The sequence below is a fragment of the Pseudomonas moraviensis subsp. stanleyae genome (genome assembly GCF_036283065.1).
GTDB classification, from domain to species: domain Bacteria; phylum Pseudomonadota; class Gammaproteobacteria; order Pseudomonadales; family Pseudomonadaceae; genus Aquipseudomonas; species Aquipseudomonas stanleyae.
Window position 1 is genome coordinate 450,511 of sequence record NZ_JAADJI010000003.1, and the last position, 57,671, is coordinate 508,181.

Sequence of the window (57,671 nt, forward strand, 5' to 3'; positions counted from 1 at the left end):
TTCGGCTTCGCGTTCACTGGCTTGTGCGGTCAATGTCGCGAGCACGCCGTTGAGATCGTAGCCGTCTTCAAGCAGTTGATCCTGTAAAGCCTTGCGCCGTACGGTCAGGGCTTGCCATTCCATGCGCTGTTGTTCGAGCTGGCCGCGAATCAGCTGCGATTGCTGTTCGGCCTGGGTCCGGCGTTTTTCCGCGTCGCGCAATTCACGATCGGCGTCTTCCAGGGCGATCTGCGCAGTCTTGAGTTCTTCATCGACGGTCATGCGCTTGTCGAGCAACTCCTCGAGCTTGAGGCGCAACTCTTCCAGCGGTGCCTCGCCCTCCTCCAGATTCAGACTCAACTGTTCGCGCTTTTCAGTCAGACGCTCGGCCTGCATTTCCAGACGCTCCAGCGCCTGCCGCGTTGAGTCGTGCTGGGCGCGCAGCGAGCCGAGACGCACCGCCAGTTGATGGGCGTGATCCTTGTGCTGCCGGGCTTCCTGACGCACGCGGTCGAGGCGTTCGCGCAGGCTGTCGCGCTGGGCCAGCAGCAATTCGCGCTGCTCGGTGTCGAGCGCCATGGCGTCCAGCGCTTCCTGCAATTGCATGCGCGCTTCGCCGACCTGTTCGTGCTCGAGCTCACGCTGCTCGGCGAGTTCGACCAGTTCTTCATCGAGACGGGTACGGCGCAATGTCAGCTGTTCGGCCTTGGCCTTGCCGGCGGACAACTGTGCTTTCAATTCGCCTTGCTGGCGCGCTTCGTCCTGTAGCAAACGACGCAAATGTTCGCGGCCGTTTTCCTGCTGGCGCTGTTGCGCACGCAAGGTTTGCAGACGGGTTTCCATGGCCTCGACCGTGGCTTCACGCTCTTCGCGCTCAAGCTGCAAGTCTTCGATTTCCTGGCCGCGGGCGAGCATGCCGCTTTCCGCTTCGCTCGCGCGACGAACACGTAAAAAGTGTCGCCCAACCCAATAGCCATCGCGACTGATCAGGCTTTGCCCGGCGCTCAACTGACTGCGCAAGGCCAGCGCCTGCTCAAGGCTGTCGACCGGTTTGACCTGGCCAAGCCACGGCGACAGATCAATCTGCGCCTCGACTTTATCCAGCAGGCTGCCCGCCACCCGCACGCCATCGCTGGCCGGGCTGAGCAGGCGCAGATCGCCTTGGGTGAAACCGGACAGATCAAAACCGCTGAAGTCGTCGACCAGCACCGCTTGCAGGTCGGCACCGAGCACGGTTTCCACCGCCAGCTCCCAACCCGCCTCGACCTTCAGGCCTTCGGCCAGACGCGGGCGCTCGGCCAGATTGTGTTCTTTCAACCATTCGGCGGTACCGGTGCCGGGATCGAGCGCGGCCTGCTGCAAGGCTTCCAGCGATGCCAAACGCCCGTTGAGCCGCTGCAGATCGCCCTGCGCCTGCTGCTGCGCGGTCAATGCCTGCTGCAACTCCTGACGCAGCTGTTCAAGCTTTTCGACCTGCGCTTCTTCGCTGGTCTGCAAATCTTCCAGGGTCGCTTCGGACTCGGCGAGCTGCTCGTTGAGCGCCATGATTGCCGCGTCTTCCGGATCGGCGGACAGCAACGCGCGCTCTTCGCCGAGGCGTTTCTGCCGGTCGGCCAGGCGCTCCATGCTGCTTTCCAGCTGCTGGATCCGCGACTGTTGCACTTCAGCCTGACGCCGCGGTTCGGCAGCCGTCAGGTTGAAGGCGTCCCACTGCTCCTGCCAGCCGTGCATGGTGGTTTCGGCTTCTTCAAGCGCAGCGGCGGCTTCTTCGGCAGCGGCGCTGGTGACTTCCTGCTCGGGGGTGAGCATGTCCAGCTCTTCGCCGAGGGTCAGCAGCAAGGTGCGGTCGTGGCCCAGGTGCGATTCGGTTTCCAGACGCGCGCGTTCGGCTTCTTTCAGATCGTCCTGCAACTGGCGCAGCCGCTGCTGGCCGTGCTGGATGCTCTGCTCGACCCGGGCAATGTCGCCGCCGACCGAATAGAAACGCCCCTGCACCAGATTGAAGCGTTCGGACAGGTCATGGTGGCCGTCGCGCAGGCGTTCGATGGCCGCATCCGCATTACGCTGCTCGGCGACCAACGCTTCGAAGCTGACTTCCTGGTTGCCAATGATCGACTCGCGCTGGCCGACCTGCTCGTTGAGATCCTGCCAGCGCAGCGCCGACAGTTGCGCCTTGAGCTGACGCTCTTCGGCCTTGAGTTCCTGATACTTCTTGGCGGCCTCGGCCTGGCGATGCAGGCGTTCGAGCTGGCGCTCCAGCTCTTCGCGCAGGTCGGTCAGGCGGGCGAGGTTTTCGTGGGTGCGGCGGATGCGGTTCTCAGTCTCGCGGCGGCGCTCCTTGTACTTGGAGATGCCCGCTGCTTCTTCGATGAAATTGCGCAGGTCTTCCGGCTTGGATTCGATCAGCTTGGAGATCATCCCCTGTTCGATGATCGAGTAGCTGCGCGGGCCGAGGCCGGTGCCGAGGAAAATGTCGGTGATGTCGCGTCGACGGCATTTGGTGCCGTTGAGGTAATACGTGGTCTGGCTGTCGCGGGTGACTTTGCGACGAATGGAAATTTCCGCGTAGGCGGCGTATTCGCCGAGCAGCGTGCCGTCGGAGTTATCGAACACCAGTTCGATACTGGCCTGGCTCACCGGTTTGCGACTGGTCGAGCCGTTGAAGATGACGTCGGTCATCGACTCGCCACGCAGGTTCTTCGCCGAACTTTCGCCCATCACCCAGCGCACGGCGTCGATGATGTTCGACTTGCCGCAACCGTTCGGCCCGACGACCGCCGCCATGTTACTGGGGAAGTTCACCGTGGTCGGGTCGACGAAGGACTTGAACCCCGCCAGTTTGATGCACTTTAGCCGCACGCTCAGGCAACCGTCAGCGCAGACACCACCAGATCGCAGCTGCGCTGGGCATACGCCGTGAGCACGATGCGGATCTGCGGCAAGTCACGGGCGAGCACGGCGGCGAGCAGGCGTTCGAACAGCTCGAGAAATTCGCTCATTTCTGCCTTGCGCTGTTCGAGGGCAAGAAAGTAGGCGCGGCTCATCGCCGGCTGGAGGTTCTCGACGGTTTCTTGCAGGTAGGGATTGTTGGCAAACGGATAGGCGGCGCGCATTACCGCGAAGCTGTCATCGACGAAGCTGCGGATATCACCGCGCTCGTAATTGGCGGTCAGGCGCTGCTGGATCTGCACGAACGGCGCCATGTCCGACTGCACTTGCCAGCCGTTGGCGACCGAATTGCCGAGCAGGATGTACAGCTCGCTCATCAGCGTGCACAGGCTCTGCACCTTGTGCGGCGTCAGCTCGGTCACGTGGGCGCCACGCCGCGGCAGGATCGCGATCAGGTGACGGCGCTCGAGGATCAGCAAGGCTTCGCGGACCGAACCGCGACTGACGTTGAGCGCCAGCGTGACCTTCTGTTCCTGGATGCGCTCTCCCGGCTTCATTTCGCCACGAATGATGCGTTCGGCGAGGTGGTGAGCGATTTGCTCGGCGAGGCTGTCCGGCGCCTTGAACGTCATGGTTGTCCTTCAAACTCTATCGATCTGCACAAGCGGCGCAGTGTAGCGCAAATGCACGGTCATGGCGGAGTGCCCACTCAGCGGTTTTTGGCACGAATCCCGCAAAAAAGCGCGGTGACCGATGAAGGTCAATACTGAATAGACACGCTGTTGATCGACGAAACGGATTTTCCTGACCTTTAAGTCAGAAAACCATTGACCGAAAAGTCAGACCTGCTAAATTCGGTTCACGTCGGTTAACAACAATAATGAGTCTGCGAGGCCTTCCGTGATCCAGTTTTTACTCAACCAGGAACTCCGTAGCGAGCACGCCCTGGACCCGAATCTGACTGTGCTCAACTACCTGCGCGAACACGTGGGCAAGTCCGGCACCAAAGAAGGTTGCGCCAGCGGCGACTGCGGCGCCTGCACCGTGGTGGTCGGCGAGTTGCAGACCGATGATACCGGGCGTGAACACATCCGCTATCGCAGCCTCAATTCGTGCCTGACCTTCGTCTCGTCCTTGCACGGCAAACAACTGATCAGCGTCGAAGACCTCAAGCACAAGGGCGAACTGCACAGCGTGCAGAAAGCCATGGTCGAGTGTCACGGTTCGCAGTGCGGCTTCTGCACCCCCGGTTTCGTCATGTCGTTGTTCGCCCTGCAAAAGAACAGCGATGCGCCGGACCAGGCCAAGGCCCACGAAGCGCTGGCCGGCAACCTCTGCCGCTGCACTGGCTACCGGCCAATCCTCGCCGCCGCCGAACAATCCTGCTGCGCCAAGCCACTGGATCAGTTCGACGCCCGCGAAGCCGAAACCATCGCCCGCCTCAAGGCCATCGCGCCGACCGATATCGGTGAACTCAACAGCGGCGACAAGCGCTGCCTGGTGCCGCTGACCGTCGCCGATCTGGCCGACCTCTACGATGCTTACCCTCAAGCCCGGCTGCTCGCTGGCGGCACCGATCTGGCGCTGGAGGTCACCCAGTTCCACCGCACCCTGCCGGTGATGATCTACGTCGGCAACGTCGCCGAAATGAAGCGCATAGAAACCTTCGCCGACCGCATCGAGATCGGCGCCGCCACCGCCCTCTCCGACTGCTACGAAGCGTTGAATGCCGAGTACCCGGACTTCGGCGAATTGCTGCACCGCTTCGCCTCGTTGCAGATCCGCAATCAGGGCACCCTGGGCGGCAACATCGGCAACGCCTCGCCGATCGGTGACTCGCCACCGCTGCTGATCGCTCTCGGTGCGCAGATTGTGCTGTGCAAAGGCGAAACCCGCCGCACGCTGAATCTGGAAGACTACTTCATCGACTACCGCGTCACGGCGCGCCAGGAAAGCGAATTCATCGAGAAAATCATCGTCCCTCGCGCCAGCGCCGAGCAGTTGTTCCGTGCCTATAAAGTGTCGAAGCGACTGGACGACGACATCTCCGCCGTCTGTGCTGCCTTCAATCTGCGCGTGGAAAATGGCGTGATCGCCGACGCTCGGGTGGCCTTCGGCGGCATGGCGGCGATTCCGAAACGCGCTGCGCACTGCGAAGCCGTGCTGGTCGGTCAGCCCTTCAACAACGCCGTGATCGAACGTGCCTGCGCCGCGCTGGCCGAAGACTTCACGCCGCTCTCGGACTTCCGCGCCAGCAAGGAATACCGCCTGCTCAGCGCGCAGAACCTGCTGCGCAAATACTTCATCGAACTGCAAACACCGCACATCGAGACTCGGGTGACCGCTTATGTCTAACCATCACGCCGTAGAGAAGACCCAGGCTGAACTGGCCGAACTGTTCGCCCAGGACCTGACCACCGGTGTCGGCCGCAGCGTCAAGCACGACAGCGCCGCCAAGCATGTGTCCGGTGAAGCGCAGTACATCGATGATCGCCTGGAATTCCCCAACCAATTGCACCTGTATGCACGCCTGTCGGACCGCGCCCACGCGAAAATCCTCAGCATCGACACGTCGCCGTGCTACGCCTTCGAAGGCGTGCGCATCGTCATTACCCACGAAGACGTGCCGGGCCTGAAAGACATCGGCCCGCTGATGCCGGGCGATCCGTTGCTGGCCATCGATGACGTGCAGTTCGTCGGCCAGCCAGTGCTGGCAGTCGCGGCGAAAGACCTGGAAACCGCGCGCAAAGCGGCGATGGCGGCGATCATCGAATACGAAGACCTTGAACCAGTGCTCGACGTCGTCGAAGCCCTGCGCAAGCGCCATTTCGTGCTCGACAGCCACACTCACCAGCGCGGCGACTCGGCTTCGGCACTGGCCACGGCTGAACACCGCCTCCAGGGCACGCTGCACATCGGCGGCCAGGAGCACTTCTATCTGGAGACACAAATCTCCTCGGTGATGCCCACCGAAGATGGCGGCATGATCGTCTACTGCTCGACGCAGAACCCGACCGAAGTGCAGAAACTGGTCGCCGAAGTGCTCGACGTGTCGATGAACAAAATTGTCGTCGACATGCGCCGCATGGGCGGTGGTTTCGGCGGCAAGGAAACCCAGGCGGCGAGCCCGGCGTGCCTGTGCGCAGTGGTCGCGCACCTCACCGGCCAACCGACCAAGATGCGCCTGCAACGGGTCGAAGACATGCTGATGACCGGCAAGCGCCACCCGTTCTATGTCGAGTACGACGTCGGTTTCGACAGCAGCGGCCGTCTGCACGGGATCAATATGGAGCTGGCCGGCAACTGCGGCTGCTCGCCGGACTTGTCCGCCTCGATCGTTGACCGGGCGATGTTCCACTCGGACAACTCGTACTACCTCGGCGATGCGACCATCAACGGCCATCGCTGCAAGACCAACACCGCCTCGAACACCGCTTATCGCGGCTTCGGCGGCCCGCAAGGCATGGTCGCCATCGAGGAAGTGATGGACGCGATTGCCCGGCACTTGAAGCTCGATCCACTGGCGGTGCGCAAGGCCAACTACTACGGCAAAACCGAGCGCAACGTCACCCACTACTACCAGACTGTCGAGCACAACATGCTCGAAGAGATGACTGCCGAACTGGAAGAAAGCAGCCAGTACGCCGAGCGGCGTGAAGCGATTCGCCGCTACAACGCCAACAGCCCGGTCCTGAAAAAAGGCCTGGCGCTGACCCCGGTGAAATTCGGCATTTCCTTCACGGCGAGTTTCCTCAATCAGGCCGGTGCGCTGATCCACATCTACACCGACGGCAGCATCCACCTGAACCACGGCGGCACGGAAATGGGTCAGGGCCTGAACACCAAAGTCGCCCAGGTCGTGGCCGAAGTGTTCCAGGTGGAAATCGACCGTGTGCAGATCACCGCGACCAACACCGACAAGGTGCCGAACACCTCGCCGACCGCGGCCTCCAGCGGCGCTGACCTGAACGGCAAGGCTGCGCAGAATGCAGCGCAGACCATCAAGCAACGCCTGATCGAATTCGCCGCGCGGCACTACAAGGTCAGCGAAGAAGACGTCGAATTCCGCAACGGCCACGTGCGTGTGCGCGAACAGATCCTGACCTTCGAGGCGCTGATCCAACAGGCGTATTTCAACCAGGTCTCGCTGTCGAGCACCGGGTTCTACAAGACGCCGAAAATCTATTACGACCGCAGTCAGGCTCGGGGCCGTCCGTTCTATTACTTCGCCTTCGGCGCAGCCTGCTGCGAAGTGGTCGTCGACACCCTGACCGGTGAATACAAGATGCTGCGCACCGACATCCTGCATGACGTCGGCGCGTCGCTGAACCCGTCGATCGACATCGGTCAGGTCGAGGGCGGTTTCATTCAGGGCATGGGCTGGCTGACCATGGAAGAGCTGGTCTGGAACAACAAGGGCAAGCTGATGACCAATGGCCCGGCCAGTTACAAGATCCCGGCGGTGGCGGACATGCCGCTGGATCTGCGGGTGAAGCTGGTGGAAAACCGCAAGAACCCGGAAGACACGGTGTTCCACTCCAAAGCCGTCGGCGAACCGCCGTTCATGCTCGGCATCGCCGCGTGGTGCGCGATCAAGGACGCGGTGGCGAGCCTCGGTGATTATCAGCATCAGCCCAAAATCGACGCGCCGGCCACCCCGGAGCGGGTGTTGTGGGGGTGTGAGCAGATGCGCCAGTTGACGGCTGTCAAAGCTGTAGAAGCTGAAACCGAGCTGGCTCCGCTCTAGGACCGAGGCGCGGCCATTCGCGAGCAGGCTCGCTCCCACATTTGGAATGCATTGCCAATGTGGGAGCGAGCCTGCTCGCGAAGAGGCCGGCACAGACAACGAAGATGTCGAGGTGAACATGTACAACTGGATCGACGCCCTCGCCGACCTGCAGAACCAGGGCGAGCCCTGTGTGCTGGTGACGATCATCGAAGAACTCGGCTCGACGCCACGCAACGCCGGCTCGAAAATGGTCGTCAGCGCCGAGCGCCTGTTCGATACCATCGGTGGCGGGCATCTGGAATTCAAAGCCATGCAGATCGCCCGCGAGATGCTCGCCAGCGCCAGGCAGGACACGCATCTGGAGCGCTTCAGCCTCGGTGCCAGCCTCGGTCAGTGCTGCGGCGGCGCCACGGTGTTGCTGTTCGAACCGATGGGCCAGGTGCAAGCGCAGATTGCCGTGTTCGGTGCCGGCCACGTCGGCCGCGCCCTCGTGCCGCTGCTGGCCAGCCTGCCCTGCCGGGTGCGCTGGATCGATTCGCGCGAGGCCGAGTTCCCTGAACACATCCCTCACGGCGTGCGTAAAATCGTCAGCGAAGAGCCGGTGGATGAAGTCGATGACTTGCCCGCCGGCAGCTACTGCATCGTCATGACCCACAACCATCAGCTCGACCTGGAGCTGACCGCTGCGATTCTCAAGCGCAACGATTTCACCTGGTTCGGCCTGATCGGCTCGAAAACCAAACGTGCCAAATTCGAACACCGCCTGCGCGACCGCGGTTTCGACCCGAGCGTGGTGCAACGCATGCGCTGCCCGATGGGCATCGGCGAAGTCAAAGGCAAATTGCCTGTGGAAATCGCCATCTCCATCGCCGGCGAAATCATCGCCACTTATAACGCCAACTTCGGCCAGCACAGCGCCCGCGCCGAACCGATTGCCCGACTGCTGCCCGCCTCGCGCCGCAGTCAGGCGGCCAAACTCAAAGCCTCAAACTGATTAGAGAACCCTCATGCCTCTGACTCGCAAAGCCTACCGCGCCGCCATCCTGCACAGCATTGCCGACCCCGCCGAAGTCGGCATCGAAGCGTCCTATGAATATTTCGAGGATGGCCTGCTGGTGGTCGATGACGGCAAGATCAGCGCCCTCGGCCACGCCAGCGACCTGTTGCCTACCCTGCCGGCGGATATCGAGATCAACCATTATCAGGATGCGCTGATCACTCCGGGCTTCATCGACACGCACATTCACCTGCCGCAGACCGGCATGGTCGGCGCCTACGGCGAGCAATTACTCGATTGGCTGAACACTTACACCTTCCCCTGCGAAAGCCAGTTTGGCGACAAGGCCCATGCCGACCAAGTGGCGGACATCTTCATCAAGGAACTGCTGCGCAACGGCACCACCACGGCGCTGGTGTTCGGCAGCGTGCATCCGCAGTCAGTCAATTCGTTTTTCGAAGCGGCCGAAAAGCTCGATCTGCGCATGATCGCCGGCAAGGTCATGATGGACCGCAATGCCCCGGACTATCTGGTCGATACCGCCGAATCCAGCTACGTTGACAGCAAGGCGCTGATCGAGCGCTGGCATGGCAAGGGCCGTTTGCACTATGCGGTGACGCCGCGCTTCGCCCCCACCAGTACGCCGGAACAACTGACCCTGGCCGGGCAACTGCTGACGGAGTATCCGGATCTGTACATGCAGACCCACATCAGCGAAAACCTCAAGGAAATCGAATGGGTCAAGGAGCTGTTCCCGGAGCGCAAGGGCTACCTCGACGTCTACGATCACTACCAGTTGCTCGGCGAGCGCTCGGTGTTCGCTCACGGCGTGCATCTGTGTGACGACGAATGCGCGCGGCTGGCGGAAACCGGCTCGGCGATCTCGTTCTGCCCGACCTCTAACCTGTTCCTCGGCAGCGGCCTGTTCAATTTGCCGATGGCCGAGAAGCACAAGCTCAATGTCGGCCTCGGCACCGACGTCGGCGGCGGCACCAGTTTCTCGCTGCTGCAGACGCTGAACGAAGCTTACAAGGTGATGCAACTGCAGGGCGCGCGGCTGAGCCCGTTCAAGTCGCTGTACTTGGCGACGCTGGGTGGCGCGCGGGCGCTGCGTCTGGAAGACAGGATCGGCAACTTGCAACCGGGCTCCGATGCCGACTTCCTGGTGCTGGATTACAACGCCACGCCGCTTCTCAGCTATCGCTTGAAGCAGTCCAATAACATTGCCGAGACGTTGTTTGTACTGATGACGCTGGGCGATGACCGCACGGTGGCGCAGACGTATGCGGCGGGGACGTTGGTGCATCAGCGCTAGTTTTTTCCAGGGCATAAAAAATCCCCCGGTGGTGTGTACCCCGGGGGATTTTTGTTGGCCGTCAGATTGTCTTCGCGAGCAGGCTCGCTCCCACCTTTGAAATGCATTCCCCTGTGGGAGCGAGCCTGCTCGCGAAAGCCGCGACTCGGTTTCAGATCAGAGCTTGGCCGCTGGACGCCCCGGCTTCTTGGTCTGCAACAAATGCGAGAACACCGCGTGCAGATCATCCGACGCGCCTTCCTCGTCGAGGTTGAGTTTGCTGTCGATGTGATCCATGTGATGCATCATCAGGTTCACCGCCAACTCGCCGTCGCGCTTTTCGATGGCGTCGATCAACTGGGTGTGTTCGTCGTACGAGCAATGCGAGCGGTTGCCGCTTTCGTACTGGGCGATGATCAGCGAGGTCTGCGAAACCAGGCTGCGCTGGAAGCTGATCAACGGTGCGTTCATCGCCGCTTCCGCCAGTTTCAAGTGGAACTCACCCGAGAGACGAATACCGGCGCCGCGATCGCCACGGGAGAAACTGTCGCGCTCATCATTGACCATCTGCCGCAGTTCGGCGATCTGCTCGGCGGTGGCGTGTTGCACGGCCAATTCAGTGATCGCCCGCTCGACCAGACGCCGAGCGAGAAACACCTGACGCGCTTCTTCAACGCTCGGGCTGGCGACCACCGCGCCACGGTTTGGCCGCAACAGCACCACGCCTTCATGGGCCAGACGCGACAGCGCGCGGCGAATGATGGTGCGGCTGACCCCGAAGATTTCCCCCAGCGCTTCTTCGCTCAATTTCGTGCCGGGCGCCAGACGCTGTTCGAGGATGGCCTCGAAGATATGCGCGTAGACAATATCGTCCTGGGTCCCGCTGCGGCCGGCTTTGCCTGCACGCGGTTGTTTCTTGAGGGGTTGCAACTGTTCGTTCATGGGCACTCGAGTCGGGAAAACTGCGGCGAATAGACCGTGACTGTAATACGGCACAGTAGGTCGCTGGCAAGTATCGCGTAAAAAACAGCGCGATTGTACACAATGAATGGTGGCAACACGACTGTACGGCTGTTTGCGCCTGCGGCTGTATTGCAACGGTTTGTCAGGTTTGAGTTTAGGCTTGATCGCAGAATCCGCTGCTTGAACACCGCCTGCCCTGTAGGAGCTGCCGAAGGCTGCGATCTTTTGACCTTGATTTTGAAAAGCAAGATCAAGAGATCGCAGCCTTCGGCAGCTCCTACAGGGGATGTGTTGTGGCGGACATCTCCATTGGTATAAGGAACAGCGCCGTCATGACCGACGCCACCCACGCCCGCCTGCGCCCGCTGGCCGATACTTCGCCTTCCGCCATCGTCGCCGGTTTCATCGCGATGATGACCGGCTACACCAGTTCGCTGGTGCTGATGTTCCAGGCCGGGCAAGCGGCCGGCCTGAGCAGCGGGCAGATTTCCTCGTGGATCTGGGCGATCTCGATCGGCATGGCGGTGTGCTCGATCGGCCTGTCGCTGCGCTATCGCACACCGATCACCATCGCCTGGTCGACCCCCGGCGCGGCGTTGCTGATCACCAGCCTGGGCGGTGTCAGCTACGGCGAGGCGATCGGCGCCTACATTACCTGCGCGGTACTGGTGACGATTTGCGGCCTGACCGGCAGCTTCGAACGGCTGGTGAAAAAGATCCCGGCTTCCCTGGCGGCGGCATTGCTCGCAGGGATTCTGTTCAAGATCGGCAGCGAAATCTTTGTCGCCGCGCAACACCGCACCGGGCTGGTGCTGGGGATGTTCTTCACCTATCTGCTGGTCAAACGCCTGTCGCCGCGTTATGCCGTGCTCGCGGCGCTGCTGATCGGCACCGCACTGTCGGGTTTGATGGGATTACTGGATTTCAGCGCTTTTCATCTGGAAGTGGCGACGCCGGTGTGGACCACGCCGCATTTCTCCCTGGCCGCAACCATCAGCATCGGCATTCCGCTGTTCGTGGTGGCGATGACCTCGCAGAACATGCCCGGCATCGCGGTGCTGCGTGCCGATGGCTATAACGTCCCGGCCTCGCCCCTGATTACCACCACCGGCATTGCCTCGCTGTTGCTGGCGCCGTTCGGCTCCCACGGCATCAACCTCGCTGCCATCAGCGCGGCGATCTGCACCGGCCCGCACGCCCATGAAGACCGCAACAAGCGCTACACCGCGGCGGTATGGTGCGGGGTGTTCTATGGGATTGCCGGGGTGTTCGGCGCCACATTGGCGGCCCTGTTTGCCGCGTTGCCGAAAGAACTGGTGCTGTCGATTGCCGCACTGGCGCTGTTCGGCTCGATCATCAATGGTTTGAGCATCGCCATGAGCGAGCCGAAGGAACGGGAAGCTGCACTGATCACCTTTATGGTCACCGCGTCGGGGCTGACGCTGTTTTCCATTGGCTCGGCGTTCTGGGGGATTGTTGCGGGGGTGGTGACCTTGCTCATCCTGAACTGGCGCAAAGCTTAAGGCACAAGATCAAAAACCCCTCACCCTAGCCCTCTCCCGGAGGGAGAGGGAACTGACCGCGTTGATTGCCCGGCTTATGCCGACGAGAGATACCGAGTCGAACTCGAATCCTGAAAAGCCCAACAATCGGCTCCCTCTCCTTGGGGAGAGGGCTGGGGTGAGGGGTGAATCCACCACTGAATCCAAGTCGAACACCCAAACCCAGACGAAAAAAAACGGCGACCCGAAGGTCGCCGTTTTTTCAGTATCACTTGGCCGCGTTGATCGGCTTTTCCGGATACCACACGTCCAGCAGCGGGCTGACTTCGTACTTGGTCAGCTCGGAGCGGTTTTTCAGCCAGGCTTCAACGGCAGCGCGCTGCTCTTCGTTGACCGAGCCACGCTTCTGCAGGCATACCAGACCGAAGTCGTCGCCGCCAACATAACCCAGACCGTTGGCTTCCATGGCTTCTTTGATGAATGCTTCGAGGAAAGCGTCAATGGCTTCTTCGGACAAGTCTTCTTTGAAGTCCAGGTTCAGTTCGAAACCCAGCTCTTGAAATTCATCCACGCACAGTTTTTTGCGCAGACGCTGGGAACGGTTAGTCGCCATTGGAACAATCCTCTTAAGTAATAACGGCCGGCACTTTACCAGTTTAAGCCGGCGATTGCCCGACTCTCTGGCTGCTACGGCCGACCGCCTGTAAAAAAATAACCCCTTGGCTGGCCCTGACACGGCACAAGCTGTTACAGCTTGGGGCATAATGCCGACACTTTCATGACCACTGAGGGCCTTTTCATCCATGTCCTCGTCTTTCCCCCCTCTTTTGCAGGGTTTTATTGCATATGATCAAATCGTTGCGTCCACTGTTTCTCGCTGGCCTTCTTCTGCCTTTGGCCCTGCCCGTTTCCGCTGCCACCATCAACACTTCCCTCACCCCGAACGTCGAAAAAGCCCTCAAGGCCAGCAAGCTGCAGCCCACCGCGCTGTCGCTGGTGATGGTGCCGCTCGACGGTCCGGGCACGCCGACCGTGTTCAACGCCGATGTGTCGGTCAACCCGGCCTCGACGATGAAACTGGTCACCACCTACGCGGCGCTGGAAATGCTCGGCCCCAACCATCAGTGGAAAACCGAGTTCTACACCGATGGCGACCTCAGCGGCGGCATCCTCAACGGCAACCTCTACCTCAAGGGCGGCGGTGACCCGAAGCTGAACATGGAAAAACTCTGGCTGCTGATGCGCGACCTGCGCGCCAACGGCGTGACCCAGATCACCGGCGATCTGATCCTCGACCGCAATTTCTTCGTGCAGCCGCAACTGCCGGAATTCAACGATGACGGCAACGACGACAACAAGCCGTTCCTGGTCAAGCCCGACTCGCTACTGGTCAACCTCAAGGCCCTGCGCTTCGTCGCGCGCAATGACGGTGGGCGCGTGCTGATTTCGGTAGAACCGCCAATTGCCAGCATCCGCATCGAAAACACCGTCAAGGCGCTGCCATCCAAGCAATGCACCGGCGGCGTGCGCTACAACCCGGTGCCGCAGGCCGATGGCAGCGTGACCGTTACCGTCGGCGGCCAGTTGGGTGAAGGCTGCAGCTCGCAGACTTACCTTTCGCTGCTCGACCACGCGACCTACACCGCCGGCGCCGTGCGCGCGATCTGGAAGGAACTGGGCGGCAGCATCCAGGGCAAGGATCGTCTGGCGCCAACGCCAAGCAGCGCCAAACTGCTTGCCCGCGCGTACTCGCCGGATCTGGCCGAGATCATCCGCGACATCAACAAATACAGTAACAACACCATGGCTCAGCAGCTGTTCCTCAGCCTTGGCCAGCGTTTCCGCAACGACGCCGACGGTGACGACGCCCGGGCCGCGCAGCGCGTGGTGCGTCAGTGGCTGGCGAAGAAAGGCATTACCGCGCCGCATCTGGTGATGGAGAACGGCTCCGGCCTGTCGCGGGCCGAGCGAGTCAGCGCACGTGAGATGGCCAACATGCTGCAGGCCGCCTGGCACAGTCCGTATGCCGCCGAATACATCAGCTCGCTGCCGATTGCCGGTACCGACGGCACCATGCGCAAACGTCTGAAAACCACAGCGATGCGCGGCGAAGCCCACGTCAAGACCGGTACTCTGAACACCGTGCGCGCAATCGCCGGTTTCAGCCGTGACGTGAACGGCAATACCTGGGCGGTGGTGGCGATTCTCAACGACAAGGCGCCGTTCGGTGCTTCGTCCGTGCTCGATCAGGTGCTGCTGGATCTGTACAAACAGCCGAAACTGCCGCAGACCGCTTCGGTCCTGTAAGCGCGGCAGATTCAATTGTGGGAGCGAGCCTGCTCGCGAAGGCGTCGGTTCAGTCAGCTTGTTCAGTGACTGACACACCGCTTTCGCGAGCAGGCTCGCTCCCACAGGAAATCAGCGCCAGGGCCCATCTGCCCACCTGTCCCACAGGTCAGGTGATTCAGCTCATCTCCCGCTCAACCCGATCCCGGCCATTCTGCTTCGCTGCATAAACCCCTGAGTCAGCACGCAAGAGCAACGCATCCGCGCCCTCCCCCGGGCGCCAGCTGGCGATGCCGAAGCTGGCGGTGACCACGCCGACCACGTCCACCGGCGCGCTGCGCAGGCCTTCCCACAATTCCATAGCCAGGATGTAGGCGTGTTCGCCATCGATGTCCGGGCACAGCACCATGAATTCTTCACCGCCCAAGCGGCAGAACACGTCGGTGCGGCGCAGGCGATGGCCAATCCTCTCGCACACCGCTTGCAGCACACGGTCGCCGACGGCGTGGCCGTAGTGATCGTTGATGCGTTTGAAATGGTCGATGTCGAGCATGATCACCGACAACTCGCCGCCGCCCCGCTCGACCCGAGCCATTTCGGTGGTCAGGCGCTCCTGGAAATAGCGGCGGTTGTGAATGCCGGTCAGCGAATCGGTGATCGACAACGCACGCAATTCTTCTTCCACGCGCTTGAGGTCGGAAATGTCCGAGATGTAGCCGTGCCAGAGCACCCCGCCGCCCGGCAGCTCCTCCGGTGTCGCCTCACCGCGCACCCAGCGCAAGCCGCGCTCGGGCAACTGCACCCGGTATTCCTCACGCCACGGGCTGAGATTTTCCGCCGACTCGCGGATCGAGCTGCGCACACGAATCGCGTCCTGCGGGTGGATGCGGCTGAAGATCGCCTCGGAGTCGAGCAAGAGCACATCCGGCTCCAGCTCGTAGATTTCACGGATGCCATCGCTGGCGTAGATCACGCTGAAGCGCCCGTCGAATTCCATCTTGAATTGGTAGATGCCACCGGGAACATGGGCGCTGAGCTTCTTCAGCAACGTGTCGCGTGCTGCCAACACCTCGTGCACGCGCTTGCGCTCGGTGATATCGATGCAGATTGCCAGATGCCCGACCCACAAGCCCTGCTCGTCGAGTACCGGGGTGGCGAGCATGTTCACCGGCAGATGACTGCCATCGCTGCGCACCAGCGTCCATTCGCGTGCTTCATGACCGCCGACTTCGCCGCCCTCGACCAGCATCGCGTGGCAGGTCGGAATGTTTTTGCCGTAGCGCGCGCTCAACTCGGCCGAACGCGCCGCCAGTTCCCGGGGCAAATGCAGGTTTTCCAGGGTCATCCGCCCAACGACTTCGGCGCTGCTGTAGCCGAGCATCTGTTCAGCGCCGGGGTTGAAGGTGTTGATCACACCGCGCAGATCGGTGGCGATGATCGCGACCTGAGTGGCGGCATTCAGCACGCCGCGCAACTGCCCATGGGTGCCGCGCAGTTCCTGCTCGCGCTCATGCAATTCCTGGGTGCGCACCTCGACCAGACGCACCGCGCGCTGACGCTGGCTGACCAGCACGTATAGCAAGGCACTGAGCAGCGCGCTGAGCAAGCCACCCAGAATGACCACGCTGCCTACAGAGGAATGATTGGCCTGCATGAACGCGTAGCTCGGCAGGATATCGACCTGATAGTCGTGGTCGGCCATGCGCAGCAATCGCGTCGCCGCCAGATCGCCGGGCACCGCCTCGTTGGTCGATTCGAACAGCGCCTCGTGCTGCCCCTGGGTCGACAAGTCGAGAATGCGCACCGACAGGTAATCGTGCAGGGCATCCGGCAGACCGTCAGCGAGCAACTGGCGCATGCTGATCACCGCCATCACATAGCCGAACGGCTGCGCCTCTCCAGCGCGACTGACCGGCGCCAGCAACAACACCCCACGCGCGTACGACGGCTCGATCCCCACCAGATGCATCGGCTTTGACACCGCCATGCTGCCCAGTTGATCGGCGCGTTGCAGGGTCTCGCGGCGCAAGGGTTGGGCGAGCAAGTCGTAACCCAACGGTGGCGCCAGTCGGCTCTGGGTCTGGGTGTACAGCACCGGCACGTATTCGTCGCGCGGCGTCGCCAATTGCAGCTCACCCTTGGCGTCCAGTTCGCGAATGGTGAAATTGCTCAGGCCTTCATCGCGCACCTGCTGTTCGAACGCGGCCCGGTCAGCACCGCTGACTCTCGGCGCGTAGGTATAGGCTTGGGTGCGTAGCAACAAGGGTCGGGAGTAACCGTCGAATTCGGCGCGGGACACCGATTCGGAGTTGGTGAAAAACCGGCGCAGGCCATCGAGACGTTGCTCCTGGTCCTGAAAACGTTCGGCGATGCGGCTGTAGCGTTCATTGGCCAGCAGTTGAAAGCGCTGACGCGATTGTTGCTGAAACTGATTGTGGGTGCCCCACGCGAGCAGCCCGGTGAGAATCCCGCCGGCAAGCAATACCAGCAAAGCGACCAGCCAGGCTGAGACGTCTTCGCTGATAAAACCGAGAATTTTCGGGCGCACGGGGTGCAACGGCATAAGCACAACTCACTCCGCCAGATTCCCGGGAAAAACCCCATTGGCGGTGTGTGAGTTATAGCTATTAGCCACTAATTTAGCCAGCACCGCAGGATCCACGGAGCCGTTAAAAATCAAGGCTCTGTGGATCCAACGGGGGTCAAGCGTCAACGAGCCGTGATTTTCCAGGCGCGGTGGATCTTGGTATTGCGGGCGAAATCCGGATCAATGGTCTGCGCGCTGATTTCCTCGACCGCATAGCGCTCGGCGAGATTCTCTTCCAATTGGAACTTGCGGAAGTTGTTGGAGAAATACAGCACGCCCACCGGTGCCAGACGCGCCATCGCCAAGTCGATCAACTGCACTTGATCGCGCTGCACATCGAAGATGCCTTCCATGCGCTTGGAGTTGGAGAACGTCGGCGGGTCGATGAAGATCAGGTCGTACTCGTCGCGGCTGCTTTCCAGCCACGCCATGACGTCGCCCTGCTCGAGGCGGTTCTTGTCCGAAAAACCGTTCAGCGACAGGTTGCGACGGGCCCAGTCCAGATAGGTTTTCGACAGATCGACGCTGGTAGTGCTGCGCGCGCCGCCCTTGGCCGCGTGCACACTGGCAGTCGCGGTGTAGCAGAACAGATTGAGGAAGCGCTTGCCGGCGGCCTCTTTCTGAATGCGCATGCGCATCGGCCGGTGATCGAGGAACAGGCCGGTGTCGAGGTAGTCAGTGAGGTTGACCAGCAACTTCACGCCGCCTTCATTGACCTCGACGAACTTGCCCTGGGCAGCCTGACGTTCGTACTGCTTGGTGCCGCTCTGCCGCTCGCGGCGTTTGACCACCACGCGGTTCTTGTCGACATTCAACGCCTGCGGAATGGCCGCCAGCGCATCGAACATACGCGCCGAGGCTTTTTCCGGGTCGATGGATTTCGGCGCGGCGTATTCCTGGACGTGCACCCAGTCGTGGTACAGGTCGATGGCCATCGCGTATTCCGGCATATCGGCATCGTAAACGCGGTAGCAATCGATGCCTTCGCGTTTGACCCACTTGCCCATCGCCTTGAGATTCTTTTGCAGACGGTTGGCGAACATCTGCCCGCCTTCGCTCAAGCGCGGTTGCTCGATCACCGGCGCCGGAGCTGGCGTCGGCTTGATCGGGTTGCCGTTCTTGTTGAACTTGCGCTCTTGCGGCTCGTCCGGGGTCTGGTCGTAAGCTGCTTGCTCGCGCTCGGCCTGACGCTGTTCCGGGGTGCGGCGTTCGCCAGTGACGAACTGATCCGGCAAGACCTTGATCAGCAACAGCTTGCACGGCAGCGCGCCGTTCCAGAACGAATACTGTTTGTGGCTGCGGATGCCCATGCGCTTGCCCAGATCCGGGGCGCCGGTGAACACCGCCGCTTCCCAGTTCAGGCAGGCCTGACGCAGACGCTCGCCAAGATTCTGGTAGAGATACAGCAGGCTGGCTTCGTCACCGAGACGCTCGCCGTACGGCGGGTTGCAGATCACCAGACCTTTCTGGTTCTGGTCCGGGCGCGGCTCGAAGGTCGCCACTTCGCCCTGATAGATCTTGATCCACTCGCTGAGGCCCGCGCGCTCAACGTTGTTGCGGCCTGGCTGAATCAGCCGTGGATCGGCTTCATAACCGCGAATCCACAGCGGTGGCTTGGCCAGACCGGCAGCGGCGCGCTCGACGGCTTCTTCATGAAGTTTTTTCCACAGCGCCGGCACGTGACCTAGCCACGCGGTAAAGCCCCACTGCTCGCGACGCAGGTTCGGCGCCATGTCGGCGGCGATCATCGCCGCTTCGACGAGGAACGTACCGACACCGCACATCGGGTCAGCCAGCGCACCGCCCTCGGCGGCAATACGCGGCCAGCCGGAACGGATCAGGATGGCGGCGGCGAGGTTTTCCTTCAGCGGCGCCGCGCCCTGCTGCAAGCGATAGCCGCGCTGGTGCAGGCTGTGGCCGGAGAGGTCGAGGGAGAGAATCGCTTCGCCGCGATCCAGACGCAGGTGAATGCGCAGGTCCGGGTTGAGCTTGTCGATCGACGGACGGTCGCCCTGCGGGGTGCGCAGTTTGTCGACGATGGCGTCTTTGACTTTCAGCGCGCCGAAGTGGGTGTTATCGATGCCCGAGCCGTGGCCGCTGAATTCGACGGCCAGGGTGCCGTCGCTGAGCATGTGATCCTGCCAGTCGATGTCGAGCACGCCGTGGTAGAGGTCTTCGGCGTCCTTCATCGGGAAACGCTTGAGCACCAGCAACACGCGGTTGGCCAGGCGCGACCAGAGGCACAGGCGATAGGCGGTTTCCATGGTTGCCATGCCACGCACGGCAGAGGTGTGCTCGCGCGCTTCTTCAAGGCCAAGCCCGACGGCTTCCTCGATGAGCAGGCCTTCAAGGCCTTTGGGGCAAGTGAGGAAGAGTTCGAAACGATCGGACATGGTAATTCCAGAGCCTTTGGCTAGTGGGCCGGCAACGCATTGCCGACCCGGTTTTCAATCAGGCGCTTTTCTGAAAGAGCGCCCGCGTGGCACGAAGGTGTGCCGTTCCATCCCCGCTGCTCGGGTTAAAAGAGCTTAGATGCCGGGACAGATAAAAAAGTTGGTGAAACAAAAAGACTGAAAGCGACCCTTCGTCGAATAGTACCCAAGCGCAAACGTGGGTCATTCTCACTTAAGGATCGACCTGCTGAATCAGCGGGGCGCCGATCATACCGGGGTTTGCGCAATGAACGTTGAATAAATAAGCGGTTACTTATCGCCATAGCATCCTTTCAGTTACGTGCTTATGACAAAACGATCATTCCCTCGATGTGACTCATTGGTTAGAACTGAGCACAGGTTGACGTCGCAACGGCGTCAACACCTTGGCTCGCCACGCCGGCAGCGAGCCGCACGATGGCAGGTTTTTTCTGCCAGACCTCAATTGAGGTCAACGCGACACTACAGTCAACAAGTGAGGGAAACACCCTATGAGAAGACTTAAGCGTGATCCGTTGGAAAGAGCATTTTTGCGCGGATATCAATATGGCGTTGGTGGCAAATCCCGTGAGCTTTGCCCATTTACTCTACCGTCGGTACGTCAAGCCTGGATCAACGGCTGGCGAGAAGGACGCGGCGACAACTGGGACGGTATGACCGGCACTGCGGGAATCCACAGACTCAACGAACTTCACGCCGTCGGCTGACACAGGGCATTTATTCCGACACGACAATCTGAATCTGCACTGAATTAACCACGCACGTCCCTCCCGGACGGCGGGCTACGGCCCAGGGGCTCCTTTGAGGAGCCCTTTTTATTGCCTGAAGATTTTGTGCCGCACACAGAACCTGTAGGAGCTGCCGAAGGCTGCGATCTTTTGATCTTGTCTTTTCAAATCAAGATCAAGATCAAGATCAAAAGATCGCAGCCTTCGGCAGCTCCGACGGGGACCGGTGTTATTTGCGCAGTGCGGCGATCGCATCCACCGATTCACGAATCAGCGCCGGGCCTTTGTAGATGAAGCCCGAATAGATCTGCACCAGGCTCGCGCCGGCAGTGATCTTCTCCGCCGCGTGTTTGCCCTCGGTAATCCCGCCCGCAGCGATGATCGGCAAGCGCCCGGCCAACTCGCCCGCCAGCACCTTCACCGTGTTGGTGCTCTTCTCACGCACCGGCGCACCCGACAGACCGCCCGCCTCGTCGCCATGTTCCATGCCTTCGACGCCGACGCGGCTCAGGGTGGTGTTGGTCGCGATCACCGCGTCCATCCCGGTTTCGATCAGCGCCTGGGCCACCTGCGCGGTTTCTTCGTCGGTCATGTCCGGGGCGATCTTGATCGCCAGTGGCACATGCTTGCCGTGACGCAGGGCCAGTTCGGCGCGGCGCGTGGCCAGATCCGCGAGCAATTGCTTGAGCGAGTCACCGAACTGCAGGCTGCGCAGGCCCGGGGTGTTCGGCGAGCTGACGTTGACGGTGACGTAACTGGCGTGGGCGTAGACCTTGTCCAGGCAGATCAGGTAATCGTCGACCGCACGCTCGACTGGGGTGTCGAAGTTCTTGCCGATATTGATCCCCAGCACGCCCTGGTATTTCGCCGCCGCGACCCGCGCCAGCAGGTTATCCACGCCAAGGTTGTTGAAGCCCATGCGGTTGATGATCGCCTCGGCTTCCGGCAGGCGGAAGATCCGTGGTTTCGGATTGCCCGGCTGCGGACGCGGGGTCACGGTGCCGATTTCGACAAAACCGAAACCCAGTTGCGCAAAGCCATCGATGGCCGCGCCGTTCTTGTCCAGACCTGCCGCCAGCCCCACCGGATTCGGGAACTCGAGGCCCATGACCGTCACCGGCATCTTCGCCGGCGCCTTGCACAGCATGCCGTTGAGGCCCAAACGCCCACCCGCGCCGATCAGATCCAGCGACAGATCGTGGGAGGTTTCCGGGGAAAGTTTGAACAACATCTGACGGGCCAGGGTGTACATGGGCGGCAATGACTCGGGCGGCGAAAAGAGGCGGCGATTATAGCCGGGCATCGTCCCCCGGCGCGAGGCGCCTGGACAAATCAGGCGCCTGGCATATGCCTTGCACCGCCCTGCCTATCAGTCTGCCGACCAATGACGGCGCGCAGGCCAGGACAATGGCGTCGTCCCCGGGTTTGCCTGCGCAGAATCCGCGACGACGTTTTTTTTGAGGTAGCGTATGAACGAAACGTCCTTGGGGCCTCTGGCCTGGGTCAATGGCAGCGATGCGCCGGAAAAAAGCGCGATCAATCTCGGCTTCATGGCGCTGAGCGACTGCGCCTCGGTGGTAGTCGCCGCCACCCAGGGTTTTGCCCAGCCCTACGGGCTGACGCTGAACCTCAAGCGGCAGGCGTCATGGGCCAACCTGCGCGACAAACTGGTCAGCGGCGAACTGGATGCCGCGCACAGCCTGTACGGGCTGATTTATGCGGTGCACCTGGGCATCGGTGGCATCGGTGGCATCGCCCCGACCGACATGGCAGTGCTGATGGGCCTGAACCAGAATGGCCAGAGTCTCAACCTCTCGCATGGTCTACAGCAGGCTGGCGTGAACAGTCCTGAAGCGCTGGATCGGCATGTGCACCAAAGCCGCGCAAAACTGACCTTCGCCCAGACCTTCCCCACCGGCACCCACGCGATGTGGCTTTATTACTGGCTGGCGAGCCAGGGCATTCACCCGTTGCAGGATGTCGACAGCGTGGTGGTGCCGCCACCGCAAATGGTCGCGCACCTGCAAGCCGGGCGAATCGACGGTTTTTGCGTCGGCGAACCGTGGGCAGCCAGCGCGGTGCAGCAGGATCTGGGTTTCACTTTAGCCACCAGCCAGAGCATCTGGCCCGACCACCCGGAAAAAGTCCTCGGCTGCACCCGTGAATTCGTCGGGCAATACCCCAACACCGCGCGGGCGCTGGTCATGGCCATTCTTGAGGCCAGTCGCTTCATCGAAGAAAGCCCGGAGAACCGGCGCAGCACCGCGCAACTGCTCAGCGCTGGCGAATATCTCAACACCCCGGCCGCGTGCATCGAACCGCGCTTTATGGGCGACTACGCCGACGGCCTCGGCAATCGCTGGCAGGATCCGCACGCGCTGCGTTTTCATGGCAATGGCGAGGTCAATCTGCCCTACCTTTCCGACGGCATGTGGTTCATGACCCAGTTCCGCCGCTGGGGTCTTCTGCGTGAGGATCCGGATTATCTGGCCGTCGCCCGCCAGGTTCAGCGTCTGGATTTGTACCGCGAGGCGGCCAGCGCTGTGGGTATTGCGGCTTCGCACGCAGACCTGCGCAGCAGCCAGTTGCTCGACGGCAAGGTCTGGGACGGCAGCGATCCGGCGGGCTATGCGCGCAGTTTCAAACTGCACGCCCTGAACGACACCGCCGCCCTTCTCGCCCAGCGCTGACAGGAGACCGCGAACATGTTGCGCATTCTGCTGATCAACGACACCGCGAAAAAAGTCGGCCGCCTGAAAGCGGCGCTGACCGAGGCTGGCTTCGAAGTAATCGACGAATCAGGGCTGACCATCGACCTTCCGGCACGCGTCGAAACGGTGCGCCCGGACGTGATCCTGATCGATACCGAGTCACCGAGCCGCGATGTCATGGAGCAAGTGGTGCTGGTCAGCCGAGATCAGCCACGGCCGATCGTGATGTTCACCGACGAACATGATCCGGGGGTAATGCGTCAGGCGATCAAGTCCGGAGTCAGCGCCTACATCGTCGAAGGCATTCACGCACAGCGCTTGCAGCCGATTCTCGATGTAGCGATGGCGCGTTTCGAGAGCGACCAGGCCTTGCGCGCGCAATTGCAGGCCCGCGACCAGCAACTGGCCGAGCGCAAGCGCATCGAACTGGCCAAGGGTTTGCTGATGAAGATGAAGGACTGCAATGAAGAAGACGCCTACACCCTGATGCGCCGCCAGGCCATGAGCCGCCAGCAGAAGCTGATTCAAGTGGCAGAGCAGATCATCGCCATGAGCGAGTTGCTGGGCTGACCCTTGTGCTGAAAAATCAAAAGCCCCCCTCACCCTAGCCCTCTCCCGGAGGGAGAGGGGACCGATCGGGGGATGCTCTCGAAGTACGCCAACCAGTGATTTCTGCAGTGAATCCATAATCGACTCGGTCGTTCAGGTCGATGTTTGACGTCAGACACCTCGGTCAGTCCCCTCTCCCTCTGGGAGAGGGCTAGGGTGAGGGGCTTTTGCTTTTCAGCTGTTGGCACAAATCTCGCTATGTAAACCGCACAGGTAACCAACGGCGGTTGCCCCACCTACGACAAAGACGTCGCTCACCCCGTTCGCCCCCGGCGAATCAGGTAGCGGCGTTTTTGCGTTTTGGCCCCACAGAGCGGGGCCGGTGGTGCGGCCGTGAGGCGCTCCACCTGCTGTGCATGACTCCTTTCGAGACTCTTTTCAGCCGAGGTGCGCGATGAATTCAAGCTTCTGGAAATCCGGCCATACCCCGACCCTGTTCGCGGCCTTCCTGTATTTCGACCTGAGCTTCATGGTCTGGTACCTGCTCGGCCCGCTGGCGGTGCAGATTGCCGCCGATCTGCACCTGACCACCCAGCAACGGGGCCTCGTCGTCGCCACGCCGATTCTCGCTGGTGCGGTATTGCGCTTTGCCATGGGCATGCTCGCCGATCGCCTGTCGCCGAAGACAGCCGGGCTGATCGGTCAGGTCATTGTCATCTGCGCACTGTTCGGCGCGTGGAAACTGGGTATCCACAGTTATGAACAAGCGCTGATCCTCGGCCTGTTCCTCGGCATGGCCGGCGCGTCGTTCGCCGTGGCCCTGCCCTTGGCCTCGCAGTGGTACCCGCCAGAGCATCAGGGCAAAGCCATGGGCATCGCTGGCGCCGGCAACTCCGGCACTGTGTTCGCCGCACTGCTCGCGCCCGTGATTGCCGCTGCTTTCGGCTGGAGCAATGTTTTCGGTTTCGCCCTGATCCCGCTGGTCCTGACTCTGGTGCTGTTTGCCTGGCTGGCGAAAAACGCTCCACAGCGGCCAAAACCGAAAGCCATGGCCGACTACTTCAAGGCCCTCGGTGATCGCGACAGCTGGTGGTTCATGTTTTTCTACAGCGTCACCTTCGGCGGCTTCATCGGCCTGGCCAGCGCCCTGCCCGGTTACTTCAACGATCAATACGGTCTGAGCCCGGTGACCGCCGGCTATTACACCGCTGCCTGCGTGTTCGGTGGCAGCCTGATGCGGCCATTGGGTGGCGCGCTGGCCGATCGCTTCGGTGGCATCCGCACCTTGCTGGCGATGTATACCGTTGCTGCCATCTGCATCGCCGCCGTCGGCTTCAATCTGCCAAGTTCCTACGCCGCGCTGGCGCTTTTCGTCTGCACCATGCTCGGCCTGGGCGCCGGCAACGGTGCGGTTTTTCAACTGGTGCCGCAGCGCTTTCGTCTGGAGATCGGCGTGATGACCGGGCTGATCGGCATGGCCGGCGGTATCGGCGGCTTCGCTCTGGCGGCCGGCATGGGCGCGATCAAGCAAAGCACCGGCAGTTATCAACTGGCGCTGTGGTTGTTCGCCAGCCTCGGTGTGTTGGCGTGGTTTGGCCTGCACGGCGTCAAGCGTCGCTGGAGAACCACCTGGGGCTCGGCGGCGGTGACAGCGGCGCGGGTCTGAGGCCTCAATGGCCCTGCAACTGAGTTTCGCCGAAGCCAGTGCCACCGGCCCGCGCGCGGAGAATCAGGACGCCCTGCGCTCGGTGACTCCGGCGCCGGCATTGGCGCTGAGCAAGGGTTATCTGTTCGCCATCGCCGACGGTGTCAGCCAATGCGCCGATGGCGGTCTCGCCGCGCACTCGACCTTGCAGGCCCTGGCGCTGGACTATTACGCGACGCCGGAAACCTGGAGCGTGGCCCAGGCGCTGGATCGCTTGCTGCTCGCGCAAAACCGCTGGCTGCAGGCCAATGGCGGCGGGCAACCGCTGCTGACCACGGTCAGCGCGCTGGTGATGCGCGGTCGACGCTTCACCCTCGCCCATGTTGGCGATTGCCGGGTCTATCGCTGGCATGCCGAGCGATTGCAGCGCATCAGCGAGGATCACGTCTGGGAGCAACCGGGCATGCAGCATGTGCTCAAACGTGCGCTCGGGCTCGATCAGCATCTGGTGCTGGACTTCCTCGACGGTGAACTTCGAGAGGGCGAAAGCTTCGTGCTGCTCAGCGACGGCGTCTGGTCGACCTTGGGCGATACCGCGATCGCGGCGATTCTGCGTGATCAGCCGGATCTGCACAGCGCGGCGCAAACCCTGGTCAACGCCGCGCATCTGGCTGGTAGTCAGGACAATGCCAGTGCCCTGCTGGTGCGCATCGATGCGCTGGGCGAATCGAACATCGGCGATGCGCTGGTGCAGTTGCAGCAATGGCCGCTGCCTCCAGCGCTGAAACCCGGACAAGCGTTCGAAGGCTGGCAGGTGCAGGGCATCGTTGGCCAGAGCCAGCAATCGCTGCTGTATCACGTGCTCGATGACCAGGGCCAGGCCTGGCTGTTGAAGACCTTGCCGGCGCGCCTGGCCGACGATTTACAGGCCGGGCAAGCGCTGCTGTCCGAGGAATGGTTCCTCAAGCGCGTGGCCGGCCGGCATTTTCCGCAAGTCCATGCCTGCACCCAGCGTCAGCATTTGTACTACGTGATGCGCGAATATGACGGGACGACGCTGGCCGAGGTGTTTCACCACCGCGGCCAGCTGCCGTTGGCGCAGTGGCAGGACATCGCCGAGCGCCTGTTACGCGCGGTCGGTCTGTTGCATCGACGACAGATTCTGCATCGCGATATCAAACCGGAAAACCTTCTGCTGGGCGACGACGGCGAGCTGCGCCTGCTGGATTTCGGTCTGGCTTATTGCCCGGGTCTTTCGGAAGACGCGCCGTCGACCCTGCCGGGAACCCCAAGCTTTATTGCCCCGGAAGCGTTTCGCGGCGAACCACCGAGTGCGCAGCAGGATTTGTATTCGGTCGGTGTCACCCTTTATTACCTGCTCACCGGGCATTTCCCGTACGGCGAGATCGAAGCGTTCCAGCGGCCCCGATTTGGCGTGCCGGTCAGTGCCAGTCGCTATCGCCCGGATTTGCCGGAATGGCTGGCGCAGAGTCTGGAACGTGGCGTCGCAGTCGATCCGCAGCAACGCTTTGAAACCGCTGAAGAGTGGCTGCTGGTACTGGAACAGGGTGAGCGGCGCAGCCTCAGTGTGCGGCCCCGGCCGTTGTTGGAGCGCGAGCCGTTGAAGGTCTGGCGGACGATGGCGCTTCTGGCATTGCTCGGGAATGTGGTGCTGCTGGTTTTGTTGTTTCATGGCTGAGATTGAGTTGCGCCATTCGCGAGCAGGCTCGCTCCCACAGGGGGAGGTTGTGTCGTTCGCAGACACCTTGTGGGAGCGAGCCTGCTCGCGAAGGCATTCGGCGTCACACCGCATAACCCCAAGAATTAACGCGCCACGAACGAGCAACACGCCTCGATTCGGTGCAAAAAAACCTCCTGTCACAACCCCAATCCCCAACAAAACCACGTTCACCCAAGTTGGCACAACCACTGCATTACCCCATTCAACACGCACATAAAGCCCAGCCTTCAACGACGAAGGCTGCGCTTCCCGAGAGAACGGGACCAGGACAAAGGCGTCCTCGCTAGGCAACTAGCGGGACGCCTTTTTTTGTTTGCGCAAAATTTGTCGAGCAAGGCCCGACGGCCCACCAGAGGCCAGCCGCAGCTCCCGGAGAACCTGATGAAAAAACTCAAACTGGTGATGATCGGCAATGGCATGGCCGGGGTGCGTACCCTGGAAGAACTGCTCAAGCTGAGCGACGAGCTCTACGACATCACCGTCTTCGGCGCCGAACCGCACACCAACTACAACCGCATCCTGCTGTCGCCGGTGCTGGCCGGTGAGCAGACTTTCGAAGAGATCGTGCTCAACGACCTCGACTGGTACCTGGAAAACAACATCAAGCTGCTGCTCAACCGCAAAGTGGTGGAGATTGACCGGGTCAAACGCCGGGTGATCGCCGAGGACGGCACCGAGGCCGAATACGACCGCCTGCTGATCGCCACCGGCTCGACCCCGTTCATTCTGCCGATACCCGGCAACACCTTGCAGGGCGTGATCGGCTACCGCGACATCGCCGACACCCAGGCGATGATCGACACCGCCAGAACCCACAAACACGCCGTGGTCATCGGCGGCGGCCTGCTCGGCCTCGAAGCGGCCAATGGCCTGATGCTGCGCGGCATGCATGTGACTGTGGTGCACTTGGGTGAATGGCTGCTGGAGCGGCAACTGGACAAGACCAGCGGCCAGCTTCTGCAATCGGCGCTGGAATCCCGTGGCCTGCATTTCCGCCTGTGCGAACAGACCCAGGCCCTGCACGACGCCGGCAATGGCCGGGTCGGCTCGGTGCAGTTCAAGAACGGCGACATCATCCCTGCCGACCTGGTGGTGATGGCCGCTGGCATCCGCCCCAACACCGAACTGGCGGAAAAGGCCGGCATCCCGTGCAATCGCGGGATTCTGGTCAACGACACCCTGCAAACCTACGACCCGCGCATCTACGCAATCGGCGAATGCGCCAGCCATCGAGGCATTGCCTACGGTCTGGTTGCACCGCTGTTCGAACAGGCCAAGGTCTGCGCCAATCACCTCGCGCAACTGGGTTTCGCTCGCTATCAGGGTTCAGTGACCTCGACCAAATTGAAAGTCACCGGCATCGACCTGTTCTCCGCCGGCGATTTCATGGGCGGCGAAGGCACCGAGACCATCACCCTCTCCGACCCGATCGGCGGCGTGTACAAAAAACTGGTGATCAAGGATGACGTGCTGGTCGGCGCCTGTCTGTACGGCGATACGGCAGATGGCGGTTGGTATTTCCGGCAGATTCGTGAGAATCACGCCATCGGTGAGATCCGCGATCACTTGATGTTCGGCGAAAACGCTTTAGGCGACGTAGGACATCAGGGCCAGGACAAAGCCATGGTCATGGCCGACAGCGCCGAAGTGTGCGGCTGCAACGGTGTGTGCAAAGGCACCATCGTCAAGGCCATTCAGGAACACGGTCTGTTCAGCGTCGACGAGGTGAAGAAACACACCAAAGCCGCCAGCTCCTGCGGCTCCTGCGCCGGTCTGGTCGAGCAGATCCTGATCAATACCGTGGGTGGCGCGGCGGACGTCAAACCGAAAAGCGAAAAAGCCATCTGCGGTTGCAGCGACCTCAACCACGGGCAGATTCGCCAGGCGATTCGCCAGGAACACCTGCTGACCATCGCCGAGACCATGAGTTACCTGAACTGGCGCACGCCTAATGGCTGCGCGACTTGTCGCCCGGCGCTCAACTACTACCTGATCTCAACCTGGCCAGGCGAGGCCAAGGACGACCCGCAATCGCGTCTGATCAACGAACGCGCCCACGCCAACATCCAGAAGGACGGCACCTATTCGGTGGTGCCACGCATGTGGGGCGGCGTGACCAACCCGTCGGAACTGCGGCGGATCGCCGATGTGGCCGACAAGTACAACGTGCCGATGGTCAAGGTCACCGGCGGTCAACGGATCGACTTGCTGGGCATCAAGAAGCAGGACCTGCCTGGGGTGTGGAAGGACCTAGATATGCCGTCGGGCCACGCCTACGGCAAATCCATCCGCACGGTGAAAACCTGCGTGGGCAGCGAGTTCTGCCGCTTTGGCACACAGAATTCGACGCAACTGGGCATCGAGCTCGAGCACGACCTGTTCAACATGTGGTCGCCGCACAAGGTGAAGCTGGCGGTGTCCGGTTGCCCACGCAACTGCTCGGAAGCCGGCATCAAGGACGTAGGAATTATCGGCGTCGACTCCGGCTGGGAGATGTACATCGGTGGCAACGGCGGGATCAAGACCGAAGTCGCCGAGTTCTTCGTCAAACTGAAAACCGCCGAAGAAGTCCGCGAATACAACGGTGCCTTTTTGCAGCTGTATCGCGAAGAAGCTTTCTACCTCGAGCGCACCGTGCACTACCTGCAACGGGTCGGCATGGAGCACATCAAGAAAAACGTGCTCGAAGACGCCGAGCGGCGCAAGGCCTTGAACGAGCGCCTGCAGTTCTCCCTGTCGTTCGAACAGGACCCGTGGAAAGAACGCCTGGCGCAGCCGCAACTGAAAAAAGAATTCGACGTGATCCCCGTGAAAAACCTGGAGGTGCCGGCATGAACTGGCTGGATATCTGTGCGCTGGAAGAGATCAACGCCCTCGGTTCGCGGATCATTGCCGGGCCGAAAGGTGATATCGCGATTTTTCGCACAAGTGACGATGAGGTTTTCGCCCTCGATGACCGCTGCCCGCACAAGGGTGGGCCGCTGTCGCAAGGCCTGATCTACGGCAAACGCGTGGCCTGTCCGCTGCACAACTGGCAGATCGACCTCGAAACCGGCGAAGCCCAGGCGCCAGACATCGGCTGCGCCCACCACCATCCGGCGCGGGTCGAAAATGGCCGGGTGCAACTGGCCCTGCGGGACGCCATCTGATGAACCGCCAGACGACCGCCTCGACCTGCTGTTACTGCGGGGTCGGCTGCGGCGTACTGATCGAGCATGACGGCGAGCGCATCCTCGGCGTCAGCGGCGATCCGGCGCACCCGGCCAACTTCGGCAAACTGTGCAGCAAAGGCTCGACGCTGCACCTGACCGGCGACCTCGCCGCCCGCGCCTTGTACCCGGAACTGCGCCTGGGCAAAGGCCTGGCGCGCAGCCGCACTGACTGGGATACCGCCCTCGACCACGCGACCAACGTTTTTGCCGAAACCATCGCCGAGCACGGCCCGGACAGCGTGGCGTTCTACATCTCCGGGCAGTTGCTCACCGAGGACTACTACGCCTTCAACAAACTGGCGCGGGCGCTGGTCGGCACCAACAACATCGACAGCAATTCGCGGCTATGCATGTCCTCGGCGGTGGTCGGCTACAAGCGCAGCCTCGGCGCCGACGCGCCGCCGTGCAGTTACGAAGACCTGGAGCTGAGCGACTGCGTGATGATTGTCGGCAGTAACATGGCCTACGCCCATCCGGTACTTTTTCGCCGGTTGGAGGAAGCCAAAACCCGTCGTCCGCAGATGAAAGTCATCGTGATCGACCCGCGTCGCACTGACACCTGCGATCTGGCTGACCTGCATCTGGCGATTCTTCCGGGCACCGATGTCGCGTTGTTCCATGGGATTTTGCACCTGCTGCTGTGGGAAGACTGGGTCGATCGCGATTTCATCAAGGCGCATACCGAAGGCCTCGCCGAGCTTAAAACGCTGGTACGCGATTACACCCCGCAGATGGTTTCGCAGCTGTGCGGCATCAGCATCGAACAATTGCAGCAGTGCGCGGAATGGGTCGGCACTGCGCCGAGCTTCCTGTCGCTGTGGTGCATGGGTCTGAATCAGTCCAGCGCCGGTAGCGCGAAAAACAGTGCGCTGATCAACCTGCACTTGGCCACCGGACAGATCGGCCGTCCCGGTGCAGGACCTTTCTCCCTGACCGGTCAGCCAAACGCCATGGGAGGACGGGAAACCGGCAGTCTGTCCAATCTGCTACCGGGCCACCGCGATGCTGCCAACCCAGAGCATCGTGCCGAGGTGGCGGCCTATTGGGGTGTGGACAAGTTGCCCGAGGCGCCTGGCCTGAGCGCCATCGAGCTGTTCGAAAACCTGCGCAGCGGCAAAATCAAAGCACTGTGGATTGCCTGTACCAACCCGGCGCAGTCGATGCCGGATCAGAACGCGGTTCGAGCAGCGCTTGAGGCCTGTCCCTTTGTGGTATTGCAGGAAGCCTTTCGCACCACCGAGACCGCCGGGTTCGCCGACCTGTTATTGCCCGCCGCCAGTTGGGGTGAAAAGGAAGGCTCGGTGACCAACTCCGAACGGCGCATTTCCCACGTGCGCAAAGCGGTTGTCGCACCGGGCGAAGCGCGGCCGGACTGGGCAATCACGGTAGATTTCGCACAGCGCCTGGAGAAACGTCTGCGTCCGCAGCAGCCGAGCCTGTTCGCCTTCGATCAGCCTTCGCAGTTGTTTGATGAATTCAAACTGCTGACCCAAGGGCGCGATCTGGATCTCTCCGGAATCAGCCACGCGCTGATCGACGAGATAGGCCCGCAGCAATGGCCCTTCCCTGTCGGCGCCAGCCAAGGCACGCCACGCTTGTACGGCGACGGCATTTTTCCTACGGCCAGTGGCCGCGCGCAATTCATTGCCGAGCCGTATCGCGCGGCCAAGGAACAACGCGATGCGCGCTTCCCGCTGACCCTGATCACCGGCCGCCTGCGGGACCAATGGCATGGCATGAGCCGCACCGGCACCGCCGCGCAGTTGTTCGGCCACGTCAGCGAAGCCGTGTTGAGCCTGCACCCGGACGAGATGCGCCGGCATCGCTTGCAGCCCGGCGATCTGGTCAATCTGAAAAGCCGTCGGGGTGCCGTGATTGTCGCGGTCGGCAGCGATGACAGTGTGCGACCCGGCCAGGCATTTCTGCCGATGCATTGGGGCGATCGCTATCTCAAGGGCGGCGTTAACAAACTGACCTTGCCGGCGTTTGATCCGCTGTCCAAGCAACCGGAGCTCAAGCACAGCGGCGTGCGCCTGGAAGCAGTCAATCTGCCATGGCAACTGTTCGCCTTGATCGAGGGTGATGTTCAACGGCATTTCGAGACGCTACGCCCGCTGTGCGAGGCGTTTTCCTACGTGAGTCTCAGCCTTGTCGGACGTGAGCGGCCGGCGTTGCTGATACGCGCTGCTCACGCCGAGGCGCCCGCCCCCCAGTTGCTGGGCGAGATCGACCAATGCCTGTCGCTGCTGGATGGCCCGGTTCTGGCCTACGACGATCCGCGTCGCGCCATTGGCAAGCGGGTGCGCATCGAAAACGGCCGTATCACTGCCATTCGCCTGGCCGGTGAAACCCTCGCGCAACACTGGTTGCAGAGCCTGTGGCTGGAGGGCCGCGCCGACCAACAACTGCGGCGCTGGCTGCTCGCGCCGATGAGCGCGCCGCCGGGCGCTGTCGGAGCCATCGCGAGCGACAAGACCTTGTGCAATTGCGAAAACGTCAGTCTCAACACGGTCTGCGCCGGCATTCGCCAAGGCCTGGATCTGCAAGGCCTGAAAAGAACTCTCCGATGCGGTACGCAATGCGGTTCCTGCGTGCCGGAAATCAAGCGCCTGCTGGCTGCCGAAGCGCGGCCGGTCGCAGTTATTCAATGAGGACAACACCATGAATGCGAAAGTCTGGCTGGTGGGCGCAGGCCCTGGCGATCCGGAGTTGCTGACCCTCAAAGCGGTGCGCGCGTTGCGCGAGGCCGATGTGGTGATGATCGATGATCTGGTCAACGACGCGGTGCTCGAGCACTGCCAGGATGCGCGGGTCATCCCCGTCGGCAAACGCGGCGGCTGCCGTTCGACGCCGCAGGCATTTATTCATCGGTTGATGCTGCGTTATGCCCGCCAGGGCAAATGTGTGGTGCGGCTCAAGGGCGGCGACCCGTGCATTTTCGGTCGCGGTGGTGAAGAAGCGCAGTGGTTGCGCGAGCGCGGTGTTGAAGTGGAACTGGTCAACGGCATCACTGCCGGGCTGGCCGGGGCGACGCAATGCGATATTCCACTGACACTGCGTGGTGTGGCACGCGGGGTGACGTTGGTGACTGCGCACACACAGGATGACAGTCAGCTGAACTGGCAGGCGTTGGCGCAAGGCGGGACGACGCTGGTGGTTTACATGGGCGTGGCCAAACTGGGCGAGATTCGTGATCAGTTGCTGGCGGGAGGGATGGCGGCGGACACGCCGGTGGCGATGATCGAAAACGCCTCGTTGGCGCATCAGCGTGAATGTCGCAGCGATTTGAGCGCGATGGCTGAGGATGCGTCGGCCTTTGAATTGAAGAGCCCGGCGATTCTGGTGATTGGTGCGGTGGCGGCTGTTGCGGCAGTTGTTGAAGAGCAAAAGATCGCAGCCTTCGGCAGCTCCTGCACGGCGTATGGCGTGCAAGCGCTTTAAGCTCCGTAGCCAAATCGCAGACAAAGAAAAGCCCGGCCTGAGCCGGGCTTTTCCATCAGCGGCAGCTAATTACTTAGCTTGAGCTTCAACCTGCGCTTCTACGCGACGGTTTACAGCGCGGCCAGCGTCAGTTTTGTTGTCAGCAACTGGGCGGGATTCGCCGTAGCCAACAGACTGAACGCGGGACGATTCAACACCGTACTGGTTGGTCAGAACCTGCTTAACGGCGTTTGCACGACGCTCGGACAGTTTCTGGTTGTAAGCGTCAGGACCGACGGAGTCAGTGTGACCTTCAACAGTAGTGGTGGTGGATGGGTACTGCTTCATGAAGTCAGCCAGGTTTTTGATGTCGCCGTAGCTGTTAGGCTTGACTACCGACTTGTCGAAGTCGAATTTCACGTCCAGCTCAACACGAACAACTTCAGCAACTGCTGGGCAGCCATCAGCGTCAACGGTTACGTTGGCTGGGGTGTCCGGGCACTTGTCAACGTTGTCGCAAACGCCATCGTTGTCGCTGTCGGAGCAGACTTCAGCAGGTGCTGGAACTGGAGCAGCAGCTGGTTTGGAACCGCCACCGAAGTTCACACCGATACCGACGCTAGGAGCCCACTCGGTGTCGCCCTGGTCGATGTTGTACTGAGCTTCAACGCCGGCACGGGCGTAGAAGTTCTCGGTGAAGTACAGCTTGGCACCGCCGCCAACGTTGGCGAAGGTGGAACGGTTACGACCGTTCGAACCGTTCTGGTCGATGCTCTGGTCAGAGAAACCGGCCGAAACGTATGGACGAATCATGTCGCCTGGGTTGTTGAAGTGGTACAGAGCGTCCAGAGCGGTGTTAGCGCCTTTGACGTTCTTGCCATCGTCGGCACGTACGTTGTGCACTTCGTCGTAGCCCAGACGCAGTTCAACGTCGTCGGTCAGGAAGTAACCGATCGAACCGCCGAACAGGTTGCCGTTGTTCTTGAAGTTACGAGCGCTGTCGAATTGTTCTTTCTTAGCGAAGCCTTCGATTTCAACTGCGCCTTGGCCTTGTGCCAGAGCGCCGAACGAAGTGGCGGCAATCAGAGAACCAATGGCCAAGCCCAAGGTGTTTTTCAGTTTCATCCGTTAAATCCCCATCTGGTGATTGTGAAGCAGTCCCGCAAACCGGGGGACAACTCGGCGGCAAGTCTATCAGAACTTGCCTACACGTAAGAGATATTTGCGCTGAACTAAGTTTCAGCAATGCCTGCAAATTTCTCACGCAATTTATCTAGAGCGCGTTTGTAACGCATTTTTGTCGCACTCAAACCCATGTGCATGATGTCTGCGATCTCCTGAAACTCCAGCTCTGCGACAAATCGTAGCACCAGAATTTCACGGTCAATCGGATTCACATACACCAGCCAGCGATCAAGCCCACCCTTCTCCTCCGGCTTCGGCGCCTTTTCTTCAGACGCTTCTTCAAGAGGGTCCAGACTGAGAGCGTCCATCAAGCGACGCTTACGCCGTTCCTTCCGATACTGCGTGATGCATTCGTTGTAAGTGATGCTGTAAAGCCAGGTTTTGAACTTCGATTTCCCCTCGAAGTTCTTCAGGCCGTACAGCACCTTCAGCATCACTTCCTGACAGACATCGTCTGCGTCGCGATCGTTCCCGAGATATCTCGCGCAGACGTTAAATAATGTTCGCTGGTAACGCCGCATCAACTCTTCGTAGGCGCGCGTTACGTGAAACAGCTCGGTATGCGAGCGCGCGACCAACTCCTCATCAGAGAGCTCGCGGGGGTCGTAGCGCGTGGATAGCGGTTGGGCTTTATTCAAAACAAGTCGTGCCGACAGTCAGGTCAATGTCCGCCACAACCAGCCTCGGCTGGCATTTTGCGGCGGCATACATTAGCAGGGTTTGCCGGTTTAGCGGCTACTCACATGCTGTTCCAGCAGGATCCGATTGGAGAGAGAGACTAGCTCACCCTCATCGGTCAGCAATGTGGTTTTAACCGTGCCGATCTCTTCGATCTGGCCTTCGACCTCGCCAACACGCACTTGTTGCCCAACCTCGTACAGCTCACGCACATAGATTCCCGCAAGAATCTGACCGGCGATTTCCCGGCTTCCCAATCCCATGGCCAGCGCAACTGCCAGACCAACGGTAATCAATACGATGACAATTACATGGTTCAGCAGGTCAGTCTTGACCTCAAGCTGGCTGATCGCAACCGAGATACTGATGATGATCACCAGCCCCTGCGCAATGCGTCCCAGCCCGGAAGCGTAGTCCAGGCCTACGCCTTCTGCCGCGCCGCGCACCAGCCCGTTGGCCAGTTGCGCCAGCAGGACACCGACCAGCAGCACCAGCGCAGCACCGAAAACTTTCGGCAGATACAAAGCCAGCATGTCCAGCGTAGCTGAAACTCGCTCAAGGCCAAGGGATTCTGCCGCAGAAACCAGAAAAATCAGCAGAACGAACCAGTAGACGATTTTACCGATCAGCGTCGAGATCGGCACCTGCAGCCCGGCACGGGACATCAGCTTGGTCAAGCCGGTGCCGCCCATCAGGCGATCGAGGCCCAGTTTGGCGAGCAATTTCGAGAGCAAGGTATCGAGCAGTTTGGCCACAACGAAACCCAACAGCAGCACAACCAGTGCGCCGAACAGGTTCGGAATGAAATTAGCGACTTTGGTCCACAACGCAGTCATTGCAGTGACGAGGCTCTGAGTCCAGAGATCAAGTTCCATATTCAATCAGCCTTATCAGCAGTGCGAGCAGTGGTTTTACGCAGACGGGAAACCGGCGAGACATGCGCCGAGCCATTGTTCAGGGCGATCATCAGCGCGGGCAGCCAGCGGCCCAGCAGGCTGAACAGATCACCGGCGCCGACCTGGCGGTTGGCGGTTTTGAGTACGCGGCCCAGGCACGCATCGTCGTCGCGGCTGGACGGCGAAGCGTTGAGCATGTCGCGCAAAGACTGTTCAAACGGATCGTGCATACGCACCTCTCGTGATGTCTGTGAAAGACGCGGGCAGATTTGCTCGGGTCACATGCGCCATGTTCACACCCAGCGCAAACGGCGGAACAACCACCACTGGCCGAACGCCAGGGCGAGTACCGTCAGGCAGGCAATCAGAAAACCATACGGGCTTTCGGCGAACGGAATACCGCCGACATTGATACCCAGCAGACCAGTGATGAAACTCATCGGCAAAAAGATGCAGGTAATGATGCCGAAGCGGTACATGGTGCGATTCATGTGCACGCTCAAACGCCGGTCTTCCGCCTCCAGCACAAGCCCCACGCGCTCCCGGGTCAATTCGAGCTCTTCCAGATAGCGGGTCAGGCTGTTGTTCAATTCGTTCCAGTAGTCGGCGTCGTCTTCGACGAACCACGGCAATTTGATCCGCGTCAGCTGTCCGAAAATATCCCGCTGTGGAGCGAGAAAACGCTTCAGCCCGGCCGCCCTGCGACGGATGTGCAAAATGGCCCCATGCTCGGGCGTATACCGTTCGTCGGCATCGAGTTTTTCTTCCTCTTCGTCGACCACTTCCGACAGGCACGTGACCAGATCCTGCACTTTATTGGTGAGGAACTGCGCCAGATACAACATCAATTCGGAGGATGTTTTCGGGCCTTTGCCATCACCCAGCAGCGCCAGCAGCTCATCGGTGGCGCGCAACGGGCGCAAGCGCAGGGAAATCACCCGCTGCGCAGAGGCGAAAATCCGCACCGAGACCATGTCTTCCGGCTCCGCGCCGGGGTTGAGGTTGACCCCGCGCAGGAAGAGCAGCAGCTCGGAGTCGGGCAACGGCAACAAACGCGGCCGGGTATTCTCTTCCAGCAGCAGATCGCAGGTGAATTCGTTGAGCCCGCTGGACTTGCGCAGCCAGGTCCGGGTCTGCGGATGGCTGCGATCCCAGTGTAGCCACAGGCTTTCATGAGCCTGCAGTTGCAAATCGTCGAGCTCAGTCCGGGCTATCGAACGCGCACCGCCCTTGCCGTCCAGCACCAGGGCATGCACCAGCCCCCATTGCGCGTTTTCTTCCTCGAACATCCGCATCCCTTGTCGAAAATCTTATTCAGGCATTTTCAGCGGGCTCGGCGATACGATCACGCCGTTGTTGTCCGCATAAATGTACTGGCCCGGGTGAAAGGTCACGCCGGCGAATGTCACCGGGACGTTGAGGTCACCAATGCCGCGCTTGTCGGTTTTCATCGGGTGGCTGGCCAGCGCCTGCACGCCAAGATCGGTCTGGGCGATGACGTCGACGTCACGGATGCACCCGTAGATCACCAGCCCTTCCCAACCGTTCTGCGCGGCCTTGGCGGCGATCATGTCGCCCAGCAGGGCGCGGCGCAGCGAACCGCCGCCATCAACGACGAGCACTTTGCCTTTGCCGTTGAGTTCGGCCTGCTCCTTGACCAGCGAGTTGTCTTCGAAGCACTTGATGGTCACGATTTCGCCGCCGAAGGAATCACGGCCGCCGAAATTGCTGAACATCGGTTCCAGCACCTGCACCAGCTCCGGGTAGGCGTCGCACAGATCAGGCGTAAGGTAATGTTCCATCGAAAAACTCCTGTAACAAGGAAGACCATCAAGGATGCCGCATGCTGATAAGACGAGTTCCGGCGGTCGCTGTTTACCTTAGTCCATGCCATGGTCGCTGACGCAACCTGAACAATCCCTGAAACGTAATAGCTAAACAGTCACGAAATATGACCGGAACCGCACAACGCGTCATATCTTAGCCGCAAGCCAGGCTGAACGGAACGCCCCTTACACCGCCGCGGCCAGATTCCCTGCCTGTTCAAGCAACGGCGTCTGCTGATCGTTCAACCAGCGCGCCACCAACGGCCACACTTCTGTCTGCGCCGCTTTGCTCACCAGCATTTCGATATGACCGAAATTATCCGAGAAGCCCTGCTCGCGGCCCAGATTGATGAACTGCTTGCACTCCGAGCCGATCTGCTCGAACAGCTTTCGGCAAGCCCACGGCGGATCCTGATGATCCCCCGCTGCCGTCACAGCCAGCACCGGCACCTGAACGTCGGCGAGCCCGGCCCACCAGTCCTTGTCCTTGTCACCGAAGCGGCCGAACAAGCCGTACCAGCGCATGCTTTCGATGGCCAGGCCGATCGGCTCGTCTTCCGGGCCGCGTTTGAGACGTGAACCGGACAACTGCGCGAAGCGCTTGAGAATAAAGCGTCCGCCCCACTCCACCGGTGGAATTTTCAGTGGCCAGTAAGTACGGCTGACCTGCGTGCCGAAAAACGCCGCCGAGGCCACTGCCGGTTCGCCGAGGTATTCGCCACCGAGCGCGGCGGCCAAAGTGATACCGCCCAAAGAGTGGCCGATCCAGTGCGGAATCTGTCCGCTCTGCTCGCGCACGAATGCGGCAATTGCCGGCAGATCGTAGCGGGCGTAGTCGGCGACGCGATTGCGCCGGTAGTCTTCGTTGCGCTGGGACAGGCCGTGGCCGCGCATTTCCGGAATCCACACGTCGAAGCCCAGCCGCGTCAGATACGCACCAAGTCCGAGGCCTTTGGGGGAAAACCAGAAGCGCCGATTGGAAAAGCTGCCGTGCAACAGAATCACCGGCACGCCGCGTGGTACCGAGTCATCGGCCATGCCCAGGCGGGTCACGGCGATTTCCACGGACCAGTCCGGGCTGTTGCCGGGTTTCAATCGATAGACGTCTTCGCTCAGATCGCCGCGCCGCTCGGCGCTGATCAGGGCGACAGGAAACAGGTTGCTGCTGCTTTGCATAATGCTCTTGCACAAAAAAGGGCGACATCCGGAGACCCCGCCCTGTTTGAATCTCAAAGTCCGGCCCATGTGGGAGCGAGCATGCTCGCGAAAGCGGTGTGTCAGCGAACATCCATGGCGGATGTTGCTCCGTCTTCGCGAGCAGGCTCGCTCCCACACGGGGCGCGGGCCGATTACATACTGCTTACGCCTGACCTTCGGCGAGGAAGAACCAGGTTTCCAGCACGGTGTCCGGGTTCAGCGACACGCTTTCGATGCCCTGCTCCATCAGCCATTTGGCCAGATCCGGATGGTCCGAAGGTCCCTGGCCGCAGATGCCGATGTACTTGCCGGCCTTGTTGCACGCCTGAATGGCGTTGGCCAACAGCTTCTTGACCGCCGGATTACGCTCGTCGAACAAGTGGGCGATGATCCCCGAGTCGCGGTCCAGACCCAGCGTCAGCTGGGTCAGGTCGTTGGAGCCGATCGAGAAACCGTCGAAGAATTCGAGAAATTCCTCAGCCAGAATCGCGTTGGATGGCAATTCGCACATCATGATCACGCGCAGACCGTTTTCGCCGCGCTTCAAGCCGTTTTCGGCGAGCAGATCGACCACCTGGCTGGCTTCGCCGAGAGTACGGACGAACGGCACCATGATTTCGACGTTGGTCAGGCCCATCTCGTTGCGCACACGTTTCAGCGCGCGGCATTCGAGTTCGAAGCAGTCGCGGAACGATTCGCTGATGTAACGCGAAGCGCCACGGAAGCCCAGCATCGGGTTTTCTTCTTCCGGCTCGTAGAGCTTGCCGCCGATCAGGTTGGCATATTCGTTGGACTTGAAGTCCGACAGGCGCACGATGACTTTTTTCGGCGTGAACGCGGCCGCCAGGGTGCTGATGCCTTCGACCAGTTTGTCGACATAGAAGTCGACCGGGTCGTTGTAACCGGCGATGCGCTTGTCGACGCTGTCCTTGATGTCCTGCGGCAGGCCGTCGTAGTTCAGCAGCGCTTTCGGGTGCACGCCGATCATGCGGTTGATGATGAATTCCAGACGCGCCAGACCTACGCCGGCGTTCGGCAGTTGCGCGAAATCGAAGGCGCGGTCCGGGTTGCCGACGTTCATCATGATCTTGAACGGCAGTTCCGGCATGGCGTCGACGGAGTTCTTCTTGATGTCGAAGCCCAGCTCGCCTTCAAAGATGTAGCCGGTATCGCCTTCGGCGCAGGACACAGTCACGCCTTGGCCATCCTTGAGCAGTTGGGTAGCGTTGCCGCAACCGACCACCGCCGGAATCCCCAGCTCGCGAGCGATGATCGCCGCGTGGCAGGTACGCCCGCCACGGTTGGTGACGATAGCGCTGGCGCGCTTCATCACCGGTTCCCAGTCCGGGTCGGTCATGTCGGAAACCAGCACGTCGCCCGGCTGGACTTTGTCCATTTCCGAGACGTCTTTGATGATCCGTACTTTACCGGCGCCGATGCGCTGACCGATCGCCCGACCTTCCACCAGCACAGTGCCGGTTTCTTTCAGCAGGTAACGTTCCATGACGTTGGCCTGGGTGCGGCTTTTCACGGTTTCCGGACGCGCTTGCACGATGTACAGCTTGCCGTCGTCGCCGTCCTTGGCCCACTCGATGTCCATCGGGCAGCCGTAGTGTTTCTCGATGATCATCGCCTGCTTGGCCAGCTCGCTGACTTCAGCGTCGGTCAGGCAGAAACGCGCGCGCTCGGCCTTGTCGACATCGACGGTCTTGACCGAACGACCGGCCTTGGCCTCGTCGCCGTAGATCATCTTGATCGCTTTGCTGCCCAGGTTGCGCCGCAGGATCGCCGGACGACCAGCCTCCAGCGTGCCTTTGTGTACGTAGAACTCATCCGGGTTGACCGCGCCTTGTACGACGGTTTCACCCAGGCCGTAGGCGCCGGTGATGAACACCACGTCACGGAAGCCGGATTCGGTATCGAGGGTGAACATCACGCCGGCGGTGCCGGTTTCCGAACGCACCATGCGCTGCACGCCCGCCGACAGGGCGACCAGTTTGTGATCGAAGCCCTGGTGCACGCGGTAGGAAATCGCACGGTCGTTGAACAACGAGGCGAATACCTCTTTGGCGGCGCGAATTACGTTTTCCACACCACGGATGTTCAGGAAGGTTTCCTGCTGACCGGCGAAGGAAGCGTCCGGCAGGTCTTCGGCGGTGGCGGAGGAACGCACGGCCACGGCCACGTCAGGGTTGCCCGCCGACAGCGCGGCGAACGCGGTGCGGATCTCGGTGTTGAGCTTTTCAGGGAATTCGGCGTCCATGATCCATTGGCGGATCTGCGCACCGGTCTTGGCCAGGGCATTGACGTCGTCGACGTCGAGCGCGTCGAGGGCCTTGTGGATCTGATCGTTCAGGCCGCTCAGTTCGAGGAAGTCACGATAGGCCTGAGCCGTCGTGGCGAAGCCGCCGGGGACCGAAACACCGGCGCCTGCCAGGTTACTGATCATCTCGCCCAGGGATGCGTTCTTGCCCCCCACATGCTCAACATCGTGTTTGCCGAGCTTATCGAGGGAAACTACGTACTCTACCAAGGTGATCTCTCCACTAACTGTGTTGGAAAAGCTCAGAAACCGGCGGCCCGGGGGAGCCTCGGCCGGTTGTATGGCCTGGACCTGGAAAATAAGTGAGAATGCGGGCCAATGGCGGCCGGCAAATCGCGCCTATCATATCCAAGAATGTTCATTAGTCTAAGGCCCCAGGTGCAAATGAAACGATCTGCTTTCTTCATCTCCGATGGCACCGGCATTACTGCCGAAACCCTGGGTCAAAGCCTTCTGGCGCAGTTCGAAAACATTACCTTCGCCAAGTTCACGCGGCCCTACATCGACAGCGTGGAAAAAGCGCGGGCCATGGTACAACAAATCAACAAAGCCGCTGAAACCGACGGCTTTCGGCCGATCATCTTCGACACCATCGTCAATCAGGACATCCGTGAGATTCTCGCAACGTCCAATGGTTTCATGATCGACATTTTCTCGACCTTCCTCGCGCCGCTCGAACAGGAGCTCACCGAGCATTCTTCCTACACCGTGGGCAAGTCCCACTCCATCGGGCACAACTCCAATTACATGGAGCGCATCGAGGCGGTGAACTTCGCCCTCGACAACGATGACGGCGCGCGCACCCACTATTACGACAAAGCCGATCTGATACTAGTAGGCGTGTCGCGATGCGGCAAAACGCCGACGTGTCTGTACATGGCTATGCAGTTCGGTATCCGTGCGGCCAACTATCCGCTGACCGAAGACGACATGGAACGCTTGACGCTGCCGACGGCCCTGCGCGCCCATCAGCACAAGTTGTTCGGCCTGACCATCGACCCCGATCGCCTCACCGCGATCCGCAACGAGCGCAAGCCCAACAGCCGCTATTCGAGCTATGCCCAGTGCGAATTCGAAGTGCGCGAAGTGGAAAACCTGTTCCGCCGCGAGAACATTCCGCACATCAATTCCACGCATTTTTCCGTGGAAGAGATTTCAGCGAAGATTCTCGTCGAGAAAGGGGTTGAGCGGCGGTTCAAGTAGTTTTGCGGTGCCTGATCTGGCGCCTTCGCGAGCAGGCTCGCTCCCACAATGGACCTGCATCGTAACGACTGTGGGAACGAGCCTGCTCGCGAAGAACGATAACGCGGTCTGTCAGAGCACAAACAGGTCGATGAATCGATTCACCGGCGTGGCTTCCAGCCGCGCCTGATCCTCGCACAGCGCAAAAATCTCAGCGCAACGCTGGCCGGCGAAACGCGTGGCGAGGTTGGTCTTGAACTTGTCTTCCAGCAACGGAATGCCCTCGGCGCGGCGGCGGCGATGGCCGATCGGGTATTCCACCAGCACGTTGTCGGTGCTGCTGCCATCCTTGAAAAATACCTGCACCGCATTGGCGATTGAGCGCTTGTCGGCTTCGAGGTATTCGCGGCTGAAACGCGGTTCTTCGACGATGACCATCTTTTCGCGCAACACGTCGATGATCGGGTGCGCCTTGTGGAAGTCGTCTTCGTAGTGCTCGGCCACCAGATTGCCAAATGCCAGCGGCACGGCGGTCATGTATTGCAGACAATGATCGCGGTCGGCAGCGTTGGCCAGCGGGCCGACTTTGGAAATGATGCGGATCGCCGATTCGTGAGTAGTAATGACGATGCGGTCGATTTCATGCAGGCGATTGCGTACCTGCGGATGCAAGGTCACCGCCGCCTCGCAGGCGGTTTGCGCGTGAAATTCGGCGGGGAAGCTGATCTTGAACAACACGTTTTCCATCACGTAACTGCCGAACGGTCGGGAAAAGCTGAAAGCGCGCTTGTCCTCGGGCTTGAGCGCCAGATCGTTGTTGGTGTGGCTGAACGATACGTCATAGAAGCCCCACTGGTTCGCGCTCAGCACCCCGGGAATGCCCATCTCACCGCGCATGGCGATGCCGGCCAGCCTTACACCGCGACTCGCCGCATCCCCCGCCGCCCAGGATTTCCGCGAGCCGGCGTTCGGGGCGTGGCGATAGGTACGCAACGCCTGACCGTCGGCGAAGGCATGGGACAGCGCCGACAACAGCTGCTCGCGGTTGGCGCCCATGAGTCTGGCGCTGACCGCAGTCGAGGCGACTTTCACCAGAATGACGTGATCGAGTCCTACCCGGTTGAAGGAGTTTTCCAGAGCAATTACACCTTGAATCTCGTGGGCCATGATCATCGCTTCCAGCACATCGCGAAGGGTCAGTGGTGCTTCACCGTTGGCGATGCGTTTCTGCGACAGGTGATCGGCAACGGCGAGGATGGCACCGAGGTTGTCCGACGGATGGCCCCATTCGGCGGCGAGCCAGGTGTCGTTGTAATCGAGCCAGCGGACGATGCAGCCGATGTCCCACGCGGCTTTGACCGGGTCGAGCCGGTAACTGGTGCCGGGCACTCGCGCACCGAACGGCACAATCGTGCCTTCGACAATGGGTCCAAGATGCTTGGTGCATTCGGGAAAACGCAGAGCCAGCAGACCGCAGCCGAGGGTGTCGATCAGGCAATTGCGCGCGGTGTTCAGCGCTTCGGCGGATTCGGGCTTGAAGGTGAGGACGTAGTCGGCGATGTCCTGCAGGACACGGTCGTAGTCGGGACGGTTGTTCAGGTCGACGTTGGCGCTCATGGTGGTTCTCCTGTTCGGGGAAATGAGTGGTTGGGTCTTCCTCAAGGGCTTGGCTGGTTTATGGTTGGTGATGTCTGGTTTCTTTGTGTTGTGTCAGAGGGCAGCCCCTCACCCTAGCCCTCTCCCGAGGGAGAGGGGACCGATTGGGGGATGCTGTGGCGGTTCACCGACCTGAAAGTCCATCGCTGAATCCATAATCGCCAACCTGCGTGGTCGACGAATCACAGCAGATACTTCTTCCTCGCCCCACATCGCCGATCCCCTGCTGAATCCATAATCGCCTCGGTCTTTCAGGTCGATGTACCACGCAAGACACCACGGTCGGCCCCCTCTCCCTCTGGGAGAGGGCTGGGGTGAGGGTAAAATGTCGGGTCAGAACGAGTCAGCAGGCACGCGCACATACCCTTCCATCAACACCCGCGCACTGCGGCTCATGATGGCTTTCTTCACCACCCACTCGCCATTTTCCAGCGTCGCCTCAGCGCCCACGCGCAACGTCCCGGACGGATGGCCGAAACGCACGGCGTTGCGTTCAACCCCACCCGCAGCAAGATTGACCAGCGTGCCGGAAATCGCCGCCGCTGTGCCGATCGCCACCGCAGCCGTGCCCATCATCGCGTGGTGCAGTTTGCCCATCGACAACGCGCGCACCAGCAGATCCACATCACCAGCGGCAATCGCTTTACCGCTCGACGCGACGTAATCCGCAGGCTTGGCGACAAACGCGACTTTCGGCGTGTGCTGACGCTTGGCCGCTTCTTCCAGATTGGAGATCAGCCCCATCCGCAACGCGCCGTAAGCGCGAATGGTCTCGAACATCAGCAGCGCTTGCGGATCGCCATTGATCGCGCCTTGCAGTTCGGTGCCGGTATAGCCGATGTCTTCGGCGTTGACGAATATCGTCGGGATCCCGGCATTGATCATGGTCGCCTTGAACGTGCCGACACCCGGGACCTCAAGCTCATCGACCAGATTGCCGGTGGGGAACATCGAGCCACCGCCGCCCTCTTCTTCCGCCGCCGGATCGATGAATTCGACCTGCACTTCGGCCGCCGGAAAGGTCACGCCGTCGAGTTCGAAATCACCGGTTTCCTGCACTTCGCCGTTGGTGATCGGCACGTGGGCGATGATGGTCTTGCCGATATTGGCCTGCCACACGCGCACCACCGCCACGCCGTTGTGCGGGATGCGGCTGGCCTCGACCAGACCGTTGCTGATGGCGAACGAACCGACCGCCGCCGAGAGATTGCCGCAGTTGCCGCTCCAGTCGACGAACGGCTTGTCGATGGACACCTGGCCAAACAGGTAATCGACGTCGTGATCGGCACGGGTGCTTTTCGACAGGATTACGGTTTTGCTGGTACTGGACGTCGCGCCGCCCATGCCGTCGATCTGCTTGTCGTACGGGTCGGGGCTGCCGATCACCCGCAGCAGCAACGCATCGCGGGCCGGACCGGGCACCTGCGCGGCTTCGGGCAGGTCAGCGAGGCTGAAAAACACGCCTTTGCTGGTGCCGCCGCGCATGTAGGTGGCAGCGATTTTAATTTGAGGGGCGATTTGTGGTGCGTGAGCCATGATTGCTCCTTTGAAGCGGCCAAGGGACTGATCACCCATTGGCCGCTGAACCTGTTTAAACGGCTACCGCCGATCCTTCGAGGAAGTCCTGAGCGAAGCGCTGCAATACGCCGCCCGCCTCGTAGATCGACACTTCTTCAGCGGTATCGAGACGGCAGGTCACCGGCACTTCAACGCGCTCGCCGTTTTTGCGATTGATCACCAGCGTCAGGTCCGCGCGCGGTTTGCGCGCACCGATCACGTCGTAGGTTTCGCTGCCATCGATGGCCAGGGTGTGGCGGTTGGTGCCGGGTTTGAATTCCAGCGGCAACACGCCCATGCCCACCAGGTTGGTGCGGTGAATACGCTCGAACCCTTCGGCGGCAATCGCCTCGACACCGGCCAGACGTACGCCCTTCGCCGCCCAGTCGCGGGACGAACCCTGACCGTAATCGGCGCCGGCGATGATGATCAGCGGCTGCTTGCGTTCCATGTAGGTTTCGATGGCTTCCCACATGCGCATCACCCGGCCTTCCGGCTCGACGCGGGCCAGCGAACCCTGCTTGACCTTGCCGTTTTCCACGACCATTTCGTTGAACAGTTTCGGGTTGGCGAACGTTGCACGCTGGGCGGTCAAGTGGTCGCCACGGTGGGTGGCGTAGGAGTTGAAGTCCTCCTCCGGCAAGCCCATTTTCGCCAGGTATTCGCCGGCAGCGCTGTCGAGCATGATCGCGTTGGATGGCGACAGGTGATCGGTGGTGATGTTGTCCGGCAGCACCGCCAGCGGGCGCATGCCTTTCAATGGGCGGGCGCCGGCCAGTGCGCCTTCCCAATACGGCGGACGGCGGATGTAGGTGCTCATCTCGCGCCAGTCGTACAGCGGCGCGACTTTCGGCCCGGTGTCTTCATGCACGGCGAACATCGGGATATAGACCTGACGGAACTGCTCGGGCTTGACCGACGACTTCACCACCGCATCGATTTCTTCGTCGCTCGGCCAGATGTCCTTGAGGCGAATTTCCCGACCATCGACCACGCCCAGCACATCCTTCTCGATATCGAAACGGATGGTCCCGGCGATCGCGTAAGCAACCACCAGCGGCGGCGAGGCGAGAAACGCCTGTTTGGCGTACGGGTGAATGCGCCCGTCGAAATTGCGATTGCCGGACAGCACGGCGGTCGCATACAGATCGCGGTCGATGATCTCTTGCTGGATCAGCGGATCGAGGGCGCCGGACATGCCATTGCAGGTGGTGCAGGCAAACGCGACAACGCCGAAGCCGAGCTGCTCCAGCTCAGTGGTCAGCCCCGCTTCGTCGAGGTACAGCGCTACGGTTTTCGAACCCGGCGCCAGCGAGGATTTGACCCACGGCTTGCGCGTCAGGCCGAGCTTGTTGGCGTTGCGCGCCAAGAGGCCAGCGGCGATGACGTTGCGCGGGTTGCTGGTGTTGGTGCAACTGGTGATGGCGGCGATGATCACCGCGCCGTCGGGCATTTGCCCAGGCACATCATCCCACTGGCCGGAAATGCCTTTGGCGGCCAGATCCGAGACCGCGACGCGGGCGTGCGGGTTGCTCGGCCCGGCCATGTTGCGCACTACCGAAGACAAATCGAAGGTCAGACCACGCTCGTATTGCGCGCCTTGCAGGCTGTCGGCCCACAGACCGGTGAGCTTGGCGTACTGCTCGACCAATTGAACCTGCTGGTCTTCACGACCGGTCAGTTTCAGGTAATCGATGGTCTGCTGATCGATGTAGAACATCGCCGCCGTGGCGCCGTATTCCGGGGCCATGTTGGAGATGGTCGCGCGGTCGCCGAGGGTCAGCGCCGCTGCACCTTCGCCGAAGAACTCCAGCCAGGCGCCAACGACTTTCTGCTTGCGCAGGTACTCGGTCAGAGCCAGGACCATGTCGGTGGCGGTGATGCCCGGTTGCAGCTTGCCGGTCAGTTCGACGCCGACGCTTTCCGGCAGACGCATCCACGAGGCGCGACCGAGCATCACGCTCTCGGCTTCGAGGCCGCCGACGCCGATGGCAATCACACCCAGCGCATCGACGTGCGGCGTGTGGCTGTCGGTACCGACGCAAGTGTCGGGAAAGGCCACGCCTTCACGCACCTGGATCACCGGCGACATTTTCTCCAGGTTGATCTGGTGCATGATGCCGTTGCCCGGCGGGATCACGTCGACATTCTTGAAGGCCTTCCTGGTCCAGTTGATGAAGTGGAAACGGTCTTCGTTGCGGCGGTCTTCGATGGCGCGGTTCTTCTCGAATGCCTGGGCGTCGAACCCGCCGGCCTCGACGGCCAGCGAGTGGTCGACGATCAGTTGCGTCGGCACCACCGGGTTGACCTGCGCCGGGTCGCCACCCTGCAAAGCAATGGCGTCACGCAGGCCAGCAAGGTCGACCAGCGCGGTCTGGCCGAGGATGTCATGGCAGACCACCCGCGCCGGAAACCACGGGAAATCGAGATCACGCTTGCGCTCGATCAGTTGCTTGAGCGAAGCGGTCAGCGTGCTCGGGTCGCAGCGCCGCACGAGGTTTTCCGCCAGCACGCGGGAGGTGTACGGCAGGGTGTCATAGCTGCCGGGCGCAATCGCCTCGACCGCCGCGCGGGTGTCGAAGTAATCCAGCGGCGTGCCGGGCAGGTTCTTGCGGAATTCTGTGTTCATCGGGTCAGGACTCGGGTCACGGTGATTACAAGTGATGGGCGTTACACTGACCTTGAGGTTCACACGGTTCCCCTGTAGGAGCTGCCGAAGGCTGCGATCTTTTGATCTTGCTTCAAAAAATCAAAGTCAAAAGATCGCAGCCTTCGGCAGCTCCTACATGGGGTCTGCGGTGTGCTCGGTCAGCCCACCATTCAGCGACGTTCGATTGGCACGAACTTGCGCTGTTCGACGCCGGTGTACTCGGCGCTTGGACGGATGATGCGGTTGTTGGCGCGTTGTTCGAACACGTGGGCAGCCCAGCCGGTCAGGCGCGAGCAGACGAAGATCGGTGTGAACAGCTTGGTCGGGATGCCCATGAAGTGATACGCCGAGGCATGGTAGAAGTCGGCGTTGGGGAACAGTTTCTTCTGCTCCCACATGGTCTTGTCGATGGCTTCCGATACCGGGAACAGCACCTTGTCGCCGACCTCGTCAGCGAGCTTTTTCGCCCAGCCCTTGATCACCTCGTTGCGCGGATCGCTGTCCTTATAGATCGCGTGGCCGAAGCCCATGATCTTGTCCTTGCGCTCGAGCATACCGAGGGTGCCCTTGATCGCCTCTTCGGGCGAGGCGAAGCGCTCGATCATTTCCATCGCCGCTTCGTTGGCGCCGCCGTGCAACGGGCCGCGCAGCGAACCGATCGCCGCCGTGACGCACGAGTACAGATCGGACAAAGTCGAGGCGCAAACGCGCGCGGTGAAGGTCGAGGCGTTGAATTCGTGCTCGGCGTAGAGGATCAGCGACACGTTCATGACTTTGACGTGCAGTTCGCTCGGTTTCTTGCCGTGCAGCAAATGCAGGAAGTGGCCGCCGATGGTCGGCTCGGCGCTGACGCAGTCGATGCGCTTGCCGTCGTGGCTGAAGCGATACCAGTAGCACATGATCGCCGGGAACGCGGCGAGCAGGCGGTCGGTCTTGTCGCGTTGCTCGGAGAAATCTTTCTCCGGCTCGATGTTGCCGAGGAACGAGCAACCGGTGCGCATGACGTCCATCGGATGCGCGTCAGCGGGAATGCGCTCAAGCACTTCTTTGAGCGCTGGCGGCAGGTCGCGCAGCTTGCTCAGTTTGCTTTGATAGTCGGCCAGTTGCGCTTTTGTCGGCAGCTCGCCGTAAAGCAGCAGATAAGCGACTTCTTCAAATTGCGCGTCGGCGGCCAGTTCACGCACGTCGTAGCCGCGATAAGTCAGCCCGGCACCGGCCTGGCCCACGGTGGACAGTGCGGTTTGCCCGGCAACCTGACCCCGGAGCCCGGCGCCACTGAGTACTTTTGCTTCGGCCATTGCTGTCTCCAATTTTTGAATTTGTTAGGGAATCTGCAATTACGGTGTTGTTCGCAAAAGATCGCAGCCTTCGGCAGCTCCTACATCGACCGCGTTCCTGTAGGAGCTGTCGAGTGAAACGAGGCTGCGATCTTTTGATATTTCAATCATTTTTTCGCAGCAAACAACGCATCGAGCTTCTGCTCGAACGTGTGGTAATCGATACGATCGTAGAGCTCCATGCGAGTCTGCATGGTGTCGATGACATTCTGTTGCGTGCCGTCGCGGCGGATCGCGGTGTAGACGTTTTCCGCGGCCTTGTTCATCGCGCGGAACGCCGACAGCGGGTACAGCACCAGCGACACGTCAGCCCCGGCCAGTTGTTCGGTGGTGTACAGCGGCGTGGCGCCGAACTCGGTGATATTGGCCAGGATCGGCGCTTTCACGCGGTTGGCGAACAGCTTGTACATGTCCAGCTCGGTAATCGCCTCAGGGAAAATCATGTCAGCGCCGGCCTCGATGCACGCCGCTGCCCGATCAAGTGCCGATTCCAGCCCTTCCACCGCCAGCGCATCGGTACGCGCCATGATCACGAAGCTGTCGTCGGTGCGCGCATCGACAGCGGCTTTGATGCGATCAACCATTTCCTGCTGGCTGACGATTTCTTTATTGGGGCGATGGCCGCAACGCTTGGCGCCGACCTGATCCTCGATGTGAATCGCCGCCGCGCCGAACTTGATCATCGATTTGACCGTGCGCGCGACGTTGAATGCCGACGAACCGAAACCGGTATCCACGTCCACCAGCAGCGGCAGGTCGCAAACATCGGTGATCCGCCGCACGTCGGTCAGCACATCATCCAGCCCGGTGATGCCGAGGTCCGGCACGCCGAGAGAGCCTGCGGCCACGCCGCCACCGGACAGGTAGATCGCCTTGAAACCGGCGCGCTTGGCCAGCAGCGCGTGGTTGGCGTTGATTGCGCCGACCACTTGCAAAGGATGCTCGCTGGCGACCGCATCGCGGAAGCGCTGGCCCGGCGTATTCAGGTTGGAACTCATGCGTCACCTCGTTCAGTGGCTGTCTTGTTGTGGGCGCCGTCCTCGTAGTGACGGGCGATGTTGCGTTTCGAGGCGCCGATGTGGCGGCGCATCAACAATTCCGCGAGCTCGCCGTCACGGTCGGCGATGGCATCGAGAATGCGGTGGTGTTCGGCGAAGGCCTGGTGCGGGCGGTTCGGCGTGGTGGAAAACTGGATGCGGTACATGCGCACCAGTTGATACAGCTCCCCGCAGAGCATCTGCGTCAGCGTGCGATTGCCGCTGCCCTGGATGATCCGGTAGTGAAAGTCGAAATCGCCTTCCTGCTGGTAATAACCGACGCCGGCCTGAAACGCCGCGTCGCGCTCGTGGGTTTCCAGGACCCGGCGCAACTCGTCGATTTCCGCGACGCTCATGCGCTCGGCGGCGAGGCGGCAGGCCATGCCTTCGAGGGACTCACGGATTTCGTAGAGTTCGATCAGTTCGGCATGGCTGAGCGAGACCACCCGCGCACCGACGTGCGGCACACGCACCAGCAGGCGCTGGCCTTCCAGACGATGGATCGCCTCACGCAACGGTCCCCGGCTGATGCCGTAGGTGCGCGCCAGTTCCGGTTCGGAAATCTTGCTGCCCGGGGCGATCTCGCCCTTGACGATGGCGGCCTGAATGCGTCGGAAAACGTTTTCCGACAGCGTCTCGGAATCGTCGCCGCTGATGACCGGGGGATCGAGTTGATCCAGCATGATTGTCGACACCTTCAAATCCAATGCGGCAAAAACTAGCTAATAAGGCCGCATCAGTCAAAGGATAAATAGGTATTGTCGACAATCGTCTAATAACCTCAGCTAATCGATCATTTATTACTGTGGGAGCGAGCCTGCTCGCGAAGGCGGCATGTCAGTCGGCATCTGCATCGAATGACACAGCGCTTTCGCGAGCAGGCTCGCTCCCACGGGGTAATCTGCTCATGGGCCATGCTCCGCCCTCCAGGCGCTGGCGCCATAAAACCACCGTGCTAGAATGCCGCCCGCATTTGCGGGTCTTTGTACGGCTTGCCATAAAAAGCTGCCAGGCACACGCAGGGGCTTGCGCACGGTTGTGCGGGCACCTGAACCGATAACGGAACGCTGCGCACCAGGATTTATGAGACTCAAGCCTTTCCCCACCTTTTTTGCTCTGTTTTGCCTGCCCGGCCTCGCCGCCGCGGGGGAAAAAACCGTGTACGGCCTCAACGAATACGCTTCGCTTGACGGCATCAATCTCGAAGTCGCGGCCAAACTCGACACCGGGGCAAAAACCGCCTCGCTGAGCGCCCGCGACATCAAACGCTTCAAACGCAACGGTGAATCCTGGGTACGTTTCTACCTGGCGATCGATACCGCGCATTCGCACCCGATCGAACGGCCGCTGGCGCGGGTCAGCAAGATCAAGCGCCGCGCCGGCGATTACGATCCGGAAGAAGGCAAGCAGTACACCGCCCGTCCGGTGATCGAGCTGGATATCTGCATGGGTTCGGCATTGCGCAGCATCGAAGTGAACCTCACCGACCGAAGTGCGTTCCAATACCCGCTTTTGATCGGCTCCGAGGCGCTGAAACGCTTCGACGCGCTGGTCGACCCCAGTCTTAAATACGCTGCCGGCAAACCTGCCTGCACCATCGCCGCTCATACCGCCGAGTAATTTCCATGCGTTCTCTAACCTTCCACCTGAAAATCCTGATCGCCGTGCTGGTGCTGCTGGGCGTTTCGGTTACGGCCTATCAGATTTTCGTGCTCGGCATCCCGGTGACCGAAGACGCCACCGACGACCTGTGGAACATCGATGCCAAGGTCGAATTCGTCGCCAGCACCAAGGATCCGGTAAAGATCCAGATGTTCGTGCCGCCGTTGAGCCGCGATTACGTCAGCCTCAACGAAAGCTTCATCTCCAATAACTACGGCGTCGCGGTCAACCGCGTCGACGGCAACCGCAAGGTGACCTGGTCGGCCCGCCGCGCCAAGGGCAACCAGACTCTGTATTACCGCCTGGTGCTGACCAAGCGCTACACCGCTGAGAAATCCAAGGTCAAAGGCCCGACTTTCCGTGACAGCATGGTCATCGAAGGCCCGGAAAAGATCGCCGCCGAAGCCCTGCTCGCACCGATCCGCCAACACTCGGCCGACGTCGAAACCTTTATTGGCGAGGCGATCAAGCGGGTCAACAACCTCAACGACGACAATGTGAAGTTGCTGCTGGCCGGCGATCCGTCGACCTCGCACAAAGCCAAGATCGTCGAACTGCTGCTGTCCATCGCCCACGTCCCGGTGGAAAAAGTCCACACCATCCGCCTCGTCGCCGATCAGCCACAGACCCCCGAACTGTGGCTGCGCAGCTTCAACGGCAACGACTGGCTGTACTTCAACCCGGAAACCGGCGAGCAAGGCCTGCCGACCGACCGCCTGCTGTGGTGGACCGGCGACGAAAACCTGATCACCGTCGACGGCGGCAAGAAAGCCAACGTGACCTTCAGCCTGAACAACAGCGAGATGAACGCGATTCGCCTGGCCAAGCTGACCGACGAGAACACCGACGCCAACTTCCTCGATTACTCGCTGTACGGCTTGCCGCTGCAGACCCAGCAGACCTTCATGATCATGGTGATGATCCCGATCGGCGTGCTGGTGATCCTGATCCTGCGCAACCTGGTCGGCCTGCAGACCCTGGGCACGTTCACCCCGGTGCTGATCGCCCTCGCCTTCCGCGAAACGCAGCTGGGCTTCGGCATCCTGCTGTTCACAGTGATCACCGCGCTGGGCCTGTCACTGCGCTCGTATCTCGAACATCTGAAGCTGCAAATGCTGCCGCGCCTGTCGGTGGTGCTGACGTTCGTGGTGGTGTTGATTGCGGCGATCAGTCTGTTCAGCCACAAACTGGGGCTTGAGCGTGGCCTGTCGGTGGCGCTGTTCCCGATGGTGATTCTGACCATGACCATCGAACGCCTGTCGATCACATGGGAAGAACGCGGCGCCAACCACGCGCTGAAAGTCGCGATCGGTACGCTGTTCGCCGCCTCCCTGGCGCACTTGATCATGACCGTGCCGGAGCTGGTGTACTTCGTCTTCACATTCCCGGCGATCCTGCTGATTCTGGTCGGCTTCATGCTGGCGATGGGTCGCTATCGCGGCTACCGCCTGACCGAACTGGTGCGCTTCAAGGCTTTCCTGAAGAAGGCTGACGCCTGATGTTCGGTTTCTGGAAGACCTGGATGGCCCTCGAGGCGCGCGGCATCATGGGCATCAACCGCCGGAACGCGGACTACGTGCTCAAGTACAACAAGCGCAGCCTGTACCCGATCGTCGATGACAAGATCCTCACCAAGGAACGCGCCATCGCCGCCGGCATCCACGTGCCGGAGCTGTACGGGGTGATCTCCACCGAGAAGGAAATCGACAAGCTCGACGAGATCATCGGCGGGCGCAGTGACTTCGTGATCAAACCGGCTCAGGGCGCCGGCGGCGACGGCATCATCGTCATCGCCGACCGCTTCGAGGGCCGTTATCGCACGGTGTCGGGCAAGATCCTCGCCCACGAAGAGCTGGAGCATCACATCTCGAGCATCCTCACCGGCCTGTACTCGCTGGGCGGCCACCGCGACCGCGCGCTGATCGAATACCGCGTGACCCCGGACCAGATCTTCAAGAGCATCAGCTACGAAGGCGTGCCGGACATTCGCATCATCGTGCTGATGGGTTACCCGGTGATGGCGATGTTGCGGCTGCCGACACGTCAGTCCGGCGGCAAGGCCAACCTGCACCAGGGCGCGATCGGCGTTGGCGTCGATCTGGCCACCGGCCTTACGCTGCGCGGCACCTGGCTGAACAACATCATCACCAAACACCCCGACACCACCAACGCGGTGGACGGCGTGCAACTGCCCTACTGGGACGGTTTCATGAAACTCGCCGCCGGCTGCTATGAGCTGTGCGGGCTGGGTTACATCGGCGTGGACATGGTGCTCGATCAGGAAAAAGGTCCGCTGATTCTCGAGCTGAATGCGCGGCCGGGGCTGAATATCCAGATCGCCAACGATTGCGGACTGACCTTGCGCACCCACGCGGTTGAAGCGCGGCTGGAAGAGCTGAAGGCGCGTGGCGTGACGGAGTCGGTTGAGGAGCGGGTGGCGTTTACCCAGGAAATGTTTGGGCATATTCCTGCGGTCGAGGGCTGACAAGCCTAAAAGCGAAAAGCCCCTCACCCTAGCCCTCTCCCGGAGGGAGAGGGGACTGACCGTGGTGGATGCGAGAGCTACGCCGACCTGAAATATCCGGTCGAACTCAGGCCTTTAAAAGCATGAACATCGGCTCCATTGCCCGAAATGACGAGCGGATCTCGGATCTTGAAAAGCAGAAGATCGGCTCCCTTTCCCAAAATGACGAGCGGATTTGGGATCTTGAAAAGCATGCAGATCGGCTCCCTTTCCCAAAATGACGAGCGGATTTGGGATCTTGAAAAGCATGCAGATCGGCTCCCTTTCCCCCTCGCCCCCTTGGGGGAGAGGGCTGGGGTGAGGGGGTAGGCTTTTGACTTTGATCTGGCCAGCGAGAGGACTACAATCCCCACCCCGCCTCAACGGCCGATCTGCCCCGCCCATGTTGACCTGCTCCGTACATCCGTTGCCCTACCGCGCCAATCCCGCCGACTATTTCGCGGCCATTCGCAACGCCCCCGGCGCCGTGCTGCTCGACAGCGGCCGGCCGAGCGCCGAGCGCGGCCGTTATGACTTGCTCAGCGCCTGGCCGCTGGAGCAACTGGCGGTGCTGCCGGACGAAAGCGGCGCGCATTTTCTCCAGCGCCTGCGCGACAACCTCAGCCGTTTGGGCGAAGCGCAATTGCCTGCCGGGTACGAATTGCCGTTCGCCGGCGGACTGATCGGCTATCTGAGCTACGACTTCGGCCGGCACCTGGAAAACCTGCCAAGCCAGGCGCTGGATGACCTGCAATTGCCCGATGCGCGCTTTGGTCTTTATGACTGGGCATTGATCAGCGATCACCAGGCGCAAACCAGCCAATTGGTCTTTCATCCTTCGCTTGTCGACAGTGAACGGCAGCGATTGGTCGCGCTGTTCACTCAGCCTCAAGTTGACGCACTGGCGCCCTTCAAACTGAACGCTCCGATGGCCGCTGATCTCGCGGCAGACGATTACCGCCAGGCCTTCGAGCGTATTCAGGATTACATCCAGGCCGGCGATTGCTACCAGGTCAACTTCGCGCAACGCTTCCGCGCTGAGTGCCAGGGCGATCCATGGCTGGCCTATTGCGCTTTGCGTCGGGCCTGCCCGACACCGTTCTCCGGTTTCCAGAGCCTGCCCGACGGCGGCGCAGTGCTGAGCCTGTCGCCGGAACGTTTCGTCAGAGTCAGCCAACGCCAGGTCGAAACCCGCCCGATCAAAGGCACCCGCCCCCGTGGCCTGACTCCAGCCGAAGACGCTGCCAACGCCGCCGAACTGTTGGCCAGCCCCAAGGACCGCGCGGAAAACCTGATGATCGTCGACCTGCTGCGCAACGACCTCGGGCGCACCTGCCGCATTGGCTCGGTGCGGGTGCCGGAGTTGTTCAGTCTGGAGAGTTATCCGAATGTGCATCACCTGGTCAGCAGCGTGACCGGTGAACTGGCGGATAATCGCGACGCACTGGATTTGATCGCCGGCAGTTTCCCCGGTGGCTCGATTACCGGCGCGCCGAAGATTCGGGCGATGCAGATCATCGACGAGCTGGAGCCGACCCGGCGCGGACTGTATTGCGGATCGTTGCTGTACCTGGACGTGCGCGGCGAGATGGACAGCTCCGTCGCCATTCGCAGTCTGCTGGTCAAGGATGACCAGGTGTGCTGCTGGGGCGGCGGCGGGATTGTCGCCGATTCGGACTGGCAGGCGGAGTATCAGGAGTCGATGACCAAAGTGCGGATCCTGCTCGATACCCTGCAAAACCTCTGACGAATGATCGTTTGTGGCGAGGGAGCTTGCTCCCGCTGGAGTGCGAAGCGCTCCCAGGATCTTCGCGACTGCTGCGCAGCCGAGCGGGAGCAAGCTCCCTCGCCACAGGTATCGGTTACAGGCTCAAGTCTCGGTTCGAAGCCTTGAGAAATTCCTGCTTCAGCTCTTCAAACGTATGCACCGCCGGGAACTGCGGGAACTCGCGAATCACATTGTCCGGCGCGTGAAACAGAATCCCCGCATCCGCCTCGCCCAACATCGTCGTGTCGTTGTACGAATCGCCCGCCGCAATTACCCGGTAATACAGGCTCTTGAACGCCAGCACCGACTGACGCTTGGGATCTTTCTGACGCAACTGATAGCTGGTCACCCGCCCGGTTTCGTCAGTGATCAGACGATGGCAAAGCAAGGTCGGGAAGCCCAGCTGGCGCATCAGCGGCTGCGAAAACTCATAAAAGGTATCCGAGAGAATCACCACCTGAAAACGCTCGCGCAGCCAATTGACGAACTCCACCGCGCCGTCCAGCGGTTTCAGCGTGGCGATCACTTCCTGAATATCGGAGAGCTTGAG

43 protein-coding genes (2 of these 43 only partly in view) are annotated in these 57,671 nt (G+C 61.1%); 21 read left to right on the forward strand and 22 right to left on the reverse strand.

Features of this window, described 5'->3' with window-relative positions; genetic code table 11:
• Positions 1–2,838 carry the 5' portion of a chromosome segregation protein SMC gene (gene smc, locus GXB78_RS07225; RefSeq protein WP_329514906.1) on the reverse strand. 651 nt of this gene lie to the left of the window's left edge, so only the first 2,838 of its 3,489 coding nucleotides appear in the window; its start codon is at positions 2,836–2,838; its stop codon lies beyond the left edge, outside the window.
• A gap of 2 nt (positions 2,839–2,840) precedes the next feature.
• Entirely contained in the window at positions 2,841–3,500 is a 660-nt protein-coding gene (locus GXB78_RS07230) for a GntR family transcriptional regulator (RefSeq protein WP_039763015.1), read from the reverse strand.
• 268 nt (positions 3,501–3,768) lie between these two features.
• On the opposite strand from GXB78_RS07230, the gene xdhA reads away from it, so the two are divergent.
• The 4 genes from xdhA to guaD all read left to right on the forward strand — a co-directional run bounded on the left by xdhA (position 3,769) and on the right by guaD (position 9,909).
• Positions 3,769–5,223, forward strand: a complete 1,455-nt coding sequence (xdhA, locus tag GXB78_RS07235; protein ID WP_329514907.1) for a xanthine dehydrogenase small subunit — start codon at positions 3,769–3,771, stop codon at positions 5,221–5,223.
• Positions 5,216–7,615, forward strand: a complete 2,400-nt coding sequence (xdhB, locus tag GXB78_RS07240) for a xanthine dehydrogenase molybdopterin binding subunit (protein ID WP_329514908.1) — start codon at positions 5,216–5,218, stop codon at positions 7,613–7,615. The genes xdhA and xdhB overlap by 8 nt, the downstream gene beginning before the upstream one ends.
• A gap of 118 nt (positions 7,616–7,733) precedes the next feature.
• Positions 7,734–8,591: a xanthine dehydrogenase accessory protein XdhC gene (gene xdhC, locus GXB78_RS07245; protein WP_329514909.1), complete on the forward strand. Its 858-nt coding sequence runs from the start codon at positions 7,734–7,736 to the stop codon at positions 8,589–8,591.
• Positions 8,592–8,604: 13 nt separating this feature from the next.
• The gene (guaD, locus tag GXB78_RS07250; RefSeq protein ID WP_329514910.1) at positions 8,605–9,909 is read left to right on the forward strand and encodes a guanine deaminase; all 1,305 of its coding nucleotides are present in this window, start codon (positions 8,605–8,607) and stop codon (positions 9,907–9,909) included.
• A gap of 156 nt (positions 9,910–10,065) precedes the next feature.
• Here guaD and GXB78_RS07255 read toward each other — a convergent pair whose 3' ends face one another.
• The gene (locus GXB78_RS07255) at positions 10,066–10,830 is read right to left on the reverse strand and encodes a GntR family transcriptional regulator (protein WP_007918375.1); all 765 of its coding nucleotides are present in this window, start codon (positions 10,828–10,830) and stop codon (positions 10,066–10,068) included.
• Between the two features lie 353 nt (positions 10,831–11,183).
• On the opposite strand from GXB78_RS07255, the gene GXB78_RS07260 reads away from it, so the two are divergent.
• Positions 11,184–12,374, forward strand: a complete 1,191-nt coding sequence (locus tag GXB78_RS07260; RefSeq protein ID WP_329514911.1) for a benzoate/H(+) symporter BenE family transporter — start codon at positions 11,184–11,186, stop codon at positions 12,372–12,374.
• Positions 12,375–12,621: 247 nt separating this feature from the next.
• Here the strand turns inward: GXB78_RS07260 and GXB78_RS07265 are convergent, their stop codons facing one another.
• The gene (locus GXB78_RS07265) at positions 12,622–12,966 is read right to left on the reverse strand and encodes a YggL family protein (protein WP_016773843.1); all 345 of its coding nucleotides are present in this window, start codon (positions 12,964–12,966) and stop codon (positions 12,622–12,624) included.
• A gap of 233 nt (positions 12,967–13,199) precedes the next feature.
• Between GXB78_RS07265 and dacB the strand changes: the two genes are divergently transcribed.
• Positions 13,200–14,660 (forward strand): D-alanyl-D-alanine carboxypeptidase/D-alanyl-D-alanine endopeptidase, encoded by a 1,461-nt coding sequence (gene dacB / locus GXB78_RS07270; RefSeq protein ID WP_039763007.1) that lies wholly within the window; start codon positions 13,200–13,202, stop codon positions 14,658–14,660.
• 157 nt (positions 14,661–14,817) lie between these two features.
• Here dacB and GXB78_RS07275 read toward each other — a convergent pair whose 3' ends face one another.
• Entirely contained in the window at positions 14,818–17,202 is a 2,385-nt protein-coding gene (locus tag GXB78_RS07275; protein ID WP_329514912.1) for a sensor domain-containing diguanylate cyclase, read from the reverse strand.
• A gap of 146 nt (positions 17,203–17,348) precedes the next feature.
• Positions 17,349–19,619 (reverse strand): bifunctional 23S rRNA (guanine(2069)-N(7))-methyltransferase RlmK/23S rRNA (guanine(2445)-N(2))-methyltransferase RlmL, encoded by a 2,271-nt coding sequence (gene rlmKL / locus GXB78_RS07280; protein ID WP_329514913.1) that lies wholly within the window; start codon positions 19,617–19,619, stop codon positions 17,349–17,351.
• A 530-nt stretch (positions 19,620–20,149) separates the two neighbouring features.
• Between rlmKL and rmf the strand changes: the two genes are divergently transcribed.
• A complete protein-coding gene (gene rmf, locus GXB78_RS07285; protein WP_003223300.1) occupies positions 20,150–20,365 on the forward strand; it encodes a ribosome modulation factor in 216 nt (71 codons plus the stop codon).
• Positions 20,366–20,615: 250 nt separating this feature from the next.
• Here the strand turns inward: rmf and GXB78_RS07290 are convergent, their stop codons facing one another.
• The gene (locus tag GXB78_RS07290; protein ID WP_329514914.1) at positions 20,616–21,638 is read right to left on the reverse strand and encodes a quinone-dependent dihydroorotate dehydrogenase; all 1,023 of its coding nucleotides are present in this window, start codon (positions 21,636–21,638) and stop codon (positions 20,616–20,618) included.
• Between the two features lie 217 nt (positions 21,639–21,855).
• Between GXB78_RS07290 and GXB78_RS07295 the strand changes: the two genes are divergently transcribed.
• From GXB78_RS07295 to cobA, 8 genes are all read left to right on the forward strand, one after another.
• Positions 21,856–23,076, forward strand: a complete 1,221-nt coding sequence (locus tag GXB78_RS07295; protein ID WP_329514915.1) for a CmpA/NrtA family ABC transporter substrate-binding protein — start codon at positions 21,856–21,858, stop codon at positions 23,074–23,076.
• A 15-nt stretch (positions 23,077–23,091) separates the two neighbouring features.
• The gene (locus GXB78_RS07300; RefSeq protein WP_315447455.1) at positions 23,092–23,667 is read left to right on the forward strand and encodes an ANTAR domain-containing response regulator; all 576 of its coding nucleotides are present in this window, start codon (positions 23,092–23,094) and stop codon (positions 23,665–23,667) included.
• A gap of 433 nt (positions 23,668–24,100) precedes the next feature.
• Positions 24,101–25,312 (forward strand): nitrate/nitrite transporter, encoded by a 1,212-nt coding sequence (locus tag GXB78_RS07305; protein WP_041479125.1) that lies wholly within the window; start codon positions 24,101–24,103, stop codon positions 25,310–25,312.
• Positions 25,313–25,319: 7 nt separating this feature from the next.
• Positions 25,320–26,990 (forward strand): bifunctional protein-serine/threonine kinase/phosphatase, encoded by a 1,671-nt coding sequence (locus tag GXB78_RS07310; RefSeq protein WP_329514916.1) that lies wholly within the window; start codon positions 25,320–25,322, stop codon positions 26,988–26,990.
• Positions 26,991–27,413: 423 nt separating this feature from the next.
• The gene (gene nirB, locus GXB78_RS07315; RefSeq protein ID WP_016773837.1) at positions 27,414–29,867 is read left to right on the forward strand and encodes a nitrite reductase large subunit NirB; all 2,454 of its coding nucleotides are present in this window, start codon (positions 27,414–27,416) and stop codon (positions 29,865–29,867) included.
• Entirely contained in the window at positions 29,864–30,181 is a 318-nt protein-coding gene (gene nirD, locus GXB78_RS07320) for a nitrite reductase small subunit NirD (protein ID WP_016773836.1), read from the forward strand. The genes nirB and nirD overlap by 4 nt, the downstream gene beginning before the upstream one ends.
• The gene (locus GXB78_RS07325) at positions 30,181–32,895 is read left to right on the forward strand and encodes a nitrate reductase (RefSeq protein ID WP_329514917.1); all 2,715 of its coding nucleotides are present in this window, start codon (positions 30,181–30,183) and stop codon (positions 32,893–32,895) included. Before nirD ends, GXB78_RS07325 begins: the two co-directional genes overlap by 1 nt.
• Before the next feature lie 10 nt (positions 32,896–32,905).
• Positions 32,906–33,685 carry a uroporphyrinogen-III C-methyltransferase gene (gene cobA, locus GXB78_RS07330; protein WP_329514918.1) on the forward strand — a complete coding sequence of 260 codons (780 nt, stop codon included), beginning with the start codon at positions 32,906–32,908 and terminating at the stop codon, positions 33,683–33,685.
• 69 nt (positions 33,686–33,754) lie between these two features.
• Here the strand turns inward: cobA and GXB78_RS07335 are convergent, their stop codons facing one another.
• The 8 genes from GXB78_RS07335 to ppsA form a co-directional block, all read right to left on the reverse strand.
• Entirely contained in the window at positions 33,755–34,789 is a 1,035-nt protein-coding gene (locus GXB78_RS07335) for an OmpA family protein (RefSeq protein ID WP_016773833.1), read from the reverse strand.
• 107 nt (positions 34,790–34,896) lie between these two features.
• Positions 34,897–35,487 carry an RNA polymerase sigma factor SigX gene (gene sigX, locus GXB78_RS07340; protein ID WP_016773832.1) on the reverse strand — a complete coding sequence of 197 codons (591 nt, stop codon included), beginning with the start codon at positions 35,485–35,487 and terminating at the stop codon, positions 34,897–34,899.
• Positions 35,488–35,577: 90 nt separating this feature from the next.
• On the reverse strand, positions 35,578–36,402 hold the full coding sequence (locus GXB78_RS07345; RefSeq protein WP_016773831.1) for a mechanosensitive ion channel family protein: 825 nt from the start codon (positions 36,400–36,402) through the stop codon (positions 35,578–35,580).
• 2 nt (positions 36,403–36,404) lie between these two features.
• Positions 36,405–36,653 carry a hypothetical protein gene (locus tag GXB78_RS07350; protein ID WP_003223293.1) on the reverse strand — a complete coding sequence of 83 codons (249 nt, stop codon included), beginning with the start codon at positions 36,651–36,653 and terminating at the stop codon, positions 36,405–36,407.
• Between the two features lie 63 nt (positions 36,654–36,716).
• Positions 36,717–37,712 (reverse strand): zinc transporter ZntB, encoded by a 996-nt coding sequence (locus GXB78_RS07355; RefSeq protein ID WP_329514919.1) that lies wholly within the window; start codon positions 37,710–37,712, stop codon positions 36,717–36,719.
• A 21-nt stretch (positions 37,713–37,733) separates the two neighbouring features.
• Positions 37,734–38,225 (reverse strand): ribonuclease E activity regulator RraA, encoded by a 492-nt coding sequence (gene rraA / locus GXB78_RS07360; RefSeq protein WP_016773829.1) that lies wholly within the window; start codon positions 38,223–38,225, stop codon positions 37,734–37,736.
• A gap of 210 nt (positions 38,226–38,435) precedes the next feature.
• Positions 38,436–39,425: an alpha/beta fold hydrolase gene (locus GXB78_RS07365; protein ID WP_329514920.1), complete on the reverse strand. Its 990-nt coding sequence runs from the start codon at positions 39,423–39,425 to the stop codon at positions 38,436–38,438.
• Positions 39,426–39,609: 184 nt separating this feature from the next.
• A complete protein-coding gene (gene ppsA / locus GXB78_RS07370; protein ID WP_329514921.1) occupies positions 39,610–41,979 on the reverse strand; it encodes a phosphoenolpyruvate synthase in 2,370 nt (789 codons plus the stop codon).
• Between the two features lie 174 nt (positions 41,980–42,153).
• Between ppsA and ppsR the strand changes: the two genes are divergently transcribed.
• Complete coding sequence (gene ppsR, locus GXB78_RS07375) at positions 42,154–42,972, forward strand: posphoenolpyruvate synthetase regulatory kinase/phosphorylase PpsR (protein WP_329514922.1); 819 nt, start codon at positions 42,154–42,156, stop codon at positions 42,970–42,972.
• A gap of 111 nt (positions 42,973–43,083) precedes the next feature.
• On the opposite strand, the gene prpD is transcribed toward ppsR, so the two are convergent.
• The 6 genes from prpD to GXB78_RS07405 all read right to left on the reverse strand — a co-directional run bounded on the left by prpD (position 43,084) and on the right by GXB78_RS07405 (position 51,868).
• Positions 43,084–44,568 (reverse strand): 2-methylcitrate dehydratase, encoded by a 1,485-nt coding sequence (gene prpD / locus GXB78_RS07380; protein ID WP_329514923.1) that lies wholly within the window; start codon positions 44,566–44,568, stop codon positions 43,084–43,086.
• A 372-nt stretch (positions 44,569–44,940) separates the two neighbouring features.
• Positions 44,941–46,143 carry a 2-methylaconitate cis-trans isomerase PrpF gene (gene prpF / locus GXB78_RS07385; protein WP_329514924.1) on the reverse strand — a complete coding sequence of 401 codons (1,203 nt, stop codon included), beginning with the start codon at positions 46,141–46,143 and terminating at the stop codon, positions 44,941–44,943.
• Between the two features lie 55 nt (positions 46,144–46,198).
• A complete protein-coding gene (gene acnD / locus GXB78_RS07390; RefSeq protein WP_329514925.1) occupies positions 46,199–48,793 on the reverse strand; it encodes a Fe/S-dependent 2-methylisocitrate dehydratase AcnD in 2,595 nt (864 codons plus the stop codon).
• A gap of 191 nt (positions 48,794–48,984) precedes the next feature.
• Positions 48,985–50,112: a bifunctional 2-methylcitrate synthase/citrate synthase gene (gene prpC / locus GXB78_RS07395; RefSeq protein ID WP_329514926.1), complete on the reverse strand. Its 1,128-nt coding sequence runs from the start codon at positions 50,110–50,112 to the stop codon at positions 48,985–48,987.
• 146 nt (positions 50,113–50,258) lie between these two features.
• Complete coding sequence (gene prpB, locus GXB78_RS07400; RefSeq protein WP_042608455.1) at positions 50,259–51,149, reverse strand: methylisocitrate lyase; 891 nt, start codon at positions 51,147–51,149, stop codon at positions 50,259–50,261.
• A complete protein-coding gene (locus tag GXB78_RS07405) occupies positions 51,146–51,868 on the reverse strand; it encodes a GntR family transcriptional regulator (protein WP_177318503.1) in 723 nt (240 codons plus the stop codon). The genes prpB and GXB78_RS07405 overlap by 4 nt, the downstream gene beginning before the upstream one ends.
• A 403-nt stretch (positions 51,869–52,271) precedes the next feature.
• Between GXB78_RS07405 and rloA the strand changes: the two genes are divergently transcribed.
• From rloA to pabB, 5 genes are all read left to right on the forward strand, one after another.
• The gene (gene rloA / locus GXB78_RS07410) at positions 52,272–52,808 is read left to right on the forward strand and encodes a retropepsin-like aspartic peptidase RloA (protein WP_041479149.1); all 537 of its coding nucleotides are present in this window, start codon (positions 52,272–52,274) and stop codon (positions 52,806–52,808) included.
• 5 nt (positions 52,809–52,813) lie between these two features.
• On the forward strand, positions 52,814–54,349 hold the full coding sequence (rloB, locus tag GXB78_RS07415; RefSeq protein ID WP_329514927.1) for an osmotic stress tolerance membrane protein RloB: 1,536 nt from the start codon (positions 52,814–52,816) through the stop codon (positions 54,347–54,349).
• A complete protein-coding gene (locus GXB78_RS07420) occupies positions 54,349–55,335 on the forward strand; it encodes an alpha-L-glutamate ligase-like protein (RefSeq protein ID WP_329514928.1) in 987 nt (328 codons plus the stop codon). The genes rloB and GXB78_RS07420 overlap by 1 nt, the downstream gene beginning before the upstream one ends.
• A gap of 122 nt (positions 55,336–55,457) precedes the next feature.
• Positions 55,458–55,595: a hypothetical protein gene (locus tag GXB78_RS07425; RefSeq protein ID WP_329514929.1), complete on the forward strand. Its 138-nt coding sequence runs from the start codon at positions 55,458–55,460 to the stop codon at positions 55,593–55,595.
• Between the two features lie 161 nt (positions 55,596–55,756).
• Complete coding sequence (gene pabB / locus GXB78_RS07430) at positions 55,757–57,100, forward strand: aminodeoxychorismate synthase component I (protein ID WP_329514930.1); 1,344 nt, start codon at positions 55,757–55,759, stop codon at positions 57,098–57,100.
• 115 nt (positions 57,101–57,215) lie between these two features.
• On the opposite strand, the gene thrH is transcribed toward pabB, so the two are convergent.
• Positions 57,216–57,671 carry the 3' portion of a bifunctional phosphoserine phosphatase/homoserine phosphotransferase ThrH gene (thrH, locus tag GXB78_RS07435; RefSeq protein ID WP_329514931.1) on the reverse strand. The gene runs 162 nt beyond the window's last position, so the window shows 456 of its 618 coding nt (coding positions 163–618); its start codon lies off the right edge, out of view — the gene reads right to left on this strand; the stop codon is at positions 57,216–57,218.

Excerpts from the sequence above, each read along its gene's own strand:
- GXB78_RS07230 (WP_039763015.1), bottom strand. The coding sequence starts at position 3,500 with ATGACGTTCAAGGCGCCGGACAGCCTCGCCGAGCAAATCGCTCACCAC.
- xdhB (WP_329514908.1), top strand. The coding sequence starts at position 5,216 with ATGTCTAACCATCACGCCGTAGAGAAGACCCAGGCTGAACTGGCCGAA.
- xdhC (WP_329514909.1), top strand. The coding sequence starts at position 7,734 with ATGTACAACTGGATCGACGCCCTCGCCGACCTGCAGAACCAGGGCGAG.
- guaD (WP_329514910.1), top strand. The coding sequence starts at position 8,605 with ATGCCTCTGACTCGCAAAGCCTACCGCGCCGCCATCCTGCACAGCATT.
- GXB78_RS07255 (WP_007918375.1), bottom strand. The coding sequence starts at position 10,830 with ATGAACGAACAGTTGCAACCCCTCAAGAAACAACCGCGTGCAGGCAAA.
- GXB78_RS07260 (WP_329514911.1), top strand. The coding sequence starts at position 11,184 with ATGACCGACGCCACCCACGCCCGCCTGCGCCCGCTGGCCGATACTTCG.
- GXB78_RS07265 (WP_016773843.1), bottom strand. The coding sequence starts at position 12,966 with ATGGCGACTAACCGTTCCCAGCGTCTGCGCAAAAAACTGTGCGTGGAT.
- dacB (WP_039763007.1), top strand. The coding sequence starts at position 13,200 with ATGATCAAATCGTTGCGTCCACTGTTTCTCGCTGGCCTTCTTCTGCCT.
- GXB78_RS07275 (WP_329514912.1), bottom strand. The coding sequence starts at position 17,202 with ATGCCGTTGCACCCCGTGCGCCCGAAAATTCTCGGTTTTATCAGCGAA.
- rlmKL (WP_329514913.1), bottom strand. The coding sequence starts at position 19,619 with ATGTCCGATCGTTTCGAACTCTTCCTCACTTGCCCCAAAGGCCTTGAA.
- rmf (WP_003223300.1), top strand. The coding sequence starts at position 20,150 with ATGAGAAGACTTAAGCGTGATCCGTTGGAAAGAGCATTTTTGCGCGGA.
- GXB78_RS07290 (WP_329514914.1), bottom strand. The coding sequence starts at position 21,638 with ATGTACACCCTGGCCCGTCAGATGTTGTTCAAACTTTCCCCGGAAACC.
- GXB78_RS07295 (WP_329514915.1), top strand. The coding sequence starts at position 21,856 with ATGAACGAAACGTCCTTGGGGCCTCTGGCCTGGGTCAATGGCAGCGAT.
- GXB78_RS07300 (WP_315447455.1), top strand. The coding sequence starts at position 23,092 with ATGTTGCGCATTCTGCTGATCAACGACACCGCGAAAAAAGTCGGCCGC.
- GXB78_RS07305 (WP_041479125.1), top strand. The coding sequence starts at position 24,101 with ATGAATTCAAGCTTCTGGAAATCCGGCCATACCCCGACCCTGTTCGCG.
- GXB78_RS07310 (WP_329514916.1), top strand. The coding sequence starts at position 25,320 with ATGGCCCTGCAACTGAGTTTCGCCGAAGCCAGTGCCACCGGCCCGCGC.
- nirB (WP_016773837.1), top strand. The coding sequence starts at position 27,414 with ATGAAAAAACTCAAACTGGTGATGATCGGCAATGGCATGGCCGGGGTG.
- nirD (WP_016773836.1), top strand. The coding sequence starts at position 29,864 with ATGAACTGGCTGGATATCTGTGCGCTGGAAGAGATCAACGCCCTCGGT.
- GXB78_RS07325 (WP_329514917.1), top strand. The coding sequence starts at position 30,181 with ATGAACCGCCAGACGACCGCCTCGACCTGCTGTTACTGCGGGGTCGGC.
- cobA (WP_329514918.1), top strand. The coding sequence starts at position 32,906 with ATGAATGCGAAAGTCTGGCTGGTGGGCGCAGGCCCTGGCGATCCGGAG.
- GXB78_RS07335 (WP_016773833.1), bottom strand. The coding sequence starts at position 34,789 with ATGAAACTGAAAAACACCTTGGGCTTGGCCATTGGTTCTCTGATTGCC.
- GXB78_RS07345 (WP_016773831.1), bottom strand. The coding sequence starts at position 36,402 with ATGGAACTTGATCTCTGGACTCAGAGCCTCGTCACTGCAATGACTGCG.
- GXB78_RS07350 (WP_003223293.1), bottom strand. The coding sequence starts at position 36,653 with ATGCACGATCCGTTTGAACAGTCTTTGCGCGACATGCTCAACGCTTCG.
- GXB78_RS07355 (WP_329514919.1), bottom strand. The coding sequence starts at position 37,712 with ATGTTCGAGGAAGAAAACGCGCAATGGGGGCTGGTGCATGCCCTGGTG.
- rraA (WP_016773829.1), bottom strand. The coding sequence starts at position 38,225 with ATGGAACATTACCTTACGCCTGATCTGTGCGACGCCTACCCGGAGCTG.
- GXB78_RS07365 (WP_329514920.1), bottom strand. The coding sequence starts at position 39,425 with ATGCAAAGCAGCAGCAACCTGTTTCCTGTCGCCCTGATCAGCGCCGAG.
- ppsR (WP_329514922.1), top strand. The coding sequence starts at position 42,154 with ATGAAACGATCTGCTTTCTTCATCTCCGATGGCACCGGCATTACTGCC.
- prpD (WP_329514923.1), bottom strand. The coding sequence starts at position 44,568 with ATGAGCGCCAACGTCGACCTGAACAACCGTCCCGACTACGACCGTGTC.
- prpF (WP_329514924.1), bottom strand. The coding sequence starts at position 46,143 with ATGGCTCACGCACCACAAATCGCCCCTCAAATTAAAATCGCTGCCACC.
- acnD (WP_329514925.1), bottom strand. The coding sequence starts at position 48,793 with ATGAACACAGAATTCCGCAAGAACCTGCCCGGCACGCCGCTGGATTAC.
- prpC (WP_329514926.1), bottom strand. The coding sequence starts at position 50,112 with ATGGCCGAAGCAAAAGTACTCAGTGGCGCCGGGCTCCGGGGTCAGGTT.
- prpB (WP_042608455.1), bottom strand. The coding sequence starts at position 51,149 with ATGAGTTCCAACCTGAATACGCCGGGCCAGCGCTTCCGCGATGCGGTC.
- rloA (WP_041479149.1), top strand. The coding sequence starts at position 52,272 with ATGAGACTCAAGCCTTTCCCCACCTTTTTTGCTCTGTTTTGCCTGCCC.
- rloB (WP_329514927.1), top strand. The coding sequence starts at position 52,814 with ATGCGTTCTCTAACCTTCCACCTGAAAATCCTGATCGCCGTGCTGGTG.
- GXB78_RS07420 (WP_329514928.1), top strand. The coding sequence starts at position 54,349 with ATGTTCGGTTTCTGGAAGACCTGGATGGCCCTCGAGGCGCGCGGCATC.
- GXB78_RS07425 (WP_329514929.1), top strand. The coding sequence starts at position 55,458 with ATGAACATCGGCTCCATTGCCCGAAATGACGAGCGGATCTCGGATCTT.
- pabB (WP_329514930.1), top strand. The coding sequence starts at position 55,757 with ATGTTGACCTGCTCCGTACATCCGTTGCCCTACCGCGCCAATCCCGCC.